The following is a 57,251-nucleotide window of genomic DNA, read 5'->3' as shown; positions in this document are numbered from 1 at the left end:
GGCCGCCCGTCAGGCTCAGGCCGTGAGTCGCGGGCCAGTGGTTCATCTGTTGGGGGAACGAAACAAGTACGAAGGCATAACCCAGCATCGCCGGGTTGAAGGGGTTATTGCCAATGCCGCCATACAGATGTTTGCCAAACAGCAACGCAAAACCGCTGGCCAGCGCGGTCACCCACCAAGGGGAATAGGCTGGCAGCGCCAACGCCAGAAGGGTTGCACTGACCAGAGCGCTGTAATCACTGAGTGCCGGGAGCACCGCCTGCCTGCGCAGTGCGAGCACGGCGGCCTCGACCAGCAGCGCTGCGCCCGCCGCTATCAGCCACGTGATCAATACGCCCCAACCGAAGAACCAGACGAGGGTCAATGCCCCCGGCAGCGCAGCAATCAGCACCCACAGCATGGTTTTTTGCAGGCGCTCGTTTACCTGCCCCAGCTGACTGGCGTTATCAGGCGTTCGCACGAGTATTCATCAATGCAGAAGAGGGCTGCATTGCCGACTCAAGCGCCAGCTCGGCGCTTTGAAGTGCTGTTTGCAGGGCCTCCAGCTGCTCGGCGGTGGCTTGAGCTGACAGGGCTTTGTTGTAGGCCGCGCGGGCCATTGCCAATTGGATTTTCGCCCGCTTCAGGCTGCTGTCGTCGCGCGGGACTACCGCTGTTTGCGCCGGTACGGGGGCCTGATCTTGCAGGTTCGCCAGGGCTTGCTCGGCGGCTTCGAACTCTTTTTGCATCTCCACCAGCTGCGCAGCCTGCTCGGCGATGGGGGGATGACCGAAAGCCTTGAGGGATTTGTTCAGATGCGCCCGGCTCATGGCCACGGTACTGCGCGCTTTCTTCAGCGCATCTTCGTTTGTTGCCAGTTTTTGTGTACGGATACGCTCGATAGCAGATTGCAGCGGGCTCTCAAGTGTGTCTGGCTGCGATGCAGGCTTTTGCGCTCGGGCGAGTCGTTCTGCGTGCCGCTGTTGCTCTTCGTGGCGCAGGCGAGCGTTGCGGGCTTCGAAGCGATGGCGGGCGTGATTGCGTTTCCGCGTTCGGGCTTGGGTTTGCTGCTCGGTCACTGCCAGCCCGCCGACAATCGGGATCACCCCCGTGACCGGCAAGGGAAGCATATCGATGCAATCCACCGGGCAAGGTGCGACACACAGATCGCAGCCTGTGCATTCGTCAATGATAACGGTGTGCATCATCTTTGCCGCGCCAAGAATCGCATCCACCGGGCAAGCCTGGATGCACTTGGTGCAGCCAATGCACTCGGCCTCGCGGATGAACGCAACTTGCGGCGGGGCTGCGCCTCGTTCGGTGTCCAGCGCCAGAATCGGCACGCTGAGCAGTTGCGCCAGTGCCGCGATGGTTTCTTCGCCACCGGGCGGGCACTTATTGATTGCTTCTCCCTCGACAATACCCTGCGCATAAGGCTTGCAGCCCGGATGGCCACATTTGCCACATTGGGTTTGCGGCAGCAGTGCGTCGATGCTTTGAATGAGAGTCATGGTTTGACCAGTCCGCTGAAGCCGAGAAAGGCCAGTCCCATCAGGCCAGCGCCAATCAGTTGGATGGGCAGACCTTGAAAGGGCGTGGGAATGTGTTGCTGTCGCAGGCGTCCGGTCAGATCGTCGAACAGGCTCAGGACCAGCCAGAAACCCAATCCGCCTCCCAGACTCAGCGCGACTGTATGGATCAGCCCTTTATCCGGCTCGGTGCCAAGCACCATCAGGCCGAGTACGCCTGCATTGCCGATCAGCAGCAGATGCAAGTCCTTCAATGGCAGGCTTGGAAACACCTGGGACAGCACCCGCAATGACGGGCCGATCAGCAAGACAATCAGTGGCAAAAATACAAACAACGACAAATAGCCGACATCCAGCGGCAGCAACAGGTATTCATGAATCACCTGGCTTATCAGGCTGGCGGCGAACATCAGCCATAGCGTGGCGATGCCGAGTGCGTGGACGCGGGCGCGCGTGGTCGAAGTCTGCGCAGCAATCGCCACTACCGGATCGACAGCAATCGGCTGCTGCAACACGAAGTTGTTGACCAGTGCGGCGCTGATGAAGATAAGGATGAAGTCGGTCATGTGCTTGCCGGATGTGCGAACAGGCTGAAGAGCCTTTCTAAAGGGTAGACAGTATCTGGCAAGAAATCGGTTCGTTTGGTTGGACGCGGCCGCAAAGCCTTGTAGGAGGGGACTTGTCCCCGAAAGCATCAACCCAGCCGATGCTTTCCCGGACAAGTCCGGTCCTACCGAAGCCGTGCCAACTTACTTGATACGCTGACCCGGCTTTGCGCCGCTGTCGGGGCTGAGCAGGTAGATTTCTTCGCCGCCGGGGCCCGCCGCCATCACCATGCCTTCCGATATGCCGAAGCGCATTTTGCGCGGCTTCAGGTTGGCGATCATCATGGTCAGGCGACCTTCCAGTTCGGAAGGATTCGGGTATGCGCTCTTGATGCCCGAGAACACGTTGCGTTGCTCGTCACCGATATCCAGCGTGAGGCGCAGCAGTTTGTCGGCACCTTCCACGTGTTCAGCCTTGAGGATCAAGGCAACCCGCAGGTCAACGGCCGCAAAGGCATCGAACTCGATCTCGGCGGCCAGTGGCTCCTTGGTCAGCTCGCCATTGCCTGTCGGCGCGGCCTCTGCCTCGCTAGTGCTGGTGGTCAGGTCTTCTTTCGAGGCAGCGGTCATGGCTTCGACTTTCGCCGGATCGATGCGCGTCATCAGGGCCTGGAACGGGTTGAGCTGATGATTGCTCAGCAGCGTCTGATGGTCGTCCCAGGTCAGCGGCGCGACATTGAGGAATTTTTCCGCATCGGCGGCCAGCAATGGGAGCACCGGCTTGAGGAAAATCACCAACTGACGGAATAGATTGACGCCCAGTGCACAGACGGCCTGGACTTCATCCTGTTTGCCTTCCTGCTTGGCCAGCGACCACGGCGCCTTTTCAGCGATATAGGCGTTGGCCCGGTCGGCCAGGCCCATGATTTCCCGCATGGCGCGGGCGAAGTCACGGGCTTCATAAGCTTCGGCGATACCCGGCGCAGCCGTCAGGAACGCGTCGGTCAGCTCGGGCTCCGGATTGCCAGCCACCAGCACACCCGCGTTGCCTTTATGAATGAAGCCTGCGCAACGACTGGCGATGTTGACTACTTTGCCGATCAGGTCCGAGTTGACCTTCTGCACGAAATCTTCGAGGTTCAGGTCCAGATCGTCGACGCCCTTGCCCAGTTTGGCTGCGTAGTAATAACGCAGGTATTCCGGCGACAGGTGTTCCAGATAGGTCCGGGCCTTGATGAAGGTGCCACGGGACTTGGACATTTTCTGACCGTTTACCGTGACGTAGCCGTGCACGTTGATGCCGGTCGGTTTGCGCAGGCCAGCACCTTCGAGCATGGCGGGCCAGAACAGGGCGTGGAAGTTGACGATGTCCTTACCGATGAAATGGTACAGCTCGGTGGTTGAATCCTTGGCCCAATACGCATCGAAGTCCAGGTCCGGACGGCGCGCGCACAGGTTTTTGAAGCTGGCCATGTAGCCGATCGGCGCATCCAGCCAGACGTAGAAGTACTTGCCCGGCTCATCCGGAATCTCGAAGCCGAAGTACGGCGCGTCGCGGGAGATATCCCACTGCTGCAAGCCGGCATCCAGCCATTCGGCGATCTTGTTAGCCACCGCATCCTGCAAGGCGCCGCTGCGGGTCCAGCTTTTGAGCATGGCGTCGAACGCAGGCAGATCGAAGAAGAAATGCTTGGATTCTTTCAGAACCGGAATCGCGCCGGAGATCGCGGAGCGCGGATTCTTCAGGTCGGTCGGCGCATAAGTAGCGCCGCATTTTTCGCAGTTGTCGCCGTACTGATCTTCAGTGCCACATTTCGGGCAAGTACCCTTGATGAAGCGATCGGCCAGGAACATCTTTTTTTCCGGGTCGAAATACTGGGTGATCGAGCGCGTCGCGATATGCCCGGCATCGCGCAGACGCTTGTAGATCATGCTCGACAGCTCGCGGTTTTCGTCCGAGTGCGTCGAGTGGAAATTATCGAAGTCGACCAGGAACTCGTTGAAGTCAGCGCTGTGCTCGGCCTTCACATTATCGATCAGATGTTCCGGAGTGATGCCTTCTTTTTCGGCGCGCAACATGATTGCCGAGCCGTGAGCGTCGTCCGCGCAGACATAAATGCACTGATTGCCGCGATGCTTCTGGAAGCGCACCCACATATCAGTCTGGATGTACTCAAGCATATGGCCAAGATGGATGGATCCATTGGCATAGGGCAGGGCGCTGGTGACGAGAATCTTGCGTGGCTCGGACATGGGGCTCGGCTACTTGAAGTGAAACGGAGGTCGACCACTATAAAGGTCTGAACAACTTTTTTCACCCCGCGCAGACGTAGGAGTCGTCTGGCATGCGCAGCGAAACCATGCTGCCAATCTGTAGAAGGGGTAGGATAGCCGCCTGTTTTAGTCTGCCTTTATTCGGGAGTAGCCCATGAGCGCTGTTAATCGCGCAGCGGTGGAAGCCGTCCTTCGCCAATATACCGATCCCTATTTGAATCAAGACCCTGTCACTGCCGGTTGCGTACGCGGCATCGATATTCAGGGTGAGCGCGTCAACGTCCAGCTGGAGTTGGGTTACGCGGCCGGACTGTTCAAGAATGGCTGGGCGCAGATGCTGCAAATCGCCATCGAAGGCCTGGACGGCGTGACGTCGGCCAAGGTCGAGATCAGCACGGTCATCGCTGCGCACAAGGCTCAGGGGCAAATCCCCGGCCTGGCCAATGTCAAAAATATCGTCGCCGTGGCGTCGGGCAAGGGCGGTGTTGGCAAATCCACAACGGCTGCCAATCTTGCCTTGGCGCTGTCTCGGGAAGGCGCGCGGGTCGGGATTCTCGACGCCGATATCTACGGGCCAAGCCAGGGCGTGATGTTTGGTATCGCTGAAGGCACCCGGCCAAAGATCAAGGATCAGAAATGGTTCGTGCCCATTGAATCCCATGGCATCGAAGTCATGTCCATGGCGTTCCTGACCGATGACAACACCCCGATGGTGTGGCGCGGCCCAATGGTTTCCGGCGCTTTGTTGCAGCTGATTACCCAGACAGCATGGAATGATCTGGATTATCTGGTCATCGATATGCCGCCTGGCACCGGTGATATCCAGCTGACCCTGGCCCAGAAAGTCCCGGTTGCCGGTGCGGTGATTGTCACCACCCCACAGGATCTGGCGCTGCTGGATGCCAAGAAGGGCGTGGAAATGTTCCGCAAGGTCAATATTCCGGTCCTGGGCGTCGTCGAGAACATGGCGGTGCACATTTGCTCGAACTGCGGTCATGCCGAGCATTTGTTTGGCGAGGGTGGTGGCGAGAAGCTGGCCAGTCAATACAACGTCGAACTGTTGGCTTCATTGCCGCTGTCGATGTTGATCCGCGAGCAGGCTGATGGCGGCAAGCCGACGGTCATTGCCGAGCCGGAAAGCCAGATTGCCATGGTCTATCAGGAGTTGGCGCGGCACGTTGGCGCACGGATTGTCCTGCAAGAAGCGGAAAGCCCGGCGATGCCGAATATTTCGGTCAGCGATGACTGATTGCAGGCAGATCCTGCAGGGGTAATTTGTTGGCAAGGGGGGACGGCGGGCTCGTCTCGCCAACAAGTTGGCTCCTACAGAACTTTTTCTGCAGGCATAAAAAAACCCCGCTTTTGGCGGGGTTCTTTTTAAGCGATTCAGTACAAGTTAGATAACTTGAACTTCTTCAGCTTGCATACCTTTCTGACCGCGGGTAGCGATGAAAGAAACCTGTTGGCCTTCTTTCAGGCTTTTGAAACCGTCGGATTGGATAGCTTTGAAGTGAACGAACAGGTCGTCACCCGATTGTGGAGTGATGAAGCCGAAGCCTTTTTCATCGTTGAACCACTTAACGGTACCAGTTTGGCGATTAGACATGGTGTATCTCCTTGGACAAAGTTAACTGCGACTCAGGAAATGCCCTGGCCGAGACTGAGTGCAAAGAGCAGGAAAAATTCTTGGAGATGGTTGGATCGAAATTCAACATCGTGTAGAGATTCTCAGTGACACAAGCAACACAGTGACGCCACCTTAACGCTTTTTTTTGAGTGTGCCAACACTCTGTGCAGGAATATTTCTATTCGTGTCCAAAGCATGACCTGCATCATGCCCACAGTCTTTGAACCCGACGCCCCGGCCCGGTAAGATGCCGGACATCTTTTTCACCTCGCTATTCAGGACACCGCCATGAGCATCAAATCGGACAAGTGGATTCGCCGCATGGCGCAGGAACACGGCATGATCGAGCCTTTCGTGGAGCGTCAGATGCGCGGCGAAGGCGCCGACCGGCTGATCTCCTACGGCGTTTCCAGCTACGGCTACGACGTACGTTGCGCGGCTGAATTCAAGGTATTCACCAACATCAACTCGGCGACCGTCGATCCGAAGAACTTCGATGAAAAAAGTTTTGTCGACGTTACCAGCGACGTCTGCATCATCCCGCCGAACTCGTTTGCCCTGGCGCGCACCGTTGAATATTTCCGTATTCCGCGCAATGTGCTGACCATCTGTCTGGGGAAAAGCACCTACGCGCGCTGCGGCATCATCGTTAACGTGACGCCGCTGGAACCTGAGTGGGAAGGGCACGTGACTCTGGAATTCTCCAACACCACGACCTTGCCGGCGAAAATTTACGCCAATGAAGGCGTGGCGCAGATGCTGTTCCTGGAATCTGACGAGGAATGTGAGATTTCCTATAAGGATCGCGGCGGCAAATATCAGGGCCAACGTGGCGTGACCCTGCCGCGCGCATAGCCTTCGGTGTATTTGTTACCGTTGATCCTGCCCGGATTGAATTAGTCTTCATTTCGGCACTCTATTGAGCTGAACTGTTTCCCCTCGCGTCGCGCGAGTGGGGCCACCGCTCAGGAGTGCCCTTATGAAGATAGAAATGAAGCCCAGTCCCCAAGGGGTTGACCCGCGTGCCAATCAAGTCGGTCTACTCGCCTGGTCGTTACTGGCGCATCCACAATTCAATATGGTTGGCGGTATTCCCGGCCAGCCAGGCCCTGATGGGCCGGGAGAAATCCCCGAGCCGACTGAACCGGGCAGCCCGACTGTTCCGGACGAGCCACCACCAGCCCCGGTCGTCTGATTCCCCTCATGTTTCTGCTGGCGCATTCACTGGCCGGCAGAGTCGTGTCTGATCGATCACGAAAGGCGCTGAATGAGCTGGGTTGAATCGATTCAGCTTGCGCCTATCCGGCGACCCATACGGCGCCATCGCCGACGACATAGATTTGCTTGTCAGGGTTTTTGTCGATGGCGAATCCGCCGGTAAATCCACCGAATGCTGGCAGCAAACTGACCGTATCGCCCATGTAAAAGCAGGCCAGTCGCAAACTTTGCCGGCCTCGGCCCTGCAAGCGATAAACCGGATGCACGTGGCCGGCCAGCACGTGATGCGTTGCGTGTGGATCAGGCTCATGTTGCAGCGCGAACGGGCCCAATAGCAGCGGTTCTGTAACCACTTCGATGGCAAGACTGCCAGGCGGATCGCCTGCGCGTTTGTCATGGTTGCCGCGGATCAGCGTCATACGCAGTTCAGGGCGCGCCTCGCGCCACTCGCCAAGCGCGTTCAGTGTGGTGGCCGCGTGAGATTCAGGCGCATGCAAAAAGTCGCCGAGAAAGATCAACCAGTCGCAGCTGTAGGCAGTCAGCAGTCGATCAAGGCGCTCAAGATTACTTTGAGTCGTGCCGCGCGGCACCGGTTGGCCCAGTTTTCGATAGGCAGCCGCCTTGCCGAAATGCACATCGGCGATCAACAGGGCGCGGTATTCAGGGTAGTAGATTGCCTTGTCGGCCAATAACCAAAGCTCGGCACCTGCCAGATGGATCGCAAGATAAGGCTTCATGCGTTGGTCTCGGGCCCGGCGGCCTTCTCAAGATCGCGCACCATGCGCGCGATCCGGTCGGCGAGTTTCTCCGAGCTCAGGCTTTCGCGCATGCGCTCCACCAACAGTGGAAAGGCCAGAGGCGTGGCGCGTTTGATGAGGTGCACGTCAAGTTCGCGCTGATTGATGCGTTGCAGGGTTTGTTCGAGCCGTTGCACGTCCAGTTCCTGTCGCAAAACTTCCTCCTCGGCCTGGGTGAGCAGCAGATTGCTGGCGTCATATTGTTTGAACACCTCAAAGAACAGGCCGCTGGACGCCTGTAGCTGTCGATTACTCTTGGGAGCGCCTGGGTAGCCGGAAAACACCAGACCGGCAATCCGGGCGATCTCGCGGAAGCGGCGCAGTGCCAGCTCACCGGCGTTCAGGCTGGCGATGATGTCAGCCATCAGATGATTTTCCGTGAATAGATCCTTGCTCAGCTGCTCGGCCCAGTCGATTGGCGTGGCGCTGAGCAGTTCGAAACCGTAGTCGTTGACCGCGATAGAAAAAGTCAGCGGCGTGTCCCGGCTCAGGCGCCAGGCCAGCAGACTTGCCAGTCCCAGATGCACATGCCGTCCGGCAAACGGGTACAGAAACAGATGCCAGCCTTCCCGGGACTTGAGCACTTCGGCGAGCAACGTGTGTTGCCGCGGCAAGCCCGACCAATGCCGCTGAACCTCCAGCAGCGGTTTGACGGCCTGCATTTCCGGGCTGACAAACTCGCCACGCGCGGCGGCGTCGAATTTAGCCACCACCGCGTCGGCCAGTTCGTTGGAGAGCGGCATCCGTCCGCCGTTCCAGCGTGGCACAGCGGCTTTCTTGCTGGTGGCGCGCTTCACGTACGCGGTCATGTTCTCGACCCGGACCAGTTCCAGGAGGCGACCGCTGAACAAAAAGCCATCTCCGGGCTTGAGGCGTGCGATGAAGCCCTCTTCAACGCTGCCCAGTGAACCGCCGCCACCGCCTTTGGACCAATACTTCACGTTGATGCTGGCGTCGCTGACGATGGTGCCGATGCTCATGCGATGGCGACGTGCCAATCGCGCATCCGGGACCCGCCAGACGCCGTGCTCGTCGGGCTCTACGCGTCGATAATCCGGGTAGGCTGTCAGCGAGTGGCCGCCATGCCGGACAAACGCCAGCGCCCACTGCCATTCCTCGTCGGTCAGCTCGCGGTAGGCCCAGGCGGTGCGCACCTCGGCGAGCAGCTCGTCGGGCAGGAAGCCACCGCCAAGGGCCATGCTGACCACGTGCTGCACCAGGACATCGAGGGGTTTGTGCGGCGATTCCCGAGGCTCGATCATTCGTGCGGCTATCGCATCGTGGGCCGCCGCCGCTTCAACCAGTTCCAGGCTGTGAGTGGGCACCAGCGTAACGCGTGACGGACGACCCGGCGCATGCCCGGAACGACCCGCACGCTGCATCAGGCGCGCCACGCCCTTGGCCGAGCCGATTTGCAGAACCCGCTCGACGGGCAGGAAATCCACGCCCAGATCGAGGCTGGAGGTGCAGACCACCGCTTTCAATTGCCCTTCTTTCAAGGCGCGCTCGACCCAGTCGCGCACTTCGCGGGACAACGAACCATGATGCAAGGCAATCAGGCCAGCCCAATCAGGTCGCGCTTCGAGCAACGCCTGATACCAGACTTCCGACTGCGCTCGGGTATTGGTGAACAACAGGCAACTGGCGCTGCCTTCCACCTCGACCAGCACTTGCGGCAACATCCGCAGACCCATGTGCCCGGCCCATGGAAAGCGCTCGATTGCGGGAGGCAACAGCGTATCGACCAACAGCTCTTTGCGGATCTTGCCCTGCACGCTGACACCGCCGTCGCCCAGCAACACCTGCTGCGCATGGTCTTGATTACCCAAGGTCGCAGAAACGCCCCACACGATCAGTTGCGGATTCCACTGGCGCAGACGGGCGAGCGCCAGTTGCAGCTGGACGCCGCGCTTATTGCCGATCAGCTCATGCCATTCATCAACGACCACCATCTTCAGCGTCGACAGCGTGCTTGACGCGTCGGCACGGGTCAGCAGCAGGGTCAGGCTTTCCGGTGTGGTGATCAGGGCGGAAGGCAGGCGGCGACCTTGTCTGGCGCGTTCGCTGCTGCTGGTATCACCGGTGCGCAGGCCGGTGCTCCAGTGGATGTCGAGATCCTGCAAGGGAGCTTCCAGGGCGCGTGCGGTGTCGGCGGCGAGGGCGCGCATCGGCGTGATCCACAGCACGCTCAGTGGCGCAGCAGGTGGTTTGCGTTTGCGCGGTTTGTCATCAGGCAAAACTTTATTAGCCTGGGCAAAGCAATTCAGCGCGGCAAACCACACTGCGTAGGTTTTGCCGGAGCCGGTACTGGCGTGTAGCAGCCCGGACTCGCCGCGTTTGACGGCCGACCAGACTTCTTTCTGGAAAGGAAAAGGCTTCCAATCGCGCGCCGAAAACCATCGCTGAGCGAAATCGGTGGGTCTGCTCATGCGCTCGGTGTGCTCTGAATGGGGGGTAAATCAGAGACAGCGGGGGGAGGGGAATAGTTTTGCTTTCGCGGACAAATCCGCCGCGGGTTGGTCGCATTTCAACGGCGGGAGCGAGCTTGCTCGCGAAGAGGTCAGTCGAACCAGCGGACCCTGCAAGCCGAATACCGCCTTCGCGAGCAAGCTCGCTCCCACGAGCCAAACACTTACTTCAAATTGCCGCTCAGGAATTGCTGCAGACGCTCGCTTTTCGGATTGCCCAGCACTTCATCCGGATGGCCGGATTCTTCGATCTGGCCCTGATGCAGGAACACCACCTGGCTAGCGACTTTGCGGGCGAAGCTCATTTCGTGGGTGACCATGATCATGGTGCGGCCTTCTTCGGCCAGGCCCTGGATCACCTTGAGCACTTCGCCGACCAGTTCCGGGTCCAGCGCAGAAGTGGGTTCGTCGAAGAGCATGATTTCCGGCTCCATCGCCAGCGCCCGGGCAATCGCCACACGCTGTTGCTGACCACCGGACAGAAATGCCGGGTACTGGTCAGCGACACGTGCCGCCAGGCCGACTTTGTCCAGGTATTTGCGGGCGCGTGCTTCGGCTTCGACCTTGGAAACGCCCAGCACCCGGCGCGGCGCCATGGTGATGTTTTCCAGAACCGTCATGTGTGCCCACAGGTTGAAATGCTGGAACACCATGGCCAGCCGCGTACGAATGCGTTGCAGCTCATCGGGATCGGCGACGCGCATGCCGCCGGAATCGCTGACCATGCGTACTTGTTGACCGTCCAGGGTCATGGCGCCGTCGTTGGGTTGTTCGAGGAAATTGATGCAGCGCAGAAACGTGCTCTTGCCCGAACCGCTGGCGCCGATCAGGCAAATCACGTCGCCTGTGCTGGCCTTGAGCGAAACGCCCTTGAGCACTTCATGGTCGCCATAGCTTTTATGCAAGCCATCAATGGTCAGTTTGTACATGACAGGCAGTCCTTAAGGAGAAAGTAGGTAACCGCTGCGGTAGGCTTCGGTGCCTGCAACGTGAGCGATGACCATTCCGGCAGTCGCCATGCGCCGTAACGAGCGGGCGTAGAGCAAACCGGAATTAAGAGTATGGATGGGGGTGACGAGGTCGCTGATCGGGTCGATGATCTCGGCGATCAATTGCCCGGCCTCAACGTGTTCACCCGGCTGGGTGCAGAACACCAGCAAGCCGCCCACCGGAGTCGCTACAGGTTCCACTGCGGCCAGGGGCGTTGCGGGGAAAAGCAACTCGGGTGGCGGCGCGGCCTCGGCGGCAATTGCGCCAAAGTGACTGAGGTAACTGATCAGCGCCTGACAGTCGCGGCTGGCCAGGGCGTGATTGACGTCGCCCTGGCCGCGCAGTTCGAGCGTGACCGAAAAGCTGCCCATCGGGATCTCGAAGCGATTGCCAAAGCGTTGCTGCAATTGCCACCATACCAGCGTGAAACATTCGTCGAACGATTGGCCGCCCGAATCGGTTGCCAGCAGGCTGGCCTGGGCGCCGAGATAACGCGACAGCGCCTCCACCTGGGGCCAGGCTTCCGGCGTTGTGTACAGATGTTCAACTGCTTCGAAGTCGCAATGCAGGTCCAGCACCATGTCGGCATCGCAGGCCAGGCGTTGCAGCGTCAAACGCTGTGACTGCAATTGCGTGCTGGCGACTTGCGCCTCCAGCGCGTTGCGCAGGCTACGGCGGATCAGCTGGACATTGTGCTGCGGGTCGTCATTGAGCTGCGCCTCGACGTCATCGCCCACTTCCTGGCCGAGATCCACAAACCAGCGGTTGAAGTTCTGGCCGCTCTCCAGTTCATAACGGCCCAGCGGAATATCCATCAGGATCTGTTCCAGCCCGACCGGATTGGCCACCGGCACCACGACGATTTCGCCCAGCAACAAGCCGGCGTTTTCCAGCTCGCTCAGACGCTGCTTCAGATGCCAGGCGAGCAGCATGCCGGGCAGTTCGTCGGCATGCAGCGAGGCCTGGATATAGATCTTGCAGGCGCCGTTCTGCGGGCCATAGTGAAAACTGTGGATCTGGCGCGCGGTACCCGGCATCGGGGCCAGCAAATCGTGGGTTTCATGGCGCATATGCGGTTCCTAGTGAGCCGGGCCGAGGAAGGCCAGCCAGCGCCGTTCGGCCAGACGGAACAGGCCCACCAGGATGAACGTGACGCACAGGTAGATCAGCGCCGCGATTCCGAAGGACTGGAACGTCATGAACGTGGCGGAGTTGGCGTCCCGAGCGACTTTGAGAACGTCCGGCACCGTGGCGGTGAACGCGACGGTGGTCGAGTGCAGCATCAGGATCACTTCGTTGCTGTAATAAGGCAGCGAACGACGCAACGCTGACGGCATGATCACATAGGCGTACAGCTTCCAGCCGGTCAGGCCGTAGGCTTTGGCGGCTTCGACTTCGCCGTGAGCCATGCTGCGGATCGCCCCGGCGAAAATCTCCGTGGTGTAGGCGCAGGTGTTCAGGGCAAAAGCCAGGATCGTGCAGTTCATGGCATCGCGAAAGAACGCGTCGAGCACCGGCTGTTCGCGAACGGCGGCGATGCTGTAGATCCCGGTGTAGCAAATCAGCAGCTGTATATAGAGGGGCGTGCCGCGAAACAGGTAGGTGTAGAACTGCACCGGCCAGCGCACCCAGGGTTTGCTCGATACCCGGGCGATCGACAGCGGTATCGATACGCAAAAGCCGATGGCAATGGATGCACTGAGCAGCCACATGGTCATCGCCAGACCGGTAACGTGCATGCCGTCGCTATAAAGGAAGGGCCGCCAGTATTCCTGAAGCAGTTCGATCATCGCTGCGCCTCCCGGCTGCCGGCTGCGTAGCGGCGTTCAGCCCAGCGCAGCGCGAAGTTGGAGGCGCTGGTGATCAGCAGATAAATCACTGCCGCAAGCACCAGGAAATAAAACAGCTGATACGTGCTCTTGCCGGCGTCCTGCGCAGCCTTGACCAGATCCGCGAGACCGATGATCGACACCAGGGCCGTGGCCTTGAGCAGCACTTGCCAGTTGTTGCCGATACCCGGCAGGGCAAAACGCATCATTTGCGGGAATACCACGTAACGAAAACGCTGGCCGCGTTTGAGGCCGTAGGCAGTAGCGGCTTCAACCTGGCCGCGCGGCACGGAAAGAATCGCGCCCCGGAACGTCTCGGTGAAATACGCACCATATATAAAGCCGAGAGTGATCACGCCTGCACTGAAGGGATCAATTTCGATGTAGTCCCATTCCATGGCATCTGTCAGCTGGCTCAGCCAGGTTTGCAGGCTGTAGAAAATCAGCAGCATCAGGACCAGGTCGGGAACGCCACGAATCAACGTGGTGTACATCTGCGCCGGCACGCGCAGGATAGCGCTGCTCGACAGTTTGGCACTGGCGCCGATCAGGCCGAGCAGAATGCTCACCAACAGCGACAGTACCGATAATTTGATGGTCATCCAGGTGCCTTCGAGCAACAGCGGGCCGAAGCCTTTCAAGCTGAACGCCGAGAGTCCCAGGTTTTGTATAAGGGCATCGAACATGGATAAAGCCTTTAGCGGTCAATAAAACAAAACGCCCATCGACAACGGCGCAGGATTGTCGCCGGAATCGATGGGCGTCGGGGTGTTATTTACCGCTGTACAGAATCAGATCGTCGAAGTGTTTCTTCTGGATCTCGGCGTACTTGCCGTCGTCGTGCAGCGCTTTGATACCCTTGTCCAGCAAGGCTTTCAGGTCTTTGTTACCTTTGGCGATGCCGATTGCGGTCTTGGCTGGCAGCAGCGGGCTGTCGATAGGCTTGCTGACTTCATAACCAGCGCCGGCCGGAGTTTTCAGGAAACCCAGTTCGGCTTGCAGCATGTCCTGAACCGAAGCGTCCAGACGACCGGAAGTCAGGTCGGAGTAAACCTGATCCTGGTTCTGATAAGCCTTGGTGGTCACGCCGGCCTTGTCCAGAACGGCCTTGGCATAGGCTTCCTGAATGGTGCCTTGCTCGTAGCCAACGGTTTTGCCTTTCAGGCTGGCCGGATCAGCAGTGAAGCCCGCGCCTTTTTTGAAGACCAGCGAGGTCGGGCCGGAGAACAGTTCGTTGGAGAAGTCGATAACCTTCTCGCGAGCTGGAGTGACGGTCATCGAAGAAATGACGCCGTCGAATTTTTTGGCTTTCAGGCCAGGAATCATGCCGTCGAAATCGCTTTCGACCCAGACGCATTTCACTTTCAGCTCGGCGCAGATCGCGTTACCCAGGTCGATGTCGAAGCCGACCAGGCTGCCATCAGCAGCTTTGGATTCAAAAGGTGCATAAGAAGGATCGACGCCAAAGCGCAGTTCCTTGTATTCCTTGGCCATTGCATTACCAGCGGCTAGACAAATAGCCAATGCAGAGAGGGTCAGCCATGCTTTTTTCATCGTTCAGTCCTTAAAACCAAATTGAGCGTTGGGAACACGCGAGGCTTGCTACCGGCGGGTGCCAGACCCGAGAAGATAGCAATTTCCGAACCAAAGATACGAACGTGCGTTTTAAATGTACGCAGTTGTCGCAATGCTGTCTTCGGGCCTGACTGCATGCGACTGCGAGAGTGTAGCTGGTCCGCAAAAGGCCTCGATTGGACAAAAAAACGCCTTGCGTAATGCCTGATTGCGGCTCGTACGCCTCCAGGTGTGGGCGTTTGTCCGTAGCAGGCGTCCTCGCAGGAGTCATTCGGTAACCATTGAGTAGCTATGCGCACCTGCGCGCACACAAACAGGGCATGCATCCGGGCGAAGGAAAATCCGCGCCCCAAAAAAGAGCGCGCATCCTACCCCAACAAATCCTGCAGCGTCGACAGGCTGTCAGCCTCGGCGACCGGTTTGTCCTGACGCCAGCGCAGCATGCGCGGGAATCGCACGGCAATCCCGCTCTTGTGGCGCTTGGACAGTGCGATGCCTTCGAAACCCAGTTCGAACACCAGGCTCGGGGTAACACTGCGCACCGGACCGAATTTCTCCACGGTGGTCTTGCGGATAATGGCGTCGACCTTGCGCATTTCTTCGTCGGTCAGGCCTGAATAGGCTTTGGCGAAGGGCACCAACGTGCGTTCGCTGGACTGCGGCGGACCATCCCAGACGGCGAAGGTGTAGTCGCTGTAGAGACTGGCCCTACGGCCGTGGCCGCGTTGCGCATAAATCAGCACCGCGTCGACGCTGAACGGATCGACTTTCCATTTCCACCAGACGCCCATGTCTTTGGTGCGGCCCACGCCGTACAAGGCTTCCCGGGCTTTGAGCATCATGCCTTCGACGCCGAGGCTACGCGAGGCTTCGCGCTGTTTCTGCAGATCCGCCCAGTCCTTGCCGGTCAGCACTGGCGACGGCAGCAAGACCGGGCTGTTGCAGGTTGCGATGACTTTTTCCAGCTGAGCCCGTCGCTCATGTTGCGGGCGACTGCGCCAGTCATGACCTTCCCATTCGAGCAGGTCATACGCCAGGACCACCACCGGCACCTCTTCGAGGATTTTCTTGCCCAGGGTTTTGCGGCCGATGCGTTGCTGCAGAAGCGCAAATGGCTGCACTGAAGGTTGCGCTGGTCCAGAGCCGACCAACTCCTCGCTGCTCAAGGCAAACTCGCCGTCGGCGACCGTTTCACTTTGTGGTGCTCTCCAGACCACAATTTCGCCGTCGATCACGGTCCCGTCGGGCAGGCTCTGGGCCAGTGCATGCAGCTCCGGGAAGCGATCGGTAACCAACTCTTCGCTCCGCGACCAGAGCCAGAGCCGACCTTCGCGCTTGACCACTTGCGCGCGAATGCCATCCCATTTCCATTCCACCTGCCAGTCATCCACCGGGCCGAGCAGGTTTTCGAACTGATCCACCGGCTGTTGCAGGGCATGGGCGAGAAAAAACGGATAGGGCTGGCCGCCACGCTGGGCGTGTTCATCTTCGGACTCTGCGGCGATCAATTTGAGAAAGCCCGCAGCGGTCGGGCGGTGGGACAGATCGGTATAGCCGACCAGACGTTGCGCAACCCGCTTGCTGTCGATATCCGCCAGGGCGGCGAGGGCGCGGGTCACCAGCAACTTGGACACGCCGACCCGGAAGCTGCCGGTGATCAGTTTGATGCAGACCATCAGGCTGACGCGATCCAGTTGCGTCCAGAAGCTGGACAGGCGTTCGGCAAGTTCTTCGGGCGGCAAGCCGCGCAAGGGCAGCAAGTGTTCCTCCATCCAGATCGCCAGGCCCTGATCCGAACTGTGCACCGCTTCCGGCAACAGCAACGACAGGGTTTCCGCCAGATCGCCGACCGCCTGGTAACTTTCTTCGAACAGCCATTCGGGCAAGTGCGCCAGGGTCATGGCCTGTTCGCGCAGCAGTTTGGTCGGCACCAGTTGGCGTGGGCGTCCGCCGGCCAGAAAGTACACCGCCCAGGCCGCATCTTCTGGCGGAACCTGCGCAAAATATTCGCGCATGGCGGTGAGTTTTGCGTTGCTGGAGGTCGTTGCGTCGAGCCGGGAATAGAGTTCGGCGAAGGCTTTCATGACGCCACCTCGTCGGGTTCCAGGGCGGTGGCCTGTTCGAACTTGGCCTCGCCCGAGTCTTCCTCGTCGCCATACTCGGTCACGAAACCCTGAGCATCCAGCCCGGCTTCGCGCAAATAACGCACGAGAATCGCCACCGAACCGTGGGTCACCATGACCCGTTCCGCGCCGGTATTTTCAATCGCCCACAGCAGTCCAGGCCAGTCGGCGTGATCGGACAGCACGAAGCCGCGATCCACGCCGCGGCGTCTGCGGGTGCCACGCAACATCATCCAGCCGCTGGCGAACGCGTCGCTGAACTCACCGAAACGGCGCATCCAGGTGCTGCCGCCAGCTGAAGGCGGGGCGATGATCAGCGCCTCGCGCAGCGCCGGGTCGGTCTTCTTGAAGTCGCCGGCGTACTGGGTTTCAGGGATGCGTACGCCTGCTTCGCGGTACACCCGGTTCAGCGGTTCGACCGCGCCATGCACGAGGATCGGACCGATCTGCGGATCAATGCCATGCAGGATTCGCTGGGCTTTGCCGAACGAATAGGCGAACAGCACACTGGCTTTGCCGACCGCCGCATTGGTCCGCCACCAATCGTTGATCCCGGCGAAAATTTCCGACTGCGGCTGCCAGCGGTAGATCGGCAAGCCGAAGGTCGATTCGGTAATAAACGTATGACAACGCACCGGTTCGAAGGGCGCGCAGGTGCCATCCGGTTCGACTTTGTAGTCTCCGGATGCAACCCAGACTTCGCCTTTGTATTCCAGGCGCACTTGCGCCGAGCCCAGCACGTGACCCGCCGGATGCAGGCTCAATTTCACGCCGTGATGCAGCAGGGTTTCGCCATATTCAAGGGTCTGCAGGTTGATGTCCTGGCCCAGCCGCGCGCGCAAAATCCCTTCGCCGGGTGCCGCAGCCAGGTAGTGCTCGTTGCCGGTGCGGGCGTGATCGCCATGGCCATGGGTGATCACCGAACGTTCCACCGGGCGCCACGGGTCAATATAAAAATCCCCGGGCGGGCAATACAGACCTTCGGGGCGAGCGATAACAAGATCCATGGGATGACCAAGGCGATGGGCTTGTTAGTTATGAGGCGGAGTGGGGGAGGAAGTTCGCTCGTTGAACAGGGCTCGCAGCTGGATGGTGGGCGCGCTCATCACTGAGTCTGGTCGGCAGGATAGTTCGGTGATATTGCAACTGGATCAACCATTCAGGTGGCCGACGCGCATCAAACAACCTGGCGTAATCCGGGTGGCATTTGGGCGTCCAGCCTTGTTTCATTTTACGTCGGTACTCAAGCGGCGAGACGCCCAGGTATTTTCGGAACACTCGCGCCAGCTGCTGGCCATCGAGCAGGCCGGCACGGCGGGCGATTTTGTCGACCGGCAAGTCGCAATCGAGCAGCGCCTGGCGCGCCAGCTCCAGGCGCAACAGCAACAGGAAAAGATACGGTGGATAGCCGGTTTCCTGCTTGAAGTGCCGACGGAAATTACGCTCGCTCATGTGCAGCGTCAGGGCGGAGCGCTCCATGCTCAGGTCGTCCGCGATGCGCATCAGCCACCACGCGCAAACTTTGCCGGTGACCGAGTGGGTTGTTGCAAGGGCATGCAGCAGGGGGGCATGTTCGGTGAGCCCCGCCTGCACTGACGGAATGTGACTGCTTTCATTTCTGAGCAGCAGCATGATCATATCGCTGGCATTGATGCGTTCGCTGGTGGTGTAAAACTGGCCGTCCACCTGTAAGCCTTGCTGTGGCTCCACCAGCAATTGCGGAAAACGGCTCGCCAGCGACGACTCCAGCGCCGAATGAGTAGTAACCCGACGCTGATCAAGCAACCCGGCCGCGGCCAGCCAAAAGACTCCGGCCCCTAACGCAACCACACGGCTCACCTGCGGCGTTGTCGTGCGCAGCCAGGCGAGTGCGTCTTGTGGCAACTGCGCAACGGAACCCGGAAGTCCATCGAGAATGATCAAGGTGTCTATCGTTCGGGTATCGGAGTGCGTAGCGGCTGAACAAGATTCACTGCTGGGCGTTGCTGTTTCGAATGTATTAAGTGCTTGATGGGAAAGTGAATAAATCTGCGCAGTATGGATAACTTTATGGTCTTCGGTCCTGGGCGCGTGCGCATTCAGCGCTGCAAGTGTTTCCACTAGTCGCAGGGCATCATCGGTGTAGGCTCCCGGGTACATGAGTATTACAACTTTATGGAGTACGACCGTCCTTGGTGCAGGCTCGGCTTTCATGCGTAGACCATTCATGGGGTGCGGGATACAAGTAATGAAATGAATGTCTGGGTCATGTAGAGACGCTTCCGGTAGTTTGAGCGATAAGGCAAATTTTATGCACTAGCGACCTTTGGGCGTTGAGTCTGGGCTAGCTGCGTTTATGCCTGCTTATGAGGTATGAGCGCCAAGACCCTTGCAGCAGAGCGTCGTCAATATAATAGCGTCAAAACATAGTCGCATGATGACCTTGCAGTCAACACTAAAGACTATTAAATCCTGGCCGATACCTTGAGTTCCTGGCACCGCGTCGCTCCCGCCCGGATAAATATCCCGACCGCTAAAAGTATCGTGTATGTAGCGTTGCGTATCGATAACAAAACAATAGACCCTGTCATTGTTCATGACTACTTTGGATAAGTGGTTGCAATGGGAATGCGTTGCTTTGTTGATCTGGATCATGACTGGCCAGATTTGCAGCGATGTTGTCCGGGAATGCAGCGGTTAAGAAAGTCCCCTCTGGTAATCACTCGATAATATGGCGGCTTATTGGGTTCAGGCTGTTTGCGGCCTGTATTGTCCGGTTGAATATTAACGTGGAGAACTATCATGACTGGAATAAATGCACGCACGGTCCTTGCACTTTCATTGCTGGTTGTTGGCACGGTTACTTCAATGAATGCCGCCGCTGCCACGGCGACTTCAACCATGAGCGTAACGGCTTCGGTGGTCGCCGCTTGTACGGTTTCGGCCAGCGCGCTGGCGTTTGCGGCCTACTCGGGAACAGCGGTTGATGGCTCGGCGAATCTGACCGTCAATTGCACCAACGATGCGCCATACACCATTGGTCTCGGGGCCGGTAACGGTACCGCCGCAACCACGACGACGCGGGTTCTGACGGGTTCGCTGTCAGGCACCACGATGAATTACGGTCTGTACCAGGACGCCGCCTACGCCACGGTATGGGGCGATACGGTCGGCACCGATACGCTGGCGGGTACGGGTGACGGTGCCGACCAGACCATTCCAGTGTACGGTCGCATCGTCGCGGGCCAGAACGGCTCGGTGGGTACTTACACGGACAGCGTCGCCGTCACTGTCAATTATTGATCCGGCGCCCTTCGAGATGCTCCGTGATTTCAAGGTACGGTGTGCATTGATGGTGATCTGCCTGTGCGTGTTCGCACCACAGGCATTGGCTCAGGCACTGGCCATTGTGCCCGTCAGCCAGCAACTGCCGCCACAACAGCGAACGGCCAGCTTTACCCTGACGAACCATTCGGACAGTGAAGCGCTGGTACAGATCCGTGGCTATGCGTGGTCGCAAACCGAAAGCGATGAAACGTACACGCCGACCATGGAGCTGGCGGTCAGTCCGCCTTTTGCGAAGATTGCCCCGGGTCAGACGCAAGTCATCCGTATTCTGTTGCGCACCCCGGCCGGGATATCCGAAAAAGCATATCGGGTATTTTTTGATCAGATCCCCGATCGTTTGTCCGGCAAAGTCGAAATGGCGCTGCGCCTGACAGTGCCGGTTTTTTCCAGCGCACAACCGGCCGGGCAGTCGGACGTGGAGTGGCGTCTGGAGCTGGTGGGCGACAGGCCGACGCTGGTTGCGATCAACCACGGCAAGCAACACGCGCAACTGGTGAACCTCTCGTTGACGGCTGCCGATGGTCAGGCAGTCAAGCTCAAGGGCATGGGGTTGCCGTACCTGCTCAGTGGCACAGAGCGCAGATGGCCGTTACAAGGGGTGCGTGGCCGTCTCGACAAGAGCATGCGCCTGCATCTGCAGACTTCAGGCCCCGGCGACCATTGGGATCAATGGTTAGAGATCAAATAGTGAGCAGTGGTTGGTACTTGCTGCTGGCACTGCTGTTGTTAGAAGTTGCACTTCCGGCCTCGGCAGCCTTTTCTCAGACGCCCGCCACCGGGCAGCAAACCCTGCTCTTGAGCGTCACCATCAACGGGCGTATTCACGATGGTATCCAGGAGTTCGTCAAGCGTGATTCGGAGTTATTCGTGACGCGGGCACAGCTGCTCGACCTGGGTCTGGTTGTCCCGGAGCAGCTGGTGGCTCCCGCTGGCGGGCTGATCGGCCTGTCGAGTGTCGACGGCTGGTCGTGGCGACTGGACGCAAACGCACAGGTGCTGGCACTGCAGATTCCTCTGCGTAGCCTGCAAGTTCAGCAGTTAATCCCCCGACCGACACCTTCGTTGGCCAACATCGACCGCAGCGACCCCGGTGCCGTGCTCAACTATGACGCCCAGTTCACTCATGATGGCGATCACTCCAGCTCAAGCATTCTCAACGAATTACGCGTTTTCAGCCCGATCGGCGTGGTGCAATCCAGCGTTGAGCAGACCCGCAGCCAGAGCTTCAATCGCACGGTGCGCCTGGACAGCACGTATAGCGTTTCCGATGCCGCTACGTTGCAGAGTTACAACGTGGGCGATTTCATCAACGGTGGACTGAACTGGACTCGCCCGGTTCGCATGCTCGGCGCGCAGATGACCACCAACTTCGCCTTGCGGCCTGACCTGGTGACCTATCCTCGTCCGGGCATGACGGGAGAAGTGGCAGTGCCGTCGTCGGTGGATATTTACGTCAACGGTCTGCACCAGACCACGACCCGGATTCAGCCCGGCCCGTTTGAACTCAACCAGTTGCCAGTGACCTCGGGCGGAGGCGACGTCTCGGTTGTCGTCAAGGATGCCAGTGGTCGACAGACGACTCAGACGTTGCCTTTCTATACCAGCACGTTGCTGCTCAGTGAAGGCCTGGACTCTCTGGCTGTGCAGGCCGGTCTGGTGCGGCGCGAGTATGCCACGCGCTCCAATGACTACGCTCAGCCGGCCGCCTCTGTGAGCTATCGCCATGGAGAAACCCCCACCCTGAGCCTGGAAACACACCTGGAGACCACGTCCGGGCTGGCCATGGGCGGTGTCGGTGCCAACCTGTTGGTCGGCCATTTGGGTGTGCTTTCGGCCTCGGTGGCCAGCAGTTCCTACGACGGTGAAGGCGGTTTTCAATATGGGCTGGGTATCGCTCGCACTACGCCGTATCTGAGTTTTGGTTTCAGCATGTTGAAGGCGGATCGGGGATTTGCCGATATCGCCTCCGCCAATGATGACTCGATGCCCAGGACGACCCTGCGCGCCAATCTCGGTTTTCCCATTCCGGGCGTGGGCACGCTGGGGCTGGTGTATGCCCGCAAGATGGTCAACCTCTACACCCTTGATGACTATGACGCCGACTATGTGAATGCCACGCAACGCATTTCAACGTCGACGCTGTCAGCGACCTTCTCCGCGCCGCTGCCTATGAAAGCCTACGGTTTTGTCACGGCGTTCCACGATTTCAAAGGCAACAGCGGTAATGGCATGTTTGTCGGGATCTCCATACCTATCGGCGACACAACATCGTTGAGCGCCAGCTCCAGTCGTAGCGGCGACAGCACCTATCAAACCGTCGAGGCTCGCAAAAGCGCCGTGCAGCGCGGTGATGTGGGGTGGAACGTCGCCCATCAAACCGGGACCCAGACCCGAGACGATGCCGGTGTGAACTACAAGTCTCCCTGGGGGGAAGTGGGCGCCGAAGTTGAGCGCAGCGGCGGTGACATGGCCTATCGCGCCACCGCGCGAGGCGCTTTATCTACGCTCGATGGGCGGTTGTTCGCGTCCAATACCGTCTACGACAGTTTCGCTGTGGTGGATACCGATGGCCTGCCGGGCATAACGGTGTTGCAGGAAAACCGTCCGCTGGGCAAAACCGATGCTGACGGCTTGCTGTTTATCGAAGGCCTGCGCGCATACGAATCCAACAACCTGTCCATCGACGCGGGAGATGTTCCGATGGATGTCTCCTTGAGCAACGCCATTCTTGAGGTGCGCCCTTCGGATCGCTCCGGTGTTATCGCGAAATTCCCCATTCGACACAGCCGCAGCGCAACCCTGATATTGCTCGATGAACAGCATCGACCGGTGTTGCTGGGCAGTCAGGCAGTGTTGTCCAGCAGTGGTGAGGCGGGGGTGGTCGGCTATGACGGTGTGACCTTCTTCAACAACCTTGCGGAGCACGAGCAGGTTTTGGTCAATCGGCCGGGGCAGGCGTCCTGTTCCGTCAGTTTCGACTATCAACCGCAGGCCAATACCATTCCACAAATCGGGCCATTGATTTGCCGTTCTGGAGTCAGACCATGAAGCTACCGACCACACTCTGCTGCATTGGCATCGCCCTGATGTGCTCACCGGCGATGGCGTATCAGTGTTCTGTCGCAGCAACACCGTTGAGTTTCGGGATGGTCGAGGGCCGCTCAGGCCAGGTCACGCGCAGCACCGCAACGCTGACGGTGGTCTGCCAGAGCGATAGCGCGGTCACGGTCAGTTATCAGCTGTTGTCTGACACCTTCAGCCTGAATGAAAGAACCATGGTGGGTGGTAACGGCGCAGCAAGCTACCAGCTGTACACCTCGGGAAGTTATCAACAGGTCTGGGGCGACACGGCGGGCAGTGCGATTTCCGACAGCTATACCCTGGCGGCCAATACCTCGCAAACCCGGGTCTACACGGTGTATGCCCGGATGCAGCCCGGCCTCAAAGTGGGGCCGGGTCAGTACACCTCAATCAGCGCGGTACGCCTCATTTACTGAGGCATTTCGGGCTATTTGCCCGGGATCAAGGTCAAGCGCTGCTTGCCATACGCCTTCTCAAGATTCTGCTGCTGCACCGGAATCGTTTGATACAGGCCTTTGAGCGCAGGCTCGATGGCGTCGCTGTAATTGGCGCTGGCCGGGTTGCCGGACTGGCCGATGTTGACCTGGCCCATCATCGGTTCGGCCTGGCTGAAGTCGACGATCATGCGCATGCCGGGCGCTACCGGGCTGTCGAAGTTGGTGCCCCATGGATAAGCCGCGATGTTCAGCGTGCTGTGGTCGCCGCCCGCAGCGATTGCGCCATGCTCGACGCTGTTGCCGATTAACGGATTGCTCTGCCAGACGTAGCGGTGCAGTTTGCCCCATTGCCAGCTCTTGTGATCGCCGCCCAATTGACTGTCGCCAGCGGTAATGGCCGCGGCGAGACTGCGGGCCAGAATCGTCGGTTTGTCTTCTTTCTGCGGGGTTTTCACGTCGTCCCAGTACGGGCTGTCTTCGCGACCCAGCAAGTGATCAGCCTGGGGCGAGTAAGACAGGCTGGCGTTCTGCACCAGCGCTTTCCAGGCCGGGCTGCTTTCCGGGCCCAGCTCATCAAGGAAAATCTGCCTGGTACTTTCCTGCAGAAACAGCTCATACAGCGCCGCGTCGGCGGAAGTCGCCGCCAGCTTGCCGTCGAACGCCATCAAGCGTGAGTAAGCCTCACGCGCTTTGCCGCGCTCGGCTTCGGGCAGGGCATCAATGGCTTGTCTGAGCGGTTTGACCATGCCCGGCGCTTCAAGCATTTTCTTCAGTTTGGCGGCGAAGGTGGTGGTCTGGTCGTATTGCATGGCAATCACGCTGCGACTGTCCTGCTTGCCGCTGTTGGCCAGTTCGGCGATACGCTCGGCGCGCTCCGGCGTCTTCCACGAATTGGACAGCTGCATGCCGTAACCCTTGGGGAAGGTGCGCTGGTTGGCGGTGCCGATCCAGCCCTGCGTCGGGTCCTGATCGTAAGGGTGCAGCATCGAGTCGGCGAAACCGTCCCAGTCATAGCGGCTGTCCCAGCCCGGCGATGGCAGCAGGCCGAGGCCTTCACGACGATTCGGGAAGCGGCCGGTGACTTGCCAGCCGATGTTCGAGGCATCGGCGAACACCATGTTCAGGGCGATGGCGCGGATTTCCCGGCTCGCGTCGAAGGCTTTGTCCACCTTGGGCGCCCGGGACAGGTCGAAGAAAGCGTCCAGGCTTTTATCATCTTTGTAATCCGGGGTTTGCAGCGCGAGGCCGAGGCCACTGCTCAGCTGTCCGCCCAGATTGCTGTTGAGCAGCGGACCGTGGCGCGTTTCGTAAACCGCTTCGCGCACCGGGCTGCCACCTTTGATGAAAAAGGTTTCTTCGTGGGACGTCGCCGGCAGCCATTTGCCATCGGCCATGTACATCAGGCGATTGTTTTCCCGCTTGAGCTTCTCCAGAAACAAGTCCTGGTTGTCGCCCATGACCGAGGCCATGGACCACGAAAGCTTGCCGTTGAAGCCGGACAGGATCAGCGGCAGACCGGCGATTGAAGTACCGGCCGCCTGATATTTCGGCGTGCGGATCTGCACGAAAGTCCACGCCGACGACAGCGCGGCGGGCAGTTGCATGTCGTTGGCCAGCAAGCTGCGACCATTACGGCTGCGCTGCGGTGCAATGGCCCAGTTGCTGGAAGCGGCAACGCCGAGCATGTTCAAGTCCGAGAGTTGCAGGGCGACTTTGTTCAGGTCGCTGAGCCCTGATACCTGGCCGCTGAGGTTCAAACCCTTGAGCTTTTCCGCTTCGGCGAAGGGCAATTCTTCGTCCGGATAGGTCGGAATCAGCCACGCCAGCTTGTCGGTACCGACTTTTTGCGCGAGTACCAGCGAAGCCAATTCTTCCTGCAAGTTAACCGACTGGCTGAAATTCAGCAGACTGAAAATCAGCGCCGAGTCTTCGGCTTTCCAGTATTCCGGGCGATAGCCGGACGCGGCCAGGTCAGCAGGCAGCTTGTCGCGATAGCGGAACAGGTAGGCGTTGACGCCTCGGGCATAGACTTCAAAGAAGCGCTTGAGGCGTGGCGACGCGGCGTTGTACAACTCGCCGGCGTTGCGTTTCAGGTTGGCCGCGCGCATCAGGCGGTCGACATCCAGTGCGCTGGAACCGACCATTTCCGACAAGCGACCCTGAGCGAGCAGGCGCATGCCGACCATCTGCGTGATGCGGTCATTGGCATGCACGTAGCCGAGGGTGAACAGGGCGTCGTGGAAAGTGCTGCTTTCGATCAGCGGCATGCCTTGCGGCGTGCGGCGTACCGAAACGTTTTGCGCCAGGCCCTTGATCGCAACCGTGCCTGAATTGGGCATCAGCGTATCGGTGTCGCCACCGCCGAGTTGGCAGCCCGCGAGACTCAGGAAACCCGCCGCAGCGGCGGCAGCGCCGAACCGGGGTAGAAATTTGGATAGGGCTGGCGAGGCCATGGGCGAAGCTCCTGCGGGGGTGGCGTATAAAAGGCGCTACGTTAGAGAGCAGGCGCGCGGCACGCAAGCGGGGAGCGGGAGTTTATTTCAAGGTTTTTCAGCGCGCGCGGTATCGGAGTAACTGTGGGAGCGAGCTTGCTCGCGAATCGGCCGGTACATCCAGAGAAATAGTTGGCTGATAAACCGTATTCGCGAGCAAGCTCGCTCCCACCAAGTTCGCTCCAACAGGCTTCAATCCTTCGGCGGATTCACCTTGTCCGCAAGGGCATAGGCGCGCTGGGTCGCTGGGCGACTGGCGACAGTCTCGAACCAGCGCTTGAGGTGCGGGAAGTTGTCGAGGTCCTGTTCCTGGAAGGTGTGCGGCACGATCCACGGATAGATCGCCATGTCCGCGATGCTGTATTCGCTGCCCGCCACGAAGTCGCGGCCGTCCAGTTGCTTGTTCAGCACACCGTACAGTCGAGCGGTTTCGTCGACATAGCGCTTGATCGCGTAGGGGATTTTTTCCTTGGCGAAGCGATTGAAGTGATGGTTTTGACCGGCCATCGGCCCCAGCCCGCCCATTTGCCAGAACAGCCACTGCAAGGCTTCCTGACGACCGCGCAGATCCTGCGGGATGAACTGGCCGGTTTTTTCCGCCAGATACAGCAGGATCGCGCCGGATTCGAACAGGCTCAACGGCGCGCCGCCATCGGCAGGCTCGTGATCGACGATGGCCGGGATGCGATTATTGGGTGCGATTTTCAGGAATTCAGGCTTGAACTGATCGTTCTGGCCAATGTTCACCGGGAAGATCTTGTACGGCAGACCGGCTTCTTCCAGAAACAGCGAGACTTTGTGCCCGTTGGGCGTGGTCCAGTAATGCAGGTCGATCATTGAAAGCTCCGAATGAGTTCAGCGCAAAAAAGACCACCTGTTTTACTCCGACTGCAGCGGATCGCACAAATGAAAACGGCCTGCAAGGCAGGCCGTTGGCAAGGCACGACACGTTACGCGCCGTGGCACTTCTTGAATTTCTTGTCGCTGCCGCAGGGGCAAGGATCGTTGCGGCCAACGTCTTTCAAGGCGTTGCGCGCCGGCTCCTGGTGAGCATGACCGCAGTTCGGGCCGTGGACGTGGCCGTGCTGGTGGTCGTGATGCTCATGGGCGTGATCGTCGTGATCATGATTGCAATCAGGGCCATGCACGTGGTCTTGCTGGGTCATCGGGGTTACTCCGGAATAAAATCGCCGGGGATTATCTCCCCATCGCGGCCGATACGCACGTTGTGCCGGAACAAAAAGCCGGTCTTGAGTTTGCCTTCAAGGCTGTAATGAATCGCCTGATCAGGCTTTTTCAGCAGCCTGGCGATGTATTTCATGTGCTGCCAGAGGTTGGTCCTGATCGGCACGACAAAGTTCTTGTGGCCTTCGCCATCGACCACAAACCAGTCGGTGGACTCGCCATCGGCGAGCATCACGTCGCCGAGCATGACTTTATAGCGCAGGCTACGCACCAGCATGCTGCCGCTGTTGGGGTTATCGACGCGAAAATGCAGCTTGAAATCCTGCTGCATCAGCCTGGCCTTGACCACTTCGACCCGGGTCAGGCGCACCACCGGCTCCTTGTAGTCGCTGACCACCAGGCTCGAGCATCCGGCCAGCACCGAGAGCAGCAGCGCCAGGCAAATTTTTCTGATCACGTGCGCCTGTGAAAACATTGTCGTGCTCCATTTGAGGCCTGAGTTTAGCAGGGCGGCCTGCTTGTTCCATTTGCTGAGCGTACGCATACTCATGCCACGAGCTACAGAGTCTGACCCATGAATCTTTATGAAATTGTATTTAATGGCCAATTGATACCCGGCGCTCAGCTTGAACGAGTGCAGGCCAATCTGGGGAAATTGTTTCAGGCCGACGCCCAGCGGCTGGCGCTGCTGTTTTCCGGGCGGCGTCTGGTGCTCAAGAACAATCTCGATGCAGCGGCCGCTGAAAAGTATCGTTCGACCCTTGAGCGCGCCGGAGCGTGGGTCGAAGTTCTGGCCATGGAACAGCAGATCGAAGAGGTGGAGCTGGCGCCGCCACCGGACGAACCCGCCTGGTTGCGCAAACCGTCAGCGCGCAACGGCCGCTTGCAGGTCGCGCCGCGCGATGTGTATATGGCCGCTTTCGTCGACGTCGATGCGCCGGATTTTGCGCTCTTTGAAACCGGTAGCGACTTGCAGGACGCCAAACCCGAAGCTGTTGCGCCTCGTTTGGATCTTTCCCGCATAAGCCTGGCCCCGGCCGGCAGCGACATGGGTCAGGTGGAAAAACCCAAGGCCGGGCCAGCACCGGACACTTCACACCTGAGCCTGAAGTGAATCAGGCCATATAGCTGGCGCAGCACTTCTTGAACTTCTGTTCGCTGCCGCACGGGCACGCATCGTTGCGACCGGCCTTGAGCGGCACGGTCGAGTCGATAAAGTACCAGCGCCCTTGATTCTGGACGAAGGATGAGCGTTCGCGATGGCTGTGCTCCCCGGTGCCGTCATGCCAGCGCGCGGTGAACGTGACGAAGGCATGTTCAGGCTTGCCGCCGAAGACTTCCGTGCTCTCGACTTCCAGTCCCAGCCAGGTACTTTGCAGGCTCCACTGGCTGATGGACTCACGATCCAGCCCGGCTTTCTGCGCCGGTAACGTGGTATCCAGCAAGTAATCGACCAGACCCAGCACATAAGCGCTGTAGCGCGAGCGCATCAGTTTTTCGGCACAGGGCGTAGGCTGGCCGGCGTGAAAAGGGCCGCAGCAGGTGATCAACAAATCACCGCTGCCGCATGGGCAGATTGCGCTACTCATGGGTCACCACCAATATTTGCCAAAATTCTCCGGGTTGGCCCAGAAACGTGCATTGAGCCAGTCCGGTACTTGTTTGTATTCGCGAAGATCGTACGTGAACAGTGTCAGCACTTGTTCGTCCCGGCCAAAGCGTTCAGTCAATTGCAGGGCCAGGGAATAGAAGTCCGTGTCCTGCCAACCGCAGGCAGGCAGATCAGCGAGCACTGCAATGCGGCTGGCGTTCAGGTTACGAATACCGCCGAGCAATTCCAGCCCGGCGCGCTTGGGCAGGTGCTCCAGGCAATCGACGACCAGCGCCAGGTCGAAACGCAGCGCGGCCAGTTCGGCGGGCAATGGCCCCGGCGTCGCATGAAACACTTCTGTTTCCGGATGCGCTTCCTTGAATGCCTGGAGCGCCGGAAATGCCTGTGCGCCGATCATCAACAGGCGGCGCGGCGTCTGCTGGTCGAGCAGGGCGGCCAGCGCTTGCTGTGGCGTGCGGGTGGAAAAGCCTTCGCTCATCGAAAATCCTCGTATTGACCTGCAAGACTAGCGCGCTCTCGGCGGCGGGCCTAGTCCTGTAGGGATTGAACCTCTGCCCTGTTGGAGATTCTATGGTTGCCTGGCCGTCTGTTAGAGGCGCTTTTGTGGGAAATGACGTAACCATGGATTGTGCTGCCACATGGAGCATCGGGTGGCCTCAATTCCCAATAAATACGGGCTCAAACTGGCGAAGTGGCCATGTGATGTCTTTACTTGAGAGGCGGCGCATTGGGCCGAACCCTTGGGAGAAGAAATTAATGAGAATAATCCGGACGGCGTTACCTCTGATTCTTGTAACCAGTGTCTTGACCGGTTGTGCCGGTTTGCAGAAGACCGACTGGCCATTGTGTGCGGCCGGTGGCGCTTTGGCAGGTGCGGCGGCGGGCGCGTTCCAGACCGCCGCGGTTGCCGCCAGCCTGGGTGGCGCGGTGGGTGTGATGGCGGGCGCGTATTGCTGGGTGCATGGCGATGGCGACGATGATGGCGATGGCGTGAAAAACAGCGTCGACAAATGCCCCGATACGCCCAAGGGTGTACAGGTAGACGCCACCGGTTGCCCGCTGGTCGAGCCTGCGCCGGCGGTAGTGGTTGAAGAAGTGGTGGTGGTCAAGGAAGAGGTCATTGTCATTAATGATGTGCTGTTCGAATTCGACTCGGCGCGCCTGACCGCAGCCGACAAATCGAAACTGGACCTGATCGCGACTCGCCTGAAACGCGAAGCGCCGAGTGCGCAATTGCGGGTCAGCGGCCACACCGACAGCGTTGGACGTGATGCCTACAACCAGAAACTGTCCGAGAAACGTGCGATTTCGGTGACCGATTATCTGGTCAGCTCCGGCATCCCGCGCAGTGCGTTTGTGTCTGTTGAAGGCGATGGCGAAGCGCGTCCTGTGGCAGACAACAAAACGGCTTCCGGCCGCTCTCTCAACCGTCGCGTAGAAATCAAGATCAGCCGCTGATTCTCCCTCTCGATGCGGGCTCGACGTCACCGTCGGGCCCGCATTTCCTGCGCCGTTCGGCAGCTCAGCGCTACTGCGTGAAGAATTTTCATCACCCCGCTGGCATATTCGGCAAGCAAGCCGTCTACTGTGCGCGCGGAAAACGCACGCAATAATAAGCGTTCGCATAAAAAATCATGACCAGGGGCGAGTAATGAAGGTGTTTTGGGGATTGGGGAAGCTGCTGACGTTAGGGTTCTGGCTGGTAGTGCTGCTGAATCTGGTTATCGTGTTACCGACGCCGTTCGGCATGTTGATCAAGCTGGCGGGCAGCTTGCTGATATTGACGCATGTCGCCGAACTGCTGCTGTTCAACGGCAGCCTGCGCGGGCGCAAGCATCCCTGGCGTGATCGCTTGCAGATTCTGGTCTTCGGCATTTTTCACCTGCAATCCTTGCCTGAATCGTCCTCGGAGGCCGCTCATGCGTAGTCTTTTCCTGCTGGCCGCGCTGTGCAGCCCTTTGGCGATGGCGCAGACCATTACCGTCGAAAGTCATTCGTTGATGCGCCTGCCTAACGCCACCAGCGTTCTGCAACTGGAGCGTCTGGAAGTCGCGGACTACGGCACTTTGCTGATTCCGTCCGGCCTGACCGAAGTCAAGGTCGATCAACTGGTGCTGGGCCATGAAGCGCGTATTGCGATTGTGCCCGGCAGCCAGCCATTCAGTCTGGTGGTGCGTCGTGGTCAGCTTGGCGAGGGCAGCCAGATCACTGCGCGTGGGTCGCCTGGCACTTATGAGAAAGCGCCGTTGCCAGGGCGAAATCTGACGCTGCGCCTGGAATCCCTAAACGCAGCCGAGCTGTCGGTTGATGCGCGCGGCGGTACGGGCGCGCCCGGTTATGTAGGCCTTGATGGTGCCAACGGCGAAGCGCCGGGTTGCACCTGGGGTCAGGCGGGACGTGGCTTCAATGGCGACGACGGCGGCAATGGCCACGATGGCGCCGCAGGTGGCCAAGTGCGTCTGGAGCTGCCGCTGGCGTTCCCGGCTGCGCACATCAAAGTCAATGTCGAAGGCGGTGCCGGTGGTGCTGCGGGGCAGGGCGGTCATGCGGGCAAAGGCGGAGCGTCCAAGGGTTGCATCGTCTATCGCGCCGATGGCGGCAAAGCCGGGCGTGAAGGTCTGCCAGGCCAACCGGGTGTTGCCGGGCCAGCGGGCGCGTTGACGGTTCAGCGGCTTTAGTTTGCCCTAAGCGCAGATCATCGTTGGAACGAGGCTTGCCCGCGAATCGGGTGTAGGAGCGACTTTTGTCGCGAAGGCGTCAATTGCCTTCCCGGCTAAAGCCGGTCCCACACCGAGCCTAGCTCCAACGGGATCTGGGTTTGGCAGCAGCACTCACAGCTTCAACGTATACCCGACCCCATAGATCGACTGCACGATTTCCTCGCCGGGGCTGATCAGATCCAGTTTTCGGCGCAGGTTCTTGATGTGGCTGTCGACGGTGCGATCAGTCACAACGCGATGGTCGAAATACAGCCGGTCCAACAGTTGATCCCTGGAAAATACGCGGCCCGGCGCATTGGCCAGGGTGAACAGTAAACGCATTTCCACGGGTGTCAGCCCCAGCTCGACGCCGTCCAGCGTGGCGCGAAAGTGATCCGGTTCCACCACCAGCCGCTCGACGCGGACCTCTTCGAGCAGACGGCCGCGGCGCAGGATCGCCTTGACCCGCGCCACCACTTCCCGAGGGCTGAAAGGCTTGCAGATGTAGTCGTCGGCGCCCAGATCGAGACCGAGCAAACGGTCGATCTCTTCGACACGGGCGGTGATCAGGATGATCGGCACGCTACAGAAACTGCGCAGGTCGCGGCATACGTCCAGGCCGTCACGCCCCGGCAACATGATGTCCAGCAGGATCAGCGCCGGTTCGGCGGCGCGCACGGCGGGTACAACCTCCAGGCCGTTGCTCAGGCAGCTGGGCTGGTATCCGGCGGCCAGCAGATAGTCGTGCAGCAGTGACGCCAGTTTGGGTTGGTCTTCGACAATCAGAATGGACGTCATGCTCAAGCGTCTCGCGGCAGGAGCAGCGTCAACCAGACCCCGCCCAAAGGTGAGTGCGCCGCATGCAAGGTGCCGCCATGTGCCTCGGCAATGCTGCGACAGATCGCCAACCCAAGACCAGCGCCACCACTGCTGCGGCTGCGCGATCCTTCGCCACGATAGAAACGTTCGAAAAGGCGCGGCAGTTGTTCGTTGCTGACGCCCGGTGCGGAATCCTCAATATCGACGCGCACCAATTGGCCTTCCTGCCGGGCTTTAATGCGCAAGGTGCCGCCTTGATCGGTGTAGCGCATGGCATTTTCCAGCAGGTTATTCATCAGTTGACGCAGGCGCTGGTCATCGCCTTGTACCGAAAGCGGGGCATCGGGCAGTGCAAGTTGCAGGTCGATGCCGCACACCTTGCTGCGCTCGAAAAACATCGCGGCGCTGTCGCTCAGCAGCGGCACCAGGTCCAGGCGGTTTTTGCGATAGGTCAGCGCGCCTACATCGGCCAGGGACAATTCATACAGGTCGTCCACCAGTTTGCTGAGCATGCTGACTTCGCCTTGCAGTGATTGCATGGAATCGACATCCAGTTGGCGTACGCCGTCCTCGATGGCTTCCAGCTCGCCGCGCATCACCGCCAGCGGCGTGCGCAGCTCGTGGGATACATCGGCCATGAATTCCCGGCGCAGGCGCTCATTGCTCTCCAGGGTCAGGGCCAGTTGATTGAAGTCCCGCGCCAGTTGACCGACTTCGTCGTTGGCCGACACCGAGACCCGCTCGGCATAGTGCCCGGACGCCAGCCGGTGAGTAGCGGCGGCGACCTGCTTGACCGGAGTGAGCAAGGTTCGCGCGATCCACCAGGCGATGAGCATGGCCAGCAGCAATGACACGATGCCCATGCCGAGACTGACCCGCAGTTGATAGGCCTCGAAACGTTGTCCGCCCGCTTCGGAAACACTCTGGAACGGGATGACCGCCAGCCAGCCGACGGTGTTGCCTGCGACGTTGATCGGCCGCAGCAATGCCTGGTCGGCAACGCCGGGATAGCCCATCACCAACGCTTTGTTCTGATCGAACAGGGCGACGCGAAACACCGCGCCTGTCAGGTCGGAAATAGGCGGCGCTCGCCATTCCCCATTCGCAGCCAGATCCTCGCCTTTCACTGGGCGCAGCAATTCGAACCAGTTCTCTGGCTTGTCGCGCAGCGACTCCCAATTGCCATCGCGCTGCCAGGTTTTTTCCAGGCGCGGCAGGATCGGCTCAAGGCGCTGCAGCGCCTGCTCGTTCAGATAGCCCAGGAAACCACGGCCGAAACTCCAGCTGGTGGCCATGCTCATGCTGAGGATGACCAGGGTCACGCTGGCCATGATTGCCAGAAACAATTTGGTGGAAATGCTCAGTTTCATGCAGGAAGCCCGGTGAAGTGCCTGGCTATTTAGGCGCCTGCACGCTGTAGATACAAGGCTTGTGGGCAATCTTCAATTTCTCTGCACATTTGCTCCGTAGCATTGGGCCATGCATTCCTGTAACGCCGAGGCTTCAATGTCCATCAAACGCTTTGCCGAACTTCTGGTGACGGCCGCTTTCATTCTTTCCGTGCTGGTGCTGGGTGCCCTTGGAGGTTGCTCCAAAGCGGCGCCCGAGCCTGTCGCTAAAACTCCGCAAGTGACGGTGCTGACCATCAAGCCTCGGGTACAGGCTTTTGATACCGAGCTGAGCGGGCGCACTCAGGCGTTCATGGTCGCCGACATTCGCCCGCAAGTGGGCGGCATCGTGCAGAAGCGGCTGTTCGTCGAAGGTGCGCAAGTAAAGGCCGGTCAGGCGCTTTATCAACTGGATCCGGCGACTTACCAGGCGGCGCTCGCGGAAGCCCAGGCGACGTTGGCCAAAGCTCAGGCGACGGCGAAATCTTCTGAGTTGACCGCGAAACGCGATGCCGGCCTGGCCAAGATCGACGCCATCAGCCAGCAGGATAACGAAGACGCTCAGGCCTCATTGCTCACTGCTCAGGCTGAAGTGAAAGTCGCCCAGGCGGGTGTGGAGACCGCGCGGATCAACCTTGCCTACACGCGCATCACCGCACCGATCAGCGGCCGTATCGAAACCTCCACCGTCACGCCGGGCGCATTGGTAACGGCCAGCCAGGACACGGCGCTGACCACGGTCCAGCAGCTGGACCCGATTTACGTTGATGTCACCCAATCCACCACCGACTTGCTGCGCCTCAAGCGCGACCTGGCCAGCGGCATCTTGCAGAGCAATGGCGCTGGTGAGGCGGAAATCTCGTTGTTGCTGGAAGACGGCAGCACATACGCACAGAAGGGCCGCCTGAAATTCAGCGGCGTCAGCGTCAACGAAAGTACCGGTACAGTGACCTTGCGCGGTGTGATCGCCAACCCTGACGGCTTGCTGTTACCGGGCATGTACGTGCGTGCCGTGCTGGAACAGGGCCGTGACGAGCAAGCGATTCTCCTGCCGCAAAAATCGGTAACGCGTAGCGAAGGCGGCACCGCTTCGGCGCTGGTGCTGGTCAATGGCAAGGTCGAGCAGCGAACGCTGACCATCGGTCGCGCCATCGACAATCAATGGTGGATCACATCCGGGCTCAAGGCCGGTGAGCAGGTCATCGTCGAAGGCGGGCAGAAAGTGCATGCGGGGGATGCGGCGCTAGGTGTCGAGCAACAAGCAACGGCCAAGTCTGACGCTGTCACCAACGGCACTGCCGTGAAGGAGGGCTGATCCATGGCTGGTTTTTTCATTGATCGACCGATTTTCGCCTGGGTGCTGGCCATCGTCATCATGCTCGCCGGTGGCCTGTCCATCAGCCGTCTGGCTCTGGAGCAATACCCGGACATCGCGCCGCCCACGGTGCGTATCTCCGCCACTTACACCGGAGCATCGGCAAAAACCGTCGAGGACTCGGTCACCCAGGTCATCGAACAACAGATGACCGGCATCGACAACCTGACCTACATGTCGGCATCCAGCAGTTCCGACGGCAGCGCCAGTATCAGTCTGTCATTCAACGCGGGCACTGATCCCGACGTGTCGCAGATGCAAGTGCAGAACAAACTGCAGCAAGTCGAATCACGCTTGCCGCAAGCGGTACAGAACGAAGGCCTGACCGTCACCAAGGGCGGCTCGGACTTTCTGATGATCGCCGCGCTGGCGTCCAACAATCCGGCGACCACCGCCACGCAAATCGGCGATTACATTTCCAGCACGTTGCTGGACCAGATCAGCCGGGTCAACGGCGTGGGTGAAGTGAAAACCCTGGGTTCGGGCTTTGCCATGCGCATCTGGATGGACCCGGCCAAGCTGGAAAAATACGCCCTGATGCCGTCTGATATCAGCGCTGCCCTTGAAGCCCAGAACACTGAGGTGTCGGTCGGCCAGCTGGGCTCGCTGCCAGCCAGAGCCGGGCAGCAGTTGAACGCGACGATCAGTGCGCGCAGCAAATTGCAGACGGTCGCGCAGTTTCGCGATGTGGTGGTCAAATCCTCCAGCACCGGCGCGGTGGTGCTGTTGAGCGAGGTGGCGCGCATCGAGCTGGGCAGCGAGGATTACAGCGTGGGCACGGCGCTCAACGGGCGACCGGCTGCCGCCATGGGCGTGCAACTGGCGACCAACGCCAACGCGCTGGACGTGGGCAAGGCGGTCAAGGCCAAGCTGGCCGAACTGTCGGCGTTCTATCCCAAGGACATGCAGCTGGAAAACGTCATTGCCTACGACACGACGCCCTTCGTCAGCATCTCCATTGAAGAAGTGGTCAAGTCGCTGGGTGAAGCCATCGTGCTGGTGGTGCTGATCATGTTTCTGTTCTTGCAGAACCTGCGCGCCACGCTGATTCCGGCGATCACCGTGCCAGTGGTGCTGTTGGGCACTTTCGGCGTGCTGGCGGTGTTTGGCTATTCAATCAATACCCTGACCATGTTCGCCATGGTCCTGGCCATCGGTTTGCTGGTGGATGATGCCATCGTGGTGGTGGAGAACGTCGAGCGGGTCATGGCCGAGGAGGGTCTGTCGCCGCTGGAAGCCACTCGCAAATCGATGAAGGAAATCACCGGCGCGCTCGTGGGTATTGCGTTGGTGCTGTCGGCAGTGTTCATTCCCATGGCGTTTTTCTCCGGCTCCACGGGGATTATCTACCGCCAGTTCTCGGTGACCATCGTCGCGGCGATGCTGCTCTCGGTGCTGGTGGCCATGACTCTGACGCCCGCGCTGTGCGCAACGCTGCTACGGCAATCCGATGCCCGCAGCGATGTGCCCAAACGTGGTTTCTTTGGCTGGTTCAACCGCACCTTCGAGCGCGGTTCGCAGCGCTATCAAGGGCTGGTGGGCGGGATTCTCGCGCGTGGCGGGCGCAGCATGCTGGTTTACGGGCTGATCATTCTGGTCATGGGCGTGGTGTATGTGCGTCTGCCGACGTCGTTCCTGCCTGATGAAGATCAGGGCATTCTCATGGCGCAACTGCAACTGCCCGTCGGCGCCACTGACAGTCGAACCCAGGCGGTGATGAAGCAGTTCGAGGATTACATGCTCAAGCAGCCGGAAGTCGAAGCGTTGATCAGCATTACCGGACTCGGCGTGGGCGGCAACAGCCAGAACACCGGTCGGGCGTTCATCAAGCTCAAGGACTGGAGCGAGCGCACCGGCGCTGATCAGGGTTCGGCGCGAATCGCGGCGCGGGCCACCGCTGATTTGTCGCAGATCGTTTCCGACGCCAATGTGTTCGTCGCCCAGCCGCCAGCGATTCGCGGATTGGGCCAAAGTTCCGGCTTTGATGTGCAGCTCAAGGATCTTGGCGGGCTGGGCCACGATTCGCTGGTCAAGGCGCGAGCGCAGTTCATCGAGCTGGCCAGGCAACAACCTGCATTGCAAGGCGTACGCAGCACCGGTCTGGACGATGCGCCGTTGCTGCACATCGCTATCAACGATCGCAAGGCCGGGGCGCTGAGCCTGACCACCAGCGACATCAACGACACCTTGTCAGCGGCGTTGGGCGGCAATTACGTCAACGATTTTCTGAACGAAGGGCGGGTGAAAAAGGTGTATATCCAGGGCGACGCCGCCGCGCGCATGCAGGCCGAGGATCTTGATCACTGGTTCGTGCGCAACAGCAAGGACGAGATGGTGCCGTTCTCATCTTTTGTCACCTATTCCTGGAGCTTTGGCTCGCCGCTGCTGGAACGCTACAACGGCAGTTCATCGCTGGAACTGGTGGGCGACCCTGCGCCGGGCGTGAGTTCGGGCGATGCCATGGACGCGGTGGAAGCAATCATGAAACAGCTGCCGGACGGCATCGGTTACGAATGGACCGGTCAGTCCTATCAGGAACGTTTATCCGGTTCCCAGGCGCCGCTGCTGTATGGCGTGTCGATTCTATTCGTTTTCCTGTGCCTGGCCGCGTTGTATGAAAGCTGGTCGGTGCCGTTTTCGGTGATGCTGGTGGTGCCGCTTGGCGTCGTCGGTGCGGTGCTGGCAACGCACTTTGTCGGGCTGTCCAACGACGTGTATTTCCAGGTGGGGCTGCTGACCACGGTCGGGCTGGCGGCGAAAAACGCCATTCTGATCGTCGAATTCGCCAAGCATCTTCAAGAGCAGGGGCAGGACCTGCGTGAGGCAACGCTCAACGCGGTGCGCCTGCGTCTGCGTCCGATTCTGATGACCTCGCTGGCCTTCATGTGCGGCGTGCTGCCACTGGCGTTGAGTTCCGGAGCGGGTTCCGGCGGACGCCAGGCCATCGGCACCGGGGTGCTCGGTGGCATGTTGTCAGCCACCGTGTTGGGGATCTTCTTCGTGCCGCTGTTCTTCGTGTTGATTCGCGGTCGGTTCAGCAAAGTGAGTGACTTTTCCAGCGCCAAGGCAGGTGAAGCATGAGCCGGGTTCGTGATGAGTTTTTGGCCCTGCGCAATGAGCCTGTGGGAGCGAGCTTGCTCGCGAAGGCCATGGTAGCCGTTCGGAAATTGGCGGATGTGTGCCGGCCTCTTCGCGAGCAAGCTCGCTTCCACAGGGTATGCATCGTCCTGCTTGCAATCCTCAGCCTGAGCGGCTGCATCAATCTCGCCCCCGATTACCAGCGTCCTGAAGCCCCGGTCGCTGCGGATTGGCATTCGGGCACCGCCATTGCCGGTCAAGCCGAGGCGGACATAGGCTGGCGTGAGTTCTTTCTCGATGACCGGCTCAAGCAACTGCAGGCGCTGGCCCTGGTCAACAACCGTGACCTACGGCTGGCCAGCCTGAATATCGACAAGGCCCGCGCCCAGTATCGAATCCAGCGCGCGGCAGCGTTCCCGTCGATCACCGCCGAAGGCAGCGCAACCAGCACGCGCACGCCGGGCACGTTGTCCAACAGCGGCGTGGCGACCACTAGCCATCAATACAGCGCCGATATTGGCCTGAGCAGCTACGAACTGGATTTCTTCGGACGGGTACAGAATCTGAAAGACGAAGCACTCGAAGACTACTTGTCCTTGAACGAAACCCGACGCAGCACGCAGATAAGTCTGGTCGCCGAAGTGGCCACCGCCTGGTTGACCCTGGCGGCGGACAGCCAGCGCCTGAAACTGGCCGAGGACACCCTGCGCAGCCAGCAGGCCACTTACGACCTGACCCGGCGCAGTCATGATCTTGGCGGCTCGTCAGGACTGGCGCTGGCTCAGGCGCAAACCACCGTCAATTCGGCGCAAGGCGATGCGGCGGTGTATCGCAGCCAGATTCTGCAGGATCAAAATGCGCTGCGGCTGTTGGTCGGGGCTGAACTCCCAGCCAATCTGCTGCCGGACGATCAACCTCAGGCCGTTGCCGTGTTGGTGCAGATTCCAGCGGCGCTGCCGTCCAGCGTGCTGGAAAATCGCCCCGACGTGCTGGCCGCCGAACACACGCTCAAGGCCGCCAATATGGACATTGGCGTGGCACGAGCGGCGTTCTTCCCGAGTATCAGCCTGACGGCCAGCGCCGGTTCGGCCAGTTCCGATCTGTCCGGTTTGTTCAAGGCTGGCAGCGGCGCCTGGACCTTTGCGCCTTCCATCAGTGTGCCGATCTTCAACGCCGGCAGTAATCGCGCGACGCTGGATCAGGCCAAGGTCGAAAACGAAATCCAGGTGCAGACCTATCAGCAGACCTTGCAGACCGCCTTCCGCGAAGTGGCTGATGCCTTGGCCGTACGCAGCACCCTGGCCGAACGCCTGCAAGCGCAACAGGACCTCACCGACGCCAGCGCTGTCAGTTATCGGCTGGCCGACGCGTTGTATCGCGCCGGGTCGCAAAGCTTCCTCGAAGCCCTCGACTCCCAACGCTCGCTGTACACCGCCCAACAGGACCTGATTACGCTCAAGCTGGATGAGCAATCCAACAGGATCAGTTTGTACAAAGTGCTTGGGGGTGGGTGGAAGGAGTAGGCGCCCCGGTGAACCAGACCTACCGCGTTATCGTTCTTCCCGGACAAGTCCGGTCCTACCGGGCGAATGCAAAACCGGTAGGAGGGGACTTGTCCCCGAGACGCCAACCCGCCCACCTCAATCGATCTGACCCGCCGCGTTATTGTTCTTCGCGAGCAAGCTCGCTCCCACACAGTCTGCACGGATCCATTTGCCAGCCGGGTCAGCCTCAGAACCCAGGCCTCGCGGAGGCAATTACCACCACGGCAAGACCCACCAGCAGATTAATTCCCACCAAGCGACGAATCCGGCCAAGGGCGGCAGCGCCTTCGGCCCAGTTTTCAGCTTCCACCGCGCGGCGCAGTTCCGGCAGCTGCAATGACTGGATACGAATAAACAGCGCAGTCATGACCACGTACAGGCCCATCATCATCTGCACGTAGCGCGGCGCGCCGTCGAAGCCGCCGAAGTGCAGGTGCATCATGCCCACGCCGGTGATTGGCAAGACCACGACCGTGGCCCAGACCCAGACGAAAAACCGTGGAAACACCTGGACCCACAATTTCAATCGGGATGGGCCTTCCAGCGCCGCGCCGACCGCCGGTCGCAAGACCATCCAGGCGAAAAACATGCCGCCAACCCAGACCAGAGCGGCTAAAACATGCAAGGTGTAAACAAGGGCGAAAGGTGTCATCAGGTACTCCGTTCTGCGCGGATGGAATTTGCGGGGTATGATAGCCGCCCGTAAGAACTACTGAAGATATATCCAGCGGTTTTGCGTTTTAATTGTCATCGATGCCCAGCAGCGCCCGAGCCCGACCGAAGCCATGATCAGTAACGAACTCAAATCCCAGATTCAGGGCGCTTATTCGCGTTTCCTCGAAGCCAAGAGCCTCAAGCCGCGCTATGGCCAGCGTTTGATGATCGCCGAGATCGCCAAAGTGCTGGGCGACGTGGACACCGATGAGGAAGGCCGGCGCTCGGGCGACCCAGCGGTGGTGGCGGTCGAGGCGGGCACCGGTACCGGCAAGACCGTGGCCTATGCCATCGCGGCGATTCCCACCGCCAAGCTCGCGGGCAAGCGGCTGGTGATCGCCACTGCGACCGTGGCCCTGCAAGAGCAGATCGTCTACAAGGATCTGCCTGACCTGATGCGCAACAGCGGGCTGAATTTCACCTTCGCCCTGGCCAAGGGGCGCGGTCGTTACATGTGCCTGTCCAAGCTCGACATGCTGCTGCAGGAAGGCGACGCTTCCAATGCCACTGCGCAGCTTTTCGAAGAAGAAGGCTTCAAGATCGAAGTCGATGAGGCCAGCCAGAAGCTGTTCACCTCGATGATCGAAAAACTCGCCGGCAACAAATGGGACGGCGACCGCGACAGCTGGCCCCAGGAACTGCCCGATCAGGACTGGGCGCGGCTGACCACCGATCACAGCCAATGCACCAATCGGCATTGCCCGAACTTCCAGCAGTGCGCCTTTTACAAGGCTCGGGAAGGCATGGGCAAGGTCGACGTGATTGTTACCAACCACGACATGGTGCTGGCCGACCTTGCGCTGGGCGGCGGCGCTGTGTTGCCCGATCCGCGCGAAACGCTCTACGTGTTCGACGAAGGCCATCACCTGCCGGACAAGGCCATCGGCCACTTCGCGCATTACACCCGCTTGCGTTCCACCGCTGACTGGCTTGAGCAAACCGCCAAGAATCTGGCCAAGTTGCTCGCCCAGCATCCATTGCCCGGCGATCTGGGCAAATACATCGAACAAGTGCCGGAACTGGCGCGTGAGATCAAGGGCCAGCAGCAGTTCATGTTCACCGCCTGCGAACAGCTGGCCGACTTCCGGGCCGGCGAAGACATGCAAGGCCGCGAGCGGCCGCGTCATCGTTTCGTCGGCGGCGTGGTGCCCGAGCACATCCGCGACATGGGCATCGAATTGAAGAAAGGTTTTGCGCGCCTGGACGACCTGTTCACGCGCCTGACCGATCTGCTCAAGGAAGGCATGGACGGCGAGGTCAACATCGGTATCGCCAGTCATCAGGCTGAAGAGTGGTATCCGCTGTTCGGCAGCCTGCTGGCCCGCGCCCACGGTAACTGGGAATTGTGGACAGCCTTCACCGCCGAAGACCCGGAAGACAGTCCACCCATGGCGCGCTGGTTGACCCTGGCCGACAGCGGCTCGTTGTTTGATATCGAAGTCAATGCCAGTCCGATCCTTGCTGCAGAAATGCTCCGTCGCAACCTGTGGAACATCGCCTACGGCGCCTTGGTCACTTCGGCAACGTTGACCGCGCTGGGCAAATTCGACCGCTATCGCATGCGCGCCGGTTTGCCCAAGGGCGCGGTAACGGCGGTGGTGCCCAGCCCGTTCCATCATGCCGATGCAGGCGTGCTGCGGGTGCCGGACCTCAAGGCCGATCCACGGGATTCCGTGGCGCATACCGCCGCGATCATTCGCGAGTTGCCGAATCTGGTGGAAGGCTCACGCGGCACGCTGGTGTTGTTCTCTTCGCGCAAACAGATGCAGGACGTGTTCGACGGCCTGGAGCGCGACTGGCGCAAGCGAGTGTTCATTCAGGGCAACCTGTCCAAGCAGGAAACCCTTAACAAGCACAAGGCGCGGGTCGACAGCGGCGAGGAGAGCGTGTTGTTCGGTCTGGCGAGTTTCGCTGAAGGCGTCGACTTGCCCGGCGCTTATTGCGAACACGTGGTGATCGCCAAGATTCCGTTCGCGGTGCCGGACGATCCGGTCGAGGCGGCGCTGGCCGAATGGATCGAGGCCCGTGGCGGCAATCCGTTCATGGAAATCGCCGTGCCCGATGCCTCGCTGCGTCTGGTCCAGGCCTGCGGGCGGCTGCTGCGCACCGAGGAAGATCGCGGCACCATCACGCTGCTCGACCGCCGCGTGGTCACCCAACGCTACGGCAAAGCCATCCTCAACGCCTTGCCGCCATTTCGCCGCGAAATTTCCTGAAAAATCCTCGGCATCATTGGCGCCGGATCGGGTCTTAACCTGGTCCGGGCGTCTATGCACAACCGCCTGACCGTAGGACCGGATTTAGCCGGGAGAGGGGCCTCGCGGCTGAAGCCGCTCCTATGATCGGATATCGGCCAAGTACAGCGCTCCCACAGGCCACAGGATTCAGATCATCAAGGAGAACCCGATCACATGATTCGCCGCTCACTGTCTGCCGTGCTGGTCATGGCCTGCGCAGGACCTTTATTCGCCGAACCGGCTGGCCAGCTGACTCTGTTCAGCTTTGTGCGCCCGGCCGACGTGGTGCAAGTCGCCACGGATAACACCAGCCTGCCGCAATCCAATGCCGAGCAGACCGCCGAAGGCGAAGTGTTGCGGCGCGTGGTGTTCAATCCCGTGGCCCGGCCGAGCTTGCGCCTGACGCCACAAAACGGTGTGTGGGACTGGTCCGCTGACAGCGCCATGACCTTGCGCATCCAGAGCGCGATGGATTGGGCGTTGACCCTCGATGTGCAGATTCAGAGCGCCGACGGCAAAGTAATCAACAGTCGCGTGGACCTGCCAGCAGGCCCGGCACAAACGTTGTTGGTGCCGTTGCAGGCCAGTTCGCCGTTGACCCAGGGCATGCGCGCTGGACCGCCGATGCCCTGGACTTTCGAAGGGCAGCGCGTCTTGCTCGCCAATGCTCAGGGCGAACTCGATCGTAGCCAGGTGGTGTCGGTGACGCTGTCGATGACTCAGCCGAACGTCGCGCAGAGCATCTTGCTGGAGCGTTTTGGCGTGCAGCAGGGCGATGGAATTCAGCAAGCGGTCTACGCGGGCATCGTTGATGGCTATGGCCAGTTTTCCCGTGGCAAATGGCCGGAGAAAGTCACCAGCGACGAGCAGCTCAAGACCGCTGCCATCAAAGAACAGCAGCAGACCAAGGACTGGCTGGCGGATCGTCCCGGACTGGATAAATTCGGTGGCTGGCTCGACGGCCCGACGTTTGACGCGAAAGGCTTTTTCCGCACTGAAAAACGTGCTGATCGCTGGTATCTGGTAACCCCTGAAGGCCACCCATTTTATTCGCTGGGCATCAATGCGGTCGCGGCGGATGACAGCGCGACCTACGTCGAAGGCCGCGAAGCCATGTTCACCGCTCTGCCGCAAGAGAATGAGCCGTTGGGCGCGTTCTACGGCAAGGGCGACAATCACAGCGACAATGGCTCCGGCAAGAACCGCCAGTTCGATAAAGGCCGCTGGTTTGATTTCTACGGGGCCAATCTGCAACGCATCTACGGACCGAAAACCTGCGAGCCAGCCGCGCCAGAGCCCGCCGAGCCGGTTGCGGCTGCCGTGGAATGCAAACCCGCGCCGTACGACCTGCAGCGTTGGGTCGATCACACCCTCGATCGCCTGCAGGCCTGGGGATTCAACACCGTCGGTAACTGGAGCGAGCCGTTGCTTGGCTCTCAGGATCGGGTGCCTTACACCTTGCCGCTGTCGATTTATGGCGACTATTCAAGCATCAGCACCGGTCAGGATTGGTGGGGCGGCATGCCTGATCCGTTCGATCCGCGTTTTGCCATGGCTGCTGAGCGGGCCATCGCCATTGCCGCCCGCGACCATCGTGATGATCCGTGGCTGGTGGGATTTTTCGCCGATAACGAACTGGCCTGGGCCGGACCGGGCGATGATCCCAAAGCCCGCTACGCGCTGGCCTACGGCACCATGAAAATGACCACCGATGCACCGGCCAAGCGCGCGTTTCTCAAGCAATTGCGGGACAAGTACCGGAATCAGCAAGGGCTGTCGCAAGCCTGGGGCATTGAGCTCACCGCCTGGGAATTCATGGAAGACCCCGGTTTCGAGCCGCCGCTGCCCAACCCGGAGCACCCGGACATCGAGGCCGACTTCAAGTATTTCCAGCAGGTGTTTGCCGAGACGTACTTCAAGACGATCTCCGATTCGCTGAAATGGCATGCGCCCAATCACCTGCTGCTGGGTGGGCGCTATTCGATCAGCACGCCAGAGGCCGTTGCGGCCTGCGCCAAATATTGCGACGTGCTGAGTTTCAACTTCTACACGCCCAAGCCACAGGATGGTTACGACTTTGCCGCGCTGCGCCAGCTGGACAAGCCAATTCTGGTCAGCGAGTTTCATTTCGGCTCCCGTGATCGCGGGCCGTTCTGGAGCGGGGCGATGGAAGTCGCGCGGGAAGAAGATCGCGGTCCGGCGTACGCCAACTTCCTCAAGCAAGCGCTGGCCGAACCGTCAATTGTCGGCGTGCATTGGTTCCAGTATCTGGACCAGCCGGTCACCGGGCGTTTGCTGGATGGTGAGAACGGTCACCTTGGTTTGGTGGGCATCACCGATCTGCCCTTTCAGGGTTTTGTGGAAAGCGTGCGCAAGAGCAATCGCCAGGTGGCCGCCGTGCTGAACAAGCAAGCTCTTGAGAAGGAAGCGCTCAACAAAAAAACCGATGCTGTCGAGCCCGGAGCAAAGGGGCAATCGACGCCGCCTTGAGCCGAGCCGGTTCCCAAAGCGCTCAATCGCTGAAACAATGCAGGCCATTTTTTCAGATCAGTCGTTTCGGGAGCCAGCGGGTGCAGATTCAGGGTCATTTCGAGCTTAAATTCGAAGCGGTGCGCGAAGCGTTCGCGGCACTTTTCGAAGATCCTCAAGAACGTGGCTCTGCGCTGTGCATTCAGATCGGCGGGGAAACCGTGGTCGATCTGTGGGCTGGCACTGCCGACAAGGATGGCGCTGAGGCTTGGCACAGCGACACCATCGCCAATCTGTTCTCATGCACCAAAACCTTTACGGCGGTCACCGCGCTGCAACTGGTGGGCGAGGGCAAGCTCAACCTGAATGAGCCTGTCGCCCGTCTTTGGCCGGAATTCGCTACCGCCGGCAAAGAAGCTATTACCTTGCGCCAGTTGCTGTGCCATCAGGCCGGATTGCCCGCGTTGCGCGAATTGCTTCCCGCTCAGGCGCTGTATGAATGGGAAACCATGACTGGCGCGCTGGCGGCGGAACAACCCTGGTGGACGCCGGGGCAGGGGCACGGTTATGCCGCGATCACTTTTGGCTGGCTGGTGGGTGAAATGCTGCGCCGCGCGGATGGTCGCGGGCCGGGCGAGTCCATCGTCGCCCGCGTCGCGCGGCCGCTGGGCCTGGACTTTCATGTCGGTCTGGCCGATGACCAGTTCCATCGCGTTGCCCACATTGCACGGGGCAAAGGCAATACCGGCGACGAGGCTGCGCAACGGTTGCTGCAAACCACCCTGCGTGAACCCAACTCCATGACGGCTCGTGCATTTACCAATCCGCCGTCGATCATGACCAGCACCAACAAACCGGAGTGGCGGCGGATGCAACAGCCTGCAGCCAACGGCCACGGCAACGCGCGCAGCCTCGCCGGTTTTTACAACGGTCTGCTTGATGGCAGTTTGCTTGAGCCGGAATTGCTCAGCGAACTGACCCGTGAGCACAGCGTCGGCCAGGACAAAACCTTGTTGACCCAGACGCGTTTTGGTCTGGGTTGCATGCTCGATCAGCCCACTGTCCCGAATGCCACGTATGGCCTGGGCGCCAAGGCGTTTGGCCATCCTGGGGCTGGCGGTTCTTCAGGTTTCGCCGATCCTGAACGCGAAGTGGCTTTCGGCTTCGTCACCAATACCTTGGGCCCGTATGTGCTGATGGATCCCCGCGCACAGAAGCTGGCTCGAGTGCTGGGTGAGTGTTTGCTCTAAGTTGTGTGCATAAGTACTTGTTTCTTACCGACTGTCGATTAATGGGCCCGAACCGGAACCGTGTGACGGTTTCCTTTTCCAACAGTCGGTTTATGCGTGTTATATGGGCTCTGCCAAGTCCCCTTGTCTGATTACTATTTTTTGTGGGTCACCCATGTCGTCTAATAAAAGCCTCGCTATCGCCCTTTGTCTTGCTGTTACGGGCTGTGCTCAAACGCCTCAGAATGATTCCGCCGCCACTGGTTCGAGCTGGTGGCCGTTCGGTGCTGACAAAGTAGCCGAAGCATCGTCGCCAGCTGCCGCGCCAGCCAAGGCTCCGGAAGCCAAGCCTGCGCCAGTAGCCGCCGCCGCTGCCCCTGGCGAAGCTGGCACCCATTGGTACTGGCCGTTCGCATCCAGCGACAGCGCTGCGCCGAAAGCCGACAGTGCCGCCAGCAAGCCCGTCGAAAAAACCGTGCCGCCGCTGGTTGCCAAGTCCGAGACGGATACTCAGTGGTGGTGGCCGTTCAACAGCGCCAGTAAGAAGGACGAGCCGCAAGCCGCGCCGAAGATCGACCCTAAAGTGACCCAGGCCTGGCTAGACGAATACGAGCCACGCCTGCGCCTGGCGATCAAGGACACGCCGTTCGAGATCGAGCGCCGTGAAGACCTGCTGGTGATCACTGCGCCAGTGGACAGTTCTTTCAACCCGGATCGTCCGGCCATGCTGCTGCCGATAACTTTGGGCCCGATCACGCGTCTGGCGAAAATCGTCGAAGGCGATCCGAAAACCGCGGTACTGGTTCTCGGCCACGCCGACACCAGCGGTGCGACAGTCGCCAACCAGAAAATCAGCCAGGAACGTGCGCAATCGATCGCCGCGATTTTCCGCCTCAGCGGCCTGGAGCGTAATCGCCTGAGCCTGCGCGGCATGGGTGCGGTTGCGCCTCGTGCAGCCAACGACAGCGCCGAAGGTCGCAAGCTGAACCGCCGTGTGGAAATTCTGATGACGCCGCAGAACACCATGGCCGCACTGATGGCCAAATATCAATTGCCGCCAGCGCCAACCATGGTTGCGGTACAGGACGCCAAGCCTGCTGCAGTTGCACCGGTTGTCGCGCCCAAGCCAGCGGTGAAAGCAGCTCCGGCTAAAGCCGCTGCCAAGAAGCCGGTCGCCAAGGCTCCAGCTGCGAAAAAAGCAGCGCCGGCGAAAAAAGCCGCTCCCGCCAAAGCCGCGCCAGCCAAGGCTGCCGTGAAGAAGAAGCCGGCCACAACGGATCAGGCCAGCAACTGAGTACCCGGTCTGACTCGCCCTTTAGCGGACGAGTCAGACCCAGGATTTTTTTCAGCGAAGGATGGACGTCATGACCCAGTCTCTGGCCGATATGCGCCGTGACTACGCCCGCGATGGCTTGACTGAAGCGCAGTCGCCCGATGAGCCGTTTGCCCTGTTTCACCAATGGTTTGCCGAAGCGGTGAAAACCGAGCAGGCACCGGTTGAAGCCAATGCCATGACGTTGGCAACGGTGGACGAGGACGGGCGTCCTCACTGCCGGATTCTCTTGCTCAAGGGTCTTGATACTCAAGGCTTCACCTTCTTCACCAACTACGACAGCGCCAAGGGCCAGCAACTGGCGGCGCGGCCGTTCGCGGCCATGACGTTTTTCTGGCCGACTCTGGAACGCCAGGTGCGTATCGAAGGCCGCGTGGTCAAGGTCACGCCCGAAGAGTCCGACGCGTATTTCCAGGTCCGCCCGCTGGGCAGTCGCCTCGGCGCCTGGGCTTCGCCGCAGAGCCAGGTGATCGCTGATCGCGCCGAGCTGGAAGGCATGATCAAGGCCACTGAGCAGCGCTTCATCGACGCTCAGCCACATTGCCCCGAGCATTGGGGCGGATACCGGTTGTTGCCCGAACGCATCGAGTTCTGGCAAGGACGGCCGAGCCGTCTGCATGATCGCTTGAACTATCGCCTGCAGGATAACCAGTGGATGCGGGAACGACTCGCGCCCTGATCCTGTTCTTTGAATTTTTCGTTCGGCCGGTCGTCATACCGCTATGAAGGCGCTGCTGTATAACGCCTGAATGATCTTAAATTAACGAGGAGGGGGCCGTGACAGCGCCTGTTGCGCGGAGTCTAATGGCTACCTGTTCCTCTGGAGATACCGATATGCGTAAGTCTGTTCTGTTGGCTGCCTCATTCACCGCGATGGCGCTGACACTGGGCGGTTGTACTTCGAATCTGACCGGCGATTCCTATTCCCGTGACGAAGCGCGGACAGTGCAGACCGTTCGCCTGGGCACCATCGAGTCGCTGCGTCCGGTCAAGATCGAAGGCACCAAGACGCCTATCGGTGCAGGCGCTGGCGCGGTTGTCGGCGGCGTGGGTGGCAGCGCCATTGGTGGCGGTCGCGGCAGTATCGTCGCAGCAGTCATTGGCGCGGTAGCGGGTGGCTTGCTGGGCTCGGCAACCGAAGAAGGCCTGACCCGCACCCAAGGCGTGGAAATCACCGTCCGCGAAGACGACGGCTCGATGCGCGCCTACGTGCAGCAAGTCCAGGAAAACGAAATCTTCCGCGTCGGCGAGCGCGTACGCATCATGAGCGTCAACGGCACGAGTCGGGTGGCGCACTGATGGTTTGACGGCAGGTCCGAATGGGTCTGTAAGAAGTAAAAAATAATGCCCGTGTCTTTTGATACGGGCATTTTTTTGTCTTGATTTTATGCGGGAGTATTCGATGTGCGGATTAGTGGCTAGTGACCTGGTTGCATGTAGGAAAATGCTCTGGCGTGAGTAAGTGCTTTCGGAATTAATCGATAGCTTAACTAATTTATATTAATCATCGCGTTTAGTATTGACGGCAGGCCGTGCGATTGATTATGTCCTGGTTGTCAGTTGATAACAGCTGACCGCCAGCGGCTTCATATGCGTCGGCGATTACTTTGTTAACGATTAACCAATGGCCGTAGCGGGGGCGGACTTCTATCGCCCGAAGATGGCGGTTTAAAATAAAAAAGGAATCTGGATTGTGAGTAAATTTTTGTTCAAAAAGCACGTGATGTATATGCCTATTGCACTCGCACTTCTTGGCGAAATGGGAAATGCTGTGGCTGCGCAAAATCTGAATGATACAACGGTGGTGGCGCAAGATGCGGTGCAGCCAATTATTTTAGCGGATAGGTTGAATGGCTTTAACGGCTTTCTGCAAAACAATGCGAAGGTAAAATATTATAGTTTTACGGCGGTACGTGGGCAGAATGTGATGTTCAGGGGGACGCGTCCGGCAAGCTGGCCACCAGGGGTTGCTTATGAATATAAAGCCGGAGATGTCTGGCAGTTGCTGCCGGCTAACGGTGTTCATATTTTCGATAACCTGAGGCCCGGGGATGAAGTGTTGATCAGGGTGTTCAAGCGTCCGAACAGCAGTACGATGTCCCGTGCTTATGAATTTCGATTTGGTTCTGCCCCTTATCATGCCAGCGCGGATTTGATTAGAAGTGACGCCCAAGGTCTCCCGCTGTATGCCGGAATCTTTCAAGCGTTTCGGGAAGTAAACTGGTCTATCCATATTCATGATTCAACCGGATATCCCCTGGAAGGTGCCAAGGCAAGTATAGAAGTTGGAGTTGCAGAAAAAGTCGACGTATACACCGCTGTCGATGGTCGGGCTGTAGCCACGATTGCCTTGCCCGTCTGTGAAGGCAGTATGGTCTCCAACACGTTTTCTACTGGTAACGGGACGTTAAAACGGTGGTGGAATCTCAGGTATAACCCGGGCCGATTGATCGCAAAACTGGAGGACGATGATCGAGGTTACCGATGGAGTTCAGGGACCATTGATAATACCTTTGGACATATCTGCAAGCAGTGGTTGCTGTATTGATTTAAGAGTTCTTGAGCCGGACGCATACCCGTATGCGCGCTGCTTTCTGCAATGCGCGTTATTTTTTCGATTTGCTCTCGGCTTGCTGCTGTTCAAGAATTTTTTCACCTTGCACCTGTAATTGCTCCACCCACGAGAATCCTCTTGCCGGGCTGGTGCCGCCATTTTTAAGCAGTAAACCGTAATCAACAAATTTGTAGATATTTTTCAGCGTGACAATACCGTCATATTTGGTCAACTCTGGTACGTGCTTCAGGCTGTGAACAACCAGTTTTGCATGTTCAAAGGTCAGTTCTTTAAAATCGTCCAGATCATTGAGCCAGCCGTTCAGTTGGTTGATCTCTTTTTCAGTCAGCGCACCTTCCGGTGAAGTCACCTCCAGGATCCCATGTTCATTGACGGTGAATCCAAAATTTTTATCAGCCAGATCAGGCAGGCATACACGCAACTGGTCTTTGAAACCAGTAAATATATCCTGCATTTGCTCCATCCTCAAATTCATCATCCAGTTGAGGGTGTATACGGCATCGTCTTCGTAGTGACCTAGTGACGTGGCCAGTTTATCGCTTATTTCGGGAGAGAGATTTTCGACGGCTTCTGGAGATGCGTGCAAACCTATTTTGTTATAGGGGGCGCGAACGGTGGTGTACTTGAAACCCTCTGTAGAAAGCAGTGACTTATAGACTTCTTCCCGCTCGGGTGTAATTGTCCCTTCTGTCAGTCCGGTTTGATAATCCTGTTTGATGGATTGCCAGTAGTCAAGGCCAGGACGATACCGTGGGGCTACAAATGCGTGTTGTTGCGGGTTGGCGAAGGGTGTAATGGTGGAAGACATAGGTTCATCCTGCTTAAGTCAGTTTTATGCTTTTGCATTCCCCTTCTATAGCGGCAAACCCGATAAACCCATGACCTGAACCGGCCGTGCGACCTGTCTGCATAATGTGTATGAAATCGGCTACAAGTGCCCCGATATCCGAGACACTTGTTCGCCTTGAGCGCGGAACTAAAGTTCGTTTACCGCCCCTGATTCCTCCGGCTGGTAACCACCATCACCCCATACCCTATAAACGCCGCCAGTATCGACCCGGTAAGAATGCCCATTCGGTCAACCCCGGCATAAGCGCTGCTGCCCGGTTCAAAAGCCAGGGAGCCAACGAACAGGCTCATGGTGAAACCGATGCCGCACAGGATCGATACGCCCAGCACTTGTCCCCAATTGGCGCCTTGGGGCAGGGTTGCGATGCCCAGCTTGATGGCCAGCCATGTCAGGCCGAAGACGCCGAGGGTTTTGCCCAGCAGCAAACCTGCCGCAATGCCCATGGGTACCGGGTGGGTGAAGCTCTCCAGAGTCACGCCGCTCAGGGATACCCCGGCGTTGGCGAAGGCGAACAGCGGCAGGACGCCGTAGGCGATCCAGGGGTGCAGCGCGTGTTCCAGAGTAAGGAGTGGCGAGGATTCTTCGTTGCGGGTGCGCAGTGGAATGCAGAACGCCAGCACTACGCCAGCCAGGGTCGCATGCACGCCGCTCTTGAGTACGCAGACCCACAGCAGCAGGCCGATCAGCAGGTAAGGCCCAAGCTTTACCACGCCGAGTCTGTTCATGACGATTAACGACACGATGGACGCCGCCGCGAGAATCAGCGACAGGTTCGACAGCTCGCCGGAGTAAAACAGCGCGATAACCACGATGGCGCCCAGATCATCGATGATCGCCAGGGTCATCAGGAACAGCTTGAGCGACACCGGCACGCGCTTGCCCAACAGGGCAAGGACGCCGAGGGCGAATGCGATGTCGGTGGCCATCGGGATCGCCCAGCCGCTCAGGGCGGTGGGGTCGTCCTTGTTCAGCGCCCAGTAGATCAGCGCTGGAATGACCATGCCGCCAATGGCCGCCGCGCCGGGCAGGACAATCTGCGAAGGTTTGGAAAGATGGCCTTCCAGGACTTCACGTTTGACTTCCAGGCCGATCAACAAGAAGAACAACGCCATCAGGCCATCGTTGATCCACAGCAACAGCGGTTTGGCGATTTTTATCGCGCCGATCTGGGCGACAACCGGAACGTCGAGAAAAGCGTTATACAGCCAGGACAAAGGGGAGTTGTTGATGATGAGCGCCAGAGCGGCGGCGGCAATCAGCAATAAGCCGCCAGCCGCTTCAAGCTGAAAAAAACGGGTGACAGGGCTACGTAGAGGCAAGATTCGCGCTCCATTCTTGGACAATAGGAGCGACACCCTAACCCGTACTTCCAGTTGTTAAAACAAAAGTTATATTCGTTTTTGTTATAAAAAAACTGGATGAATTAGAGTGTTTCCAAGTCTGTCGGCAGCGTCAGTTATGGCTGTCAGACTATTTCTTTATATGTAGTAGGATAGTTCCGAATTTGTCTCTGAAACGTTAAATCTCGATACCTAACATATCCCTCGCCAGCGCCTCAGCGATGCGTATTCCATCGACGCCTGCGGATAAAATCCCACCCGCATAGCCCGCGCCTTCACCGGCCGGATACAGGCCCTTGATGTTCAGGCTCTGCATGGTTTCCCCGCGCGTGATGCGCAGTGGCGCCGACGTGCGGGTTTCGATGCCGGTCAGGATCGCATCGTGCAAGGCGAAGCCTTTGATCTGTTTGTCGAACGCCGGCAATGCTTCACGAATGGCTTCGATGGCATAGGCGGGCAGGGCATCGGCCAGATCCACCAGTTTTACGCCGGGTTTGTACGACGGTTCGACGCTGCCCAGTGCGCTGGACGCTTTGCCCGCAATGAAGTCGCCGACCAGTTGCGCCGGAGCTTCGTAGGTGCTGCCACCGAGAACATAAGCGTGGGATTCCAGGCGTTCCTGCAACTCGATGCCCGCCAGCGGTCCGCCGGGATAATCTTCCGGCGTGATGCCGACGACGATGCCTGAGTTGGCGTTGCGTTCATTGCGCGAGTATTGGCTCATGCCGTTGGTGACCACCCGATGGGGCTCGGAAGTCGCTGCAACGACGGTGCCGCCTGGACACATGCAGAAACTGTATACCGAGCGACCATTCCTGGCGTGATGCACCAGTTTGTAGTCGGCAGCGCCCAGCTTCGGGTGACCGGCATATTTGCCTAGCCGCGCGCGGTCGATCAGCGATTGCGGGTGTTCGATGCGGAATCCTACCGAAAACGGCTTGGCTTCCATGTACACGCCACGGCTGTGCAACATGCGGAAGGTGTCGCGGGCGCTGTGGCCCAGAGCGAGGATCACGTGGCGGGACTCGATGCGTTCGCCGCTGTCGAGCACCACGCCTTGCATCTGACCGTTATCGATGAGCACGTCAGTCACGCGCTGCTCGAAGCGGACTTCGCCACCGAGGGCCTTGATCTCTTCGCGCATGGTTTCCACCACGCCGGTCAGGCGGAAGGTGCCGATGTGCGGTTTGCTGACGTAGAGGATTTCTTCCGGCGCGCCGGCTTTGACGAATTCGTGCAGCACCTTGCGACCATGGAATTTCGGGTCTTTGATCTGGCTGTAGAGCTTGCCGTCAGAGAATGTACCGGCACCACCCTCGCCGAACTGCACATTGGACTCCGGGTTGAGGACGTTCTTGCGCCACAGGCCCCAGGTGTCTTTGGTGCGCTGGCGAACTTCGCGGCCGCGTTCGAGGATGATCGGCTTGAAGCCCATCTGCGCGAGCAGCAGTCCGGCGAAGATCCCGCAGGGTCCGAAGCCGACTACCACAGGGCGCTCGGTCAGCCCTTCAGGTGCATGACCCACGACTTTGTAACTGATATCCGGCGCTGGATTGAGATGGCGGTCATCGGCGAGCCTGAGCAGCAGCGCAGCTTCGTCGCGGACCTGGAAATCGATGGTGTAAATGAAGCACAGCTCGGACGACTTCTTGCGCGCATCGTAGCTGCGCTTGAACAGCGTGAAGTCGAGCAGTTCTTCGCTGGCGATGCCCAGGCGCTGCAAGAGTGCAGGTCGCAGGTCTTCTTCCGGGTGATCGATCGGCAGCTTGAGTTCGGTGATTCGTAACATGAAGGGATCCAGTTTCCGGGCCGCAGGTTCAGCCCGACAGCGCTACAAGAACCGGCGATTATAAGCCACATTGAGGATAAGTCGCGATGCAAACCAAGACCGTTGGAGCGAGGCTTGCCCGCGAACGTATTTGCTGTCGACATATCAGCCGACAGGCATGACGCCTTCGCGAGCAAGCTCGCTCCCACACAAACTCACTCCCGCACGTTTGCTTCCACTTTAGTCATTGCGCCCGCCACCGTAATACCCGCAACCGCGCTGGGTCTGGCCATTGAGGCGCAGTTCGGCGGTCAGGTGTTGCACGGCGCCGGTGACGCTGTCGACGCAACGCTGTGGCGCAACCCACAGTTCCATGGTCTGGCCGTTGGCTTCGCTGCTGACGCTGAAACGTCCGTCCGGCAGTTGTTCTTCGAGGTAAGGCACGGCAATCGGCTCTTTGCCCAGGCGCTCGATGACCATGCCTTTGCCGCTGACATTGACGTTCCAGGCCGGTTTGTTGCCGTTGACGTGCAGGTTCAGGCGTTTGAAATTCGGGTCGTCGCAGGCCTGGCCGGCGCGCTCCACGCGATAGAGCTGTTGCAGGTCGAGTTGGCCGTCGCTGTTGGTGGCTTTACCGGCGACGAAGCTGCCACGCAAGTCAGCGAAGACCTTGCCGGAGTTGTCAGCCAACGCAGCGGATTCCTGCAATACGCCGGTATTGCCGACGTCCTTGACCACGAAGCGGCGTTGTTCATTACACGGCTGAAACATCAGCTTGCCGCCTTCGCCGCTCAACGAACCCTGCATGCGCGTCCAGTTCGCCTTGGATACCGACGACTCGGGCTTGGCGCCGAGCATCTGGCATCCGGCAAACAGCGGCAGCAGGGCAAACAACACAATGGAACGGGCAGCAAACATGGGATGGTCTCCAGACAAGTGCCGCCACGTTACTCAGCCTGTCGCGCCATCACAAGGGGCAGTTAGCCAACGCGGTAGGTCTGACCGGTCTGTAGGCCTTCGACACTTTTCGCGTAGGCCAGCGCAACCTCGGCTGCGGGAACCGGTTTGAAGCCACGGAAATAAGGCGCATAGCTGCCCATGGCTTCCACCAGGACATTCGGGCTCACCGAATTGACCCGCATGCCGCGTGGCATTTCGATGGCTGCCGCGCGCACGAATGCATCGATGGCGCCATTGACCAGACTGGCCGATGCGCCCGAGTGAATCGGGTCATGGCTGAGGATGCCGGTGGTGAAGGTGAATGAAGCTCCGTCATTGGCAAACTCGCGGCCAATGAGCAGCAAGTTGACCTGGCCCATCAATTTGTCCTGCAAGCCGAGGGTGAAGTCGGCTTCTTTCATGTCGGCCAACGGGACGAAGTTCACATTTCCGGCCGCACAGACCAGCGCATCGAAGCGGCCTATCCGTTCGAACAGTTTCCGGATTGAAGCGCTGTCACTAATATCGACGCGTTCCTGGCCACTGTTGCGGCCGATCCGCACAATTTCGTGGCGCGGCGCCAACTCGTCGGCAATTGCCGAACCGACCGTACCGCTTGCACCAATCAATAAGATTTTCATCGTGCTGCTCCAAGCAAGTCATTCAAGGAAGTTGAGCACGAAGTTTAGGTGGACTAATTGCGGTCGATAAGAGCGCTAATAGGCAACCTTTGGTTCTCATAAGGAAACGATAGTGAGTGAAATAGACGACCTGGCGGCGTTCGCTGTGTTGATCGATGCCGGTAGCTTCACCGCTGCGGCGGCGCGCATGGGCTGCAGTAAGGGCTATTTGTCCAAGCGCATCAGTCATCTGGAGGAGGCCTATTCGGTCATGCTGCTGCATCGCAGCACCCGCAGCCTCAATCTGACCTCCGCCGGCGCAGCCTTGCTGCCCCAGGCACAACAGCTACTGGCCAGCATGAATAGGGCGCGGAATATCGTCGCGCTGATGCGCGATGACATGGTTGGTCAAGTTCGCCTGACCACCCCGGTTTCCTTGGGGGAAACCTTCTTCGACGGCCTGCTCATGGAGTTCTCCGAAAAATACCCGCAAGTGACGATTGAGCTGGACCTCAACAACAGTTTTCGTGACCTGCGCCGCGATGGCTTTGATTTGGCAATACGCTCGTATGTCGCCCCCGACGAGCGCCTGATTGCCAAGCCATTGCTGGCTATTCAGGAATTGACTTGCGCCAGTAGCGCTTACCTTGAGCAGTACGGCCAGTTGCATACGCCTCATGAACTGGTCACGCACAAGTGTCTGCTCAACAGTCATTACAACGGCCGTCACGAATGGCTGTATCACCAGAATCATCAACTGACCCGTATTCAGGTCAACGGTGCATTCGCCAGCAATCACTATGGCCTGTTGAAGAAAGCCGCGCTGGTTGGCGCAGGCATCGCGCGTCTGCCGTCCTACATGGTGCATGCCGAGATCAACGACGGGCGCTTGCACTGGCTGTTTCGCGATTACCAGACGAGCATTTTGCCGCTGTTTCTGGTGCATCCCTATGAAGGCGAATTACCCAAGCGCATTCAGGTTCTGGCGGACTATCTGTTGGGATGGTTCCAGCGCAGCACCGAGGCCCTTGAGCGCCTGGCGACGCTGGAAATAAAAAACGGCCCGTACAGACTGTGTGAAAACCTAGCAATCCGCCCGAAGGTTTAGGAAAATGCCCCGTATCGAAAGATACGGGGCATTTTTTCGTTATGGCCTACATCCAAGGCGAGTCGCGCAGCCAGACCA

Annotated in this window: 51 protein-coding genes (1 of these 51 running past the window's edge); 22 read left to right on the top strand and 29 right to left on the bottom strand. The window is 59.3% G+C overall.

Going from position 1 to position 57,251, the window contains the following annotated elements:
- The 4 genes from ACP7E4_RS21225 to metG all read right to left on the bottom strand — a co-directional run.
- Positions 1-460: the start of an RnfABCDGE type electron transport complex subunit D gene (locus tag ACP7E4_RS21225; RefSeq protein ID WP_426117558.1), read on the bottom strand. It extends 560 nt beyond the left edge of the window; the window shows 460 of its 1,020 coding nt (coding positions 1-460); the start codon lies at positions 458-460; its stop codon lies beyond the left edge, outside the window.
- The gene (gene rsxB, locus ACP7E4_RS21220) at positions 447-1,490 is read right to left on the bottom strand and encodes an electron transport complex subunit RsxB (RefSeq protein WP_426117557.1); all 1,044 of its coding nucleotides are present in this window, start codon (positions 1,488-1,490) and stop codon (positions 447-449) included. Before rsxB ends, ACP7E4_RS21225 begins: the two co-directional genes overlap by 14 nt.
- Positions 1,487-2,074 carry an Rnf-Nqr domain containing protein gene (locus tag ACP7E4_RS21215; RefSeq protein ID WP_426117556.1) on the bottom strand — a complete coding sequence of 196 codons (588 nt, stop codon included), beginning with the start codon at positions 2,072-2,074 and terminating at the stop codon, positions 1,487-1,489. Before ACP7E4_RS21215 ends, rsxB begins: the two co-directional genes overlap by 4 nt.
- 183 nt (positions 2,075-2,257) lie before the next feature.
- A complete protein-coding gene (gene metG, locus ACP7E4_RS21210) occupies positions 2,258-4,306 on the bottom strand; it encodes a methionine--tRNA ligase (protein ID WP_426117555.1) in 2,049 nt (682 codons plus the stop codon).
- A gap of 175 nt (positions 4,307-4,481) precedes the next feature.
- On the opposite strand from metG, the gene apbC reads away from it, so the two are divergent.
- Positions 4,482-5,576 (top strand): iron-sulfur cluster carrier protein ApbC, encoded by a 1,095-nt coding sequence (gene apbC / locus ACP7E4_RS21205; protein ID WP_426117554.1) that lies wholly within the window; start codon positions 4,482-4,484, stop codon positions 5,574-5,576.
- Between the two features lie 147 nt (positions 5,577-5,723).
- On the opposite strand, the gene ACP7E4_RS21200 is transcribed toward apbC, so the two are convergent.
- On the bottom strand, positions 5,724-5,933 hold the full coding sequence (locus tag ACP7E4_RS21200) for a cold-shock protein (protein ID WP_002554837.1): 210 nt from the start codon (positions 5,931-5,933) through the stop codon (positions 5,724-5,726).
- A 309-nt stretch (positions 5,934-6,242) separates the two neighbouring features.
- On the opposite strand from ACP7E4_RS21200, the gene dcd reads away from it, so the two are divergent.
- A complete protein-coding gene (gene dcd / locus ACP7E4_RS21195) occupies positions 6,243-6,809 on the top strand; it encodes a dCTP deaminase (protein WP_020288957.1) in 567 nt (188 codons plus the stop codon).
- Positions 6,810-6,933: 124 nt separating this feature from the next.
- Positions 6,934-7,149, top strand: coding sequence for a hypothetical protein (locus ACP7E4_RS21190; RefSeq protein ID WP_426117553.1), 216 nt, complete (start codon positions 6,934-6,936; stop codon positions 7,147-7,149).
- Positions 7,150-7,252: 103 nt separating this feature from the next.
- On the opposite strand, the gene pdeM is transcribed toward ACP7E4_RS21190, so the two are convergent.
- The 10 genes from pdeM to ACP7E4_RS21140 form a co-directional block, all read right to left on the bottom strand.
- On the bottom strand, positions 7,253-7,909 hold the full coding sequence (pdeM, locus tag ACP7E4_RS21185) for a ligase-associated DNA damage response endonuclease PdeM (RefSeq protein WP_426117552.1): 657 nt from the start codon (positions 7,907-7,909) through the stop codon (positions 7,253-7,255).
- Positions 7,906-10,398, bottom strand: a complete 2,493-nt coding sequence (locus ACP7E4_RS21180; RefSeq protein ID WP_426117551.1) for a ligase-associated DNA damage response DEXH box helicase — start codon at positions 10,396-10,398, stop codon at positions 7,906-7,908. The genes pdeM and ACP7E4_RS21180 overlap by 4 nt, the downstream gene beginning before the upstream one ends.
- A gap of 203 nt (positions 10,399-10,601) precedes the next feature.
- Positions 10,602-11,366: an ABC transporter ATP-binding protein gene (locus tag ACP7E4_RS21175; RefSeq protein WP_426117550.1), complete on the bottom strand. Its 765-nt coding sequence runs from the start codon at positions 11,364-11,366 to the stop codon at positions 10,602-10,604.
- A gap of 12 nt (positions 11,367-11,378) precedes the next feature.
- A complete protein-coding gene (locus ACP7E4_RS21170) occupies positions 11,379-12,497 on the bottom strand; it encodes a succinylglutamate desuccinylase/aspartoacylase family protein (RefSeq protein ID WP_426117549.1) in 1,119 nt (372 codons plus the stop codon).
- 9 nt (positions 12,498-12,506) lie between these two features.
- On the bottom strand, positions 12,507-13,217 hold the full coding sequence (locus ACP7E4_RS21165; RefSeq protein WP_426117548.1) for an ABC transporter permease: 711 nt from the start codon (positions 13,215-13,217) through the stop codon (positions 12,507-12,509).
- Positions 13,214-13,942: an ABC transporter permease gene (locus ACP7E4_RS21160; RefSeq protein WP_331152029.1), complete on the bottom strand. Its 729-nt coding sequence runs from the start codon at positions 13,940-13,942 to the stop codon at positions 13,214-13,216. The genes ACP7E4_RS21165 and ACP7E4_RS21160 overlap by 4 nt, the downstream gene beginning before the upstream one ends.
- Positions 13,943-14,027: 85 nt before the next feature.
- Positions 14,028-14,810 (bottom strand): transporter substrate-binding domain-containing protein, encoded by a 783-nt coding sequence (locus tag ACP7E4_RS21155; RefSeq protein WP_426117547.1) that lies wholly within the window; start codon positions 14,808-14,810, stop codon positions 14,028-14,030.
- 389 nt (positions 14,811-15,199) lie between these two features.
- Complete coding sequence (locus ACP7E4_RS21150; protein ID WP_426117546.1) at positions 15,200-16,915, bottom strand: ATP-dependent DNA ligase; 1,716 nt, start codon at positions 16,913-16,915, stop codon at positions 15,200-15,202.
- Positions 16,912-17,961, bottom strand: a complete 1,050-nt coding sequence (locus tag ACP7E4_RS21145; RefSeq protein WP_426117545.1) for a ligase-associated DNA damage response exonuclease — start codon at positions 17,959-17,961, stop codon at positions 16,912-16,914. Before ACP7E4_RS21145 ends, ACP7E4_RS21150 begins: the two co-directional genes overlap by 4 nt.
- Before the next feature lie 28 nt (positions 17,962-17,989).
- Positions 17,990-19,147, bottom strand: a complete 1,158-nt coding sequence (locus ACP7E4_RS21140; RefSeq protein WP_426117544.1) for a GlxA family transcriptional regulator — start codon at positions 19,145-19,147, stop codon at positions 17,990-17,992.
- Between the two features lie 588 nt (positions 19,148-19,735).
- Here ACP7E4_RS21140 and ACP7E4_RS21135 point away from each other — a divergent pair.
- From ACP7E4_RS21135 to ACP7E4_RS21120, 4 genes are read left to right on the top strand one after another with little or no spacing between them, the layout of a single operon-like run.
- Positions 19,736-20,236 carry a Csu type fimbrial protein gene (locus ACP7E4_RS21135; RefSeq protein WP_426117543.1) on the top strand — a complete coding sequence of 167 codons (501 nt, stop codon included), beginning with the start codon at positions 19,736-19,738 and terminating at the stop codon, positions 20,234-20,236.
- A gap of 16 nt (positions 20,237-20,252) precedes the next feature.
- On the top strand, positions 20,253-20,969 hold the full coding sequence (locus ACP7E4_RS21130; protein ID WP_426117542.1) for a fimbrial biogenesis chaperone: 717 nt from the start codon (positions 20,253-20,255) through the stop codon (positions 20,967-20,969).
- Positions 20,969-23,329 (top strand): fimbria/pilus outer membrane usher protein, encoded by a 2,361-nt coding sequence (locus ACP7E4_RS21125; RefSeq protein WP_426117541.1) that lies wholly within the window; start codon positions 20,969-20,971, stop codon positions 23,327-23,329. The genes ACP7E4_RS21130 and ACP7E4_RS21125 overlap by 1 nt, the downstream gene beginning before the upstream one ends.
- Positions 23,326-23,778, top strand: coding sequence for a spore coat protein U domain-containing protein (locus ACP7E4_RS21120; RefSeq protein WP_426117540.1), 453 nt, complete (start codon positions 23,326-23,328; stop codon positions 23,776-23,778). Before ACP7E4_RS21125 ends, ACP7E4_RS21120 begins: the two co-directional genes overlap by 4 nt.
- 11 nt (positions 23,779-23,789) lie before the next feature.
- On the opposite strand, the gene ACP7E4_RS21115 is transcribed toward ACP7E4_RS21120, so the two are convergent.
- The 4 genes from ACP7E4_RS21115 to ACP7E4_RS21100 form a co-directional block, all read right to left on the bottom strand.
- Positions 23,790-26,252, bottom strand: a complete 2,463-nt coding sequence (locus ACP7E4_RS21115) for a penicillin acylase family protein (RefSeq protein ID WP_426117539.1) — start codon at positions 26,250-26,252, stop codon at positions 23,790-23,792.
- A 231-nt stretch (positions 26,253-26,483) separates the two neighbouring features.
- Positions 26,484-27,128 carry a glutathione binding-like protein gene (locus ACP7E4_RS21110; RefSeq protein ID WP_426117538.1) on the bottom strand — a complete coding sequence of 215 codons (645 nt, stop codon included), beginning with the start codon at positions 27,126-27,128 and terminating at the stop codon, positions 26,484-26,486.
- Between the two features lie 113 nt (positions 27,129-27,241).
- Entirely contained in the window at positions 27,242-27,457 is a 216-nt protein-coding gene (locus tag ACP7E4_RS21105) for an SEC-C metal-binding domain-containing protein (protein ID WP_426117536.1), read from the bottom strand.
- Between the two features lie 5 nt (positions 27,458-27,462).
- Positions 27,463-27,951 carry an LEA type 2 family protein gene (locus ACP7E4_RS21100; RefSeq protein ID WP_426117534.1) on the bottom strand — a complete coding sequence of 163 codons (489 nt, stop codon included), beginning with the start codon at positions 27,949-27,951 and terminating at the stop codon, positions 27,463-27,465.
- Between the two features lie 99 nt (positions 27,952-28,050).
- Between ACP7E4_RS21100 and ACP7E4_RS21095 the strand changes: the two genes are divergently transcribed.
- Positions 28,051-28,590 (top strand): hypothetical protein, encoded by a 540-nt coding sequence (locus tag ACP7E4_RS21095; RefSeq protein ID WP_426117532.1) that lies wholly within the window; start codon positions 28,051-28,053, stop codon positions 28,588-28,590.
- Between the two features lies 1 nt (position 28,591).
- Here ACP7E4_RS21095 and ACP7E4_RS21090 read toward each other — a convergent pair whose 3' ends face one another.
- Together ACP7E4_RS21090 and ACP7E4_RS21085 are read right to left on the bottom strand one after the other, a co-directional pair.
- Positions 28,592-29,065, bottom strand: a complete 474-nt coding sequence (locus ACP7E4_RS21090) for a YchJ family protein (RefSeq protein WP_426117530.1) — start codon at positions 29,063-29,065, stop codon at positions 28,592-28,594.
- A 3-nt stretch (positions 29,066-29,068) separates the two neighbouring features.
- Positions 29,069-29,566 (bottom strand): DUF6231 family protein, encoded by a 498-nt coding sequence (locus ACP7E4_RS21085; protein WP_426117528.1) that lies wholly within the window; start codon positions 29,564-29,566, stop codon positions 29,069-29,071.
- Between the two features lie 278 nt (positions 29,567-29,844).
- On the opposite strand from ACP7E4_RS21085, the gene ACP7E4_RS21080 reads away from it, so the two are divergent.
- From ACP7E4_RS21080 to ACP7E4_RS21070, 3 genes are all read left to right on the top strand, one after another.
- Positions 29,845-30,546, top strand: coding sequence for an OmpA family protein (locus ACP7E4_RS21080; protein ID WP_426117526.1), 702 nt, complete (start codon positions 29,845-29,847; stop codon positions 30,544-30,546).
- Positions 30,547-30,739: 193 nt separating this feature from the next.
- Complete coding sequence (locus ACP7E4_RS21075; protein WP_426117524.1) at positions 30,740-31,015, top strand: DUF1145 domain-containing protein; 276 nt, start codon at positions 30,740-30,742, stop codon at positions 31,013-31,015.
- Positions 31,008-31,766, top strand: a complete 759-nt coding sequence (locus tag ACP7E4_RS21070; protein WP_426117522.1) for a collagen-like protein — start codon at positions 31,008-31,010, stop codon at positions 31,764-31,766. The genes ACP7E4_RS21075 and ACP7E4_RS21070 overlap by 8 nt, the downstream gene beginning before the upstream one ends.
- Before the next feature lie 153 nt (positions 31,767-31,919).
- Here the strand turns inward: ACP7E4_RS21070 and ACP7E4_RS21065 are convergent, their stop codons facing one another.
- Entirely contained in the window at positions 31,920-32,585 is a 666-nt protein-coding gene (locus tag ACP7E4_RS21065; RefSeq protein WP_426117520.1) for a response regulator, read from the bottom strand.
- Between the two features lie 2 nt (positions 32,586-32,587).
- A complete protein-coding gene (baeS, locus tag ACP7E4_RS21060) occupies positions 32,588-33,976 on the bottom strand; it encodes a sensor histidine kinase efflux regulator BaeS (RefSeq protein ID WP_426117518.1) in 1,389 nt (462 codons plus the stop codon).
- Positions 33,977-34,112: 136 nt separating this feature from the next.
- Between baeS and ACP7E4_RS21055 the strand changes: the two genes are divergently transcribed.
- From ACP7E4_RS21055 to ACP7E4_RS21045, 3 genes are read left to right on the top strand one after another with little or no spacing between them, the layout of a single operon-like run.
- Positions 34,113-35,309, top strand: coding sequence for an efflux RND transporter periplasmic adaptor subunit (locus ACP7E4_RS21055; protein WP_426117516.1), 1,197 nt, complete (start codon positions 34,113-34,115; stop codon positions 35,307-35,309).
- A gap of 3 nt (positions 35,310-35,312) precedes the next feature.
- Positions 35,313-38,450 (top strand): efflux RND transporter permease subunit, encoded by a 3,138-nt coding sequence (locus tag ACP7E4_RS21050; RefSeq protein WP_426117514.1) that lies wholly within the window; start codon positions 35,313-35,315, stop codon positions 38,448-38,450.
- Positions 38,447-39,970, top strand: coding sequence for an efflux transporter outer membrane subunit (locus ACP7E4_RS21045; protein WP_426117512.1), 1,524 nt, complete (start codon positions 38,447-38,449; stop codon positions 39,968-39,970). The genes ACP7E4_RS21050 and ACP7E4_RS21045 overlap by 4 nt, the downstream gene beginning before the upstream one ends.
- A gap of 208 nt (positions 39,971-40,178) precedes the next feature.
- Here the strand turns inward: ACP7E4_RS21045 and ACP7E4_RS21040 are convergent, their stop codons facing one another.
- Complete coding sequence (locus tag ACP7E4_RS21040) at positions 40,179-40,643, bottom strand: CopD family protein (protein WP_426117510.1); 465 nt, start codon at positions 40,641-40,643, stop codon at positions 40,179-40,181.
- 133 nt (positions 40,644-40,776) lie between these two features.
- Here ACP7E4_RS21040 and dinG point away from each other — a divergent pair, with 133 nt between their 5' ends.
- The 7 genes from dinG to ACP7E4_RS21005 all read left to right on the top strand — a co-directional run bounded on the left by dinG (position 40,777) and on the right by ACP7E4_RS21005 (position 50,521).
- Positions 40,777-42,921, top strand: coding sequence for an ATP-dependent DNA helicase DinG (dinG, locus tag ACP7E4_RS21035; protein ID WP_426117508.1), 2,145 nt, complete (start codon positions 40,777-40,779; stop codon positions 42,919-42,921).
- 195 nt (positions 42,922-43,116) lie between these two features.
- Complete coding sequence (locus ACP7E4_RS21030) at positions 43,117-45,432, top strand: beta-galactosidase (protein WP_426117506.1); 2,316 nt, start codon at positions 43,117-43,119, stop codon at positions 45,430-45,432.
- An 80-nt stretch (positions 45,433-45,512) separates the two neighbouring features.
- Positions 45,513-46,661, top strand: a complete 1,149-nt coding sequence (locus ACP7E4_RS21025; RefSeq protein WP_426117504.1) for a serine hydrolase domain-containing protein — start codon at positions 45,513-45,515, stop codon at positions 46,659-46,661.
- A gap of 154 nt (positions 46,662-46,815) precedes the next feature.
- A complete protein-coding gene (locus ACP7E4_RS21020) occupies positions 46,816-47,934 on the top strand; it encodes an OmpA family protein (protein ID WP_426117502.1) in 1,119 nt (372 codons plus the stop codon).
- A gap of 70 nt (positions 47,935-48,004) precedes the next feature.
- Positions 48,005-48,652: a pyridoxamine 5'-phosphate oxidase gene (gene pdxH, locus ACP7E4_RS21015; RefSeq protein WP_426117500.1), complete on the top strand. Its 648-nt coding sequence runs from the start codon at positions 48,005-48,007 to the stop codon at positions 48,650-48,652.
- Positions 48,653-48,807: 155 nt separating this feature from the next.
- Positions 48,808-49,272, top strand: a complete 465-nt coding sequence (locus ACP7E4_RS21010) for a glycine zipper 2TM domain-containing protein (protein ID WP_426117498.1) — start codon at positions 48,808-48,810, stop codon at positions 49,270-49,272.
- Between the two features lie 394 nt (positions 49,273-49,666).
- On the top strand, positions 49,667-50,521 hold the full coding sequence (locus tag ACP7E4_RS21005; protein WP_426117496.1) for a hypothetical protein: 855 nt from the start codon (positions 49,667-49,669) through the stop codon (positions 50,519-50,521).
- A gap of 58 nt (positions 50,522-50,579) precedes the next feature.
- On the opposite strand, the gene ACP7E4_RS21000 is transcribed toward ACP7E4_RS21005, so the two are convergent.
- The 5 genes from ACP7E4_RS21000 to ACP7E4_RS20980 form a co-directional block, all read right to left on the bottom strand.
- Positions 50,580-51,356 carry a hypothetical protein gene (locus ACP7E4_RS21000; RefSeq protein WP_426117494.1) on the bottom strand — a complete coding sequence of 259 codons (777 nt, stop codon included), beginning with the start codon at positions 51,354-51,356 and terminating at the stop codon, positions 50,580-50,582.
- Between the two features lie 179 nt (positions 51,357-51,535).
- On the bottom strand, positions 51,536-52,717 hold the full coding sequence (gene nhaA / locus ACP7E4_RS20995; RefSeq protein WP_426117492.1) for a Na+/H+ antiporter NhaA: 1,182 nt from the start codon (positions 52,715-52,717) through the stop codon (positions 51,536-51,538).
- Between the two features lie 199 nt (positions 52,718-52,916).
- Positions 52,917-54,527: an NAD(P)/FAD-dependent oxidoreductase gene (locus tag ACP7E4_RS20990; protein ID WP_426117490.1), complete on the bottom strand. Its 1,611-nt coding sequence runs from the start codon at positions 54,525-54,527 to the stop codon at positions 52,917-52,919.
- Positions 54,528-54,746: 219 nt separating this feature from the next.
- Complete coding sequence (locus tag ACP7E4_RS20985; RefSeq protein WP_426117488.1) at positions 54,747-55,424, bottom strand: COG3650 family protein; 678 nt, start codon at positions 55,422-55,424, stop codon at positions 54,747-54,749.
- 62 nt (positions 55,425-55,486) lie between these two features.
- The gene (locus tag ACP7E4_RS20980) at positions 55,487-56,086 is read right to left on the bottom strand and encodes a short chain dehydrogenase (protein WP_426117486.1); all 600 of its coding nucleotides are present in this window, start codon (positions 56,084-56,086) and stop codon (positions 55,487-55,489) included.
- Positions 56,087-56,198: 112 nt separating this feature from the next.
- On the opposite strand from ACP7E4_RS20980, the gene ACP7E4_RS20975 reads away from it, so the two are divergent.
- Complete coding sequence (locus ACP7E4_RS20975; RefSeq protein ID WP_426117484.1) at positions 56,199-57,173, top strand: LysR family transcriptional regulator; 975 nt, start codon at positions 56,199-56,201, stop codon at positions 57,171-57,173.
- Positions 57,174-57,251 lie beyond the last annotated feature (78 nt).

The organism is Pseudomonas sp. DSP3-2-3 (genome assembly GCF_049898225.1).
Classification (GTDB): domain Bacteria; phylum Pseudomonadota; class Gammaproteobacteria; order Pseudomonadales; family Pseudomonadaceae; genus Aquipseudomonas.
Note: the sequence above shows the minus strand (reverse complement) of the source record. Positions and strands in the feature narration are given on the sequence as shown.

Coding starts and splice junctions, on each gene's coding strand:
- ACP7E4_RS21040 (WP_426117510.1), bottom strand. CDS start 40,643: ATGACACCTTTCGCCCTTGTTTACACCTTGCATGTTTTAGCCGCTCTG.
- apbC (WP_426117554.1), top strand. CDS start 4,482: ATGAGCGCTGTTAATCGCGCAGCGGTGGAAGCCGTCCTTCGCCAATAT.
- ACP7E4_RS21045 (WP_426117512.1), top strand. CDS start 38,447: ATGAGCCGGGTTCGTGATGAGTTTTTGGCCCTGCGCAATGAGCCTGTG.
- ACP7E4_RS20980 (WP_426117486.1), bottom strand. CDS start 56,086: ATGAAAATCTTATTGATTGGTGCAAGCGGTACGGTCGGTTCGGCAATT.
- ACP7E4_RS21105 (WP_426117536.1), bottom strand. CDS start 27,457: ATGACCCAGCAAGACCACGTGCATGGCCCTGATTGCAATCATGATCAC.
- ACP7E4_RS21070 (WP_426117522.1), top strand. CDS start 31,008: ATGCGTAGTCTTTTCCTGCTGGCCGCGCTGTGCAGCCCTTTGGCGATG.
- ACP7E4_RS21130 (WP_426117542.1), top strand. CDS start 20,253: ATGCTCCGTGATTTCAAGGTACGGTGTGCATTGATGGTGATCTGCCTG.
- ACP7E4_RS21030 (WP_426117506.1), top strand. CDS start 43,117: ATGATTCGCCGCTCACTGTCTGCCGTGCTGGTCATGGCCTGCGCAGGA.
- ACP7E4_RS21165 (WP_426117548.1), bottom strand. CDS start 13,217: ATGATCGAACTGCTTCAGGAATACTGGCGGCCCTTCCTTTATAGCGAC.
- ACP7E4_RS21000 (WP_426117494.1), bottom strand. CDS start 51,356: ATGTCTTCCACCATTACACCCTTCGCCAACCCGCAACAACACGCATTT.
- pdeM (WP_426117552.1), bottom strand. CDS start 7,909: ATGAAGCCTTATCTTGCGATCCATCTGGCAGGTGCCGAGCTTTGGTTA.
- ACP7E4_RS21200 (WP_002554837.1), bottom strand. CDS start 5,933: ATGTCTAATCGCCAAACTGGTACCGTTAAGTGGTTCAACGATGAAAAA.
- ACP7E4_RS21100 (WP_426117534.1), bottom strand. CDS start 27,951: ATGTTTTCACAGGCGCACGTGATCAGAAAAATTTGCCTGGCGCTGCTG.
- ACP7E4_RS21145 (WP_426117545.1), bottom strand. CDS start 17,961: ATGGATCTTGTTATCGCTCGCCCCGAAGGTCTGTATTGCCCGCCCGGG.
- ACP7E4_RS21190 (WP_426117553.1), top strand. CDS start 6,934: ATGAAGATAGAAATGAAGCCCAGTCCCCAAGGGGTTGACCCGCGTGCC.
- pdxH (WP_426117500.1), top strand. CDS start 48,005: ATGACCCAGTCTCTGGCCGATATGCGCCGTGACTACGCCCGCGATGGC.
- rsxB (WP_426117557.1), bottom strand. CDS start 1,490: ATGACTCTCATTCAAAGCATCGACGCACTGCTGCCGCAAACCCAATGT.
- ACP7E4_RS21135 (WP_426117543.1), top strand. CDS start 19,736: ATGACTGGAATAAATGCACGCACGGTCCTTGCACTTTCATTGCTGGTT.
- ACP7E4_RS21180 (WP_426117551.1), bottom strand. CDS start 10,398: ATGAGCAGACCCACCGATTTCGCTCAGCGATGGTTTTCGGCGCGCGAT.
- ACP7E4_RS21175 (WP_426117550.1), bottom strand. CDS start 11,366: ATGTACAAACTGACCATTGATGGCTTGCATAAAAGCTATGGCGACCAT.
- dcd (WP_020288957.1), top strand. CDS start 6,243: ATGAGCATCAAATCGGACAAGTGGATTCGCCGCATGGCGCAGGAACAC.
- ACP7E4_RS21170 (WP_426117549.1), bottom strand. CDS start 12,497: ATGCGCCATGAAACCCACGATTTGCTGGCCCCGATGCCGGGTACCGCG.
- ACP7E4_RS21085 (WP_426117528.1), bottom strand. CDS start 29,566: ATGAGCGAAGGCTTTTCCACCCGCACGCCACAGCAAGCGCTGGCCGCC.
- ACP7E4_RS21050 (WP_426117514.1), top strand. CDS start 35,313: ATGGCTGGTTTTTTCATTGATCGACCGATTTTCGCCTGGGTGCTGGCC.
- ACP7E4_RS20990 (WP_426117490.1), bottom strand. CDS start 54,527: ATGTTACGAATCACCGAACTCAAGCTGCCGATCGATCACCCGGAAGAA.
- ACP7E4_RS21095 (WP_426117532.1), top strand. CDS start 28,051: ATGAATCTTTATGAAATTGTATTTAATGGCCAATTGATACCCGGCGCT.
- ACP7E4_RS21160 (WP_331152029.1), bottom strand. CDS start 13,942: ATGTTCGATGCCCTTATACAAAACCTGGGACTCTCGGCGTTCAGCTTG.
- ACP7E4_RS21020 (WP_426117502.1), top strand. CDS start 46,816: ATGTCGTCTAATAAAAGCCTCGCTATCGCCCTTTGTCTTGCTGTTACG.
- ACP7E4_RS21115 (WP_426117539.1), bottom strand. CDS start 26,252: ATGGCCTCGCCAGCCCTATCCAAATTTCTACCCCGGTTCGGCGCTGCC.
- ACP7E4_RS21075 (WP_426117524.1), top strand. CDS start 30,740: ATGAAGGTGTTTTGGGGATTGGGGAAGCTGCTGACGTTAGGGTTCTGG.
- ACP7E4_RS21065 (WP_426117520.1), bottom strand. CDS start 32,585: ATGACGTCCATTCTGATTGTCGAAGACCAACCCAAACTGGCGTCACTG.
- ACP7E4_RS21120 (WP_426117540.1), top strand. CDS start 23,326: ATGAAGCTACCGACCACACTCTGCTGCATTGGCATCGCCCTGATGTGC.
- dinG (WP_426117508.1), top strand. CDS start 40,777: ATGATCAGTAACGAACTCAAATCCCAGATTCAGGGCGCTTATTCGCGT.
- ACP7E4_RS21080 (WP_426117526.1), top strand. CDS start 29,845: ATGAGAATAATCCGGACGGCGTTACCTCTGATTCTTGTAACCAGTGTC.
- ACP7E4_RS21215 (WP_426117556.1), bottom strand. CDS start 2,074: ATGACCGACTTCATCCTTATCTTCATCAGCGCCGCACTGGTCAACAAC.
- ACP7E4_RS21150 (WP_426117546.1), bottom strand. CDS start 16,915: ATGAAAGCCTTCGCCGAACTCTATTCCCGGCTCGACGCAACGACCTCC.
- ACP7E4_RS21055 (WP_426117516.1), top strand. CDS start 34,113: ATGTCCATCAAACGCTTTGCCGAACTTCTGGTGACGGCCGCTTTCATT.
- ACP7E4_RS21010 (WP_426117498.1), top strand. CDS start 48,808: ATGCGTAAGTCTGTTCTGTTGGCTGCCTCATTCACCGCGATGGCGCTG.
- baeS (WP_426117518.1), bottom strand. CDS start 33,976: ATGAAACTGAGCATTTCCACCAAATTGTTTCTGGCAATCATGGCCAGC.
- metG (WP_426117555.1), bottom strand. CDS start 4,306: ATGTCCGAGCCACGCAAGATTCTCGTCACCAGCGCCCTGCCCTATGCC.
- ACP7E4_RS20985 (WP_426117488.1), bottom strand. CDS start 55,424: ATGTTTGCTGCCCGTTCCATTGTGTTGTTTGCCCTGCTGCCGCTGTTT.
- ACP7E4_RS21140 (WP_426117544.1), bottom strand. CDS start 19,147: ATGAAAGCCGAGCCTGCACCAAGGACGGTCGTACTCCATAAAGTTGTA.
- ACP7E4_RS21155 (WP_426117547.1), bottom strand. CDS start 14,810: ATGAAAAAAGCATGGCTGACCCTCTCTGCATTGGCTATTTGTCTAGCC.
- ACP7E4_RS21110 (WP_426117538.1), bottom strand. CDS start 27,128: ATGATCGACCTGCATTACTGGACCACGCCCAACGGGCACAAAGTCTCG.
- ACP7E4_RS21090 (WP_426117530.1), bottom strand. CDS start 29,065: ATGAGTAGCGCAATCTGCCCATGCGGCAGCGGTGATTTGTTGATCACC.